52 protein-coding genes and 1 other RNA gene (1 of these 53 cut by a window edge) are annotated in these 56,648 nt (G+C 60.5%); 21 read left to right on the top strand and 32 right to left on the bottom strand.

Features of this window, described 5'->3' with window-relative positions; genetic code table 11:
- On the top strand, window positions 1–614 hold the 3' portion of the coding sequence (locus tag AB4O36_RS27400; protein ID WP_460119909.1) for a hypothetical protein. The gene continues 139 nt to the left of window position 1, outside the view; only the last 614 of its 753 coding nucleotides appear in the window; its start codon lies off the left edge, out of view; it ends in the stop codon at window positions 612–614.
- Between the two features lie 145 nt (window positions 615–759).
- On the opposite strand, the gene bipL is transcribed toward AB4O36_RS27400, so the two are convergent.
- Window positions 760–1,707 (bottom strand): phospholipase BipL, encoded by a 948-nt coding sequence (gene bipL, locus AB4O36_RS27395; RefSeq protein ID WP_460119907.1) that lies wholly within the window; start codon window positions 1,705–1,707, stop codon window positions 760–762.
- A 97-nt stretch (window positions 1,708–1,804) separates the two neighbouring features.
- Between bipL and AB4O36_RS27390 the strand changes: the two genes are divergently transcribed.
- Complete coding sequence (locus tag AB4O36_RS27390) at window positions 1,805–2,386, top strand: DUF6436 domain-containing protein (protein WP_460119905.1); 582 nt, start codon at window positions 1,805–1,807, stop codon at window positions 2,384–2,386.
- A gap of 113 nt (window positions 2,387–2,499) precedes the next feature.
- The gene (locus AB4O36_RS27385; RefSeq protein ID WP_460119903.1) at window positions 2,500–4,911 is read left to right on the top strand and encodes a penicillin acylase family protein; all 2,412 of its coding nucleotides are present in this window, start codon (window positions 2,500–2,502) and stop codon (window positions 4,909–4,911) included.
- 36 nt (window positions 4,912–4,947) lie between these two features.
- On the opposite strand, the gene AB4O36_RS27380 is transcribed toward AB4O36_RS27385, so the two are convergent.
- A complete protein-coding gene (locus AB4O36_RS27380) occupies window positions 4,948–5,913 on the bottom strand; it encodes a GlxA family transcriptional regulator (RefSeq protein ID WP_460140704.1) in 966 nt (321 codons plus the stop codon).
- A gap of 280 nt (window positions 5,914–6,193) precedes the next feature.
- Here AB4O36_RS27380 and AB4O36_RS27375 point away from each other — a divergent pair, with 280 nt between their 5' ends.
- A complete protein-coding gene (locus AB4O36_RS27375; RefSeq protein WP_460119899.1) occupies window positions 6,194–6,835 on the top strand; it encodes an HD domain-containing protein in 642 nt (213 codons plus the stop codon).
- Between the two features lie 137 nt (window positions 6,836–6,972).
- On the opposite strand, the gene AB4O36_RS27370 is transcribed toward AB4O36_RS27375, so the two are convergent.
- The 7 genes from AB4O36_RS27370 to AB4O36_RS27340 form a co-directional block, all read right to left on the bottom strand.
- A complete protein-coding gene (locus AB4O36_RS27370; RefSeq protein WP_460119897.1) occupies window positions 6,973–7,863 on the bottom strand; it encodes an ABC transporter permease subunit in 891 nt (296 codons plus the stop codon).
- Complete coding sequence (locus AB4O36_RS27365; RefSeq protein ID WP_460119895.1) at window positions 7,860–8,780, bottom strand: ABC transporter permease subunit; 921 nt, start codon at window positions 8,778–8,780, stop codon at window positions 7,860–7,862. Before AB4O36_RS27365 ends, AB4O36_RS27370 begins: the two co-directional genes overlap by 4 nt.
- Window positions 8,777–9,919, bottom strand: a complete 1,143-nt coding sequence (locus tag AB4O36_RS27360; protein WP_460119893.1) for an ABC transporter ATP-binding protein — start codon at window positions 9,917–9,919, stop codon at window positions 8,777–8,779. Before AB4O36_RS27360 ends, AB4O36_RS27365 begins: the two co-directional genes overlap by 4 nt.
- Window positions 9,920–9,992: 73 nt before the next feature.
- Window positions 9,993–11,090 (bottom strand): polyamine ABC transporter substrate-binding protein, encoded by a 1,098-nt coding sequence (locus tag AB4O36_RS27355; RefSeq protein ID WP_460119891.1) that lies wholly within the window; start codon window positions 11,088–11,090, stop codon window positions 9,993–9,995.
- 242 nt (window positions 11,091–11,332) lie between these two features.
- Window positions 11,333–12,445 (bottom strand): polyamine ABC transporter substrate-binding protein, encoded by a 1,113-nt coding sequence (locus AB4O36_RS27350; RefSeq protein WP_460119889.1) that lies wholly within the window; start codon window positions 12,443–12,445, stop codon window positions 11,333–11,335.
- Between the two features lie 169 nt (window positions 12,446–12,614).
- Window positions 12,615–13,979, bottom strand: a complete 1,365-nt coding sequence (locus tag AB4O36_RS27345) for an aspartate aminotransferase family protein (protein WP_460119887.1) — start codon at window positions 13,977–13,979, stop codon at window positions 12,615–12,617.
- A gap of 59 nt (window positions 13,980–14,038) precedes the next feature.
- On the bottom strand, window positions 14,039–15,397 hold the full coding sequence (locus AB4O36_RS27340; RefSeq protein ID WP_460119886.1) for a glutamine synthetase family protein: 1,359 nt from the start codon (window positions 15,395–15,397) through the stop codon (window positions 14,039–14,041).
- 674 nt (window positions 15,398–16,071) lie between these two features.
- On the opposite strand from AB4O36_RS27340, the gene AB4O36_RS27335 reads away from it, so the two are divergent.
- Together AB4O36_RS27335 and AB4O36_RS27330 are read left to right on the top strand one after the other, a co-directional pair.
- Window positions 16,072–17,448, top strand: coding sequence for a glutamine synthetase family protein (locus AB4O36_RS27335; protein ID WP_460119884.1), 1,377 nt, complete (start codon window positions 16,072–16,074; stop codon window positions 17,446–17,448).
- 199 nt (window positions 17,449–17,647) lie between these two features.
- The gene (locus AB4O36_RS27330) at window positions 17,648–18,286 is read left to right on the top strand and encodes a TetR/AcrR family transcriptional regulator (protein WP_460140703.1); all 639 of its coding nucleotides are present in this window, start codon (window positions 17,648–17,650) and stop codon (window positions 18,284–18,286) included.
- Between the two features lie 123 nt (window positions 18,287–18,409).
- Here AB4O36_RS27330 and AB4O36_RS27325 read toward each other — a convergent pair whose 3' ends face one another.
- The 9 genes from AB4O36_RS27325 to argE form a co-directional block, all read right to left on the bottom strand.
- Window positions 18,410–18,625 carry a TOBE domain-containing protein gene (locus AB4O36_RS27325; protein ID WP_205890466.1) on the bottom strand — a complete coding sequence of 72 codons (216 nt, stop codon included), beginning with the start codon at window positions 18,623–18,625 and terminating at the stop codon, window positions 18,410–18,412.
- A 108-nt stretch (window positions 18,626–18,733) separates the two neighbouring features.
- Window positions 18,734–19,540, bottom strand: coding sequence for an aliphatic sulfonates ABC transporter ATP-binding protein (gene ssuB / locus AB4O36_RS27320; protein WP_460119880.1), 807 nt, complete (start codon window positions 19,538–19,540; stop codon window positions 18,734–18,736).
- Entirely contained in the window at window positions 19,537–20,319 is a 783-nt protein-coding gene (gene ssuC / locus AB4O36_RS27315) for an aliphatic sulfonate ABC transporter permease SsuC (RefSeq protein WP_460140702.1), read from the bottom strand. Before ssuC ends, ssuB begins: the two co-directional genes overlap by 4 nt.
- A gap of 154 nt (window positions 20,320–20,473) precedes the next feature.
- Window positions 20,474–21,439: a sulfonate ABC transporter substrate-binding protein gene (locus tag AB4O36_RS27310; RefSeq protein WP_460140701.1), complete on the bottom strand. Its 966-nt coding sequence runs from the start codon at window positions 21,437–21,439 to the stop codon at window positions 20,474–20,476.
- 90 nt (window positions 21,440–21,529) lie between these two features.
- The gene (gene ssuE, locus AB4O36_RS27305; protein ID WP_460140700.1) at window positions 21,530–22,123 is read right to left on the bottom strand and encodes an NADPH-dependent FMN reductase; all 594 of its coding nucleotides are present in this window, start codon (window positions 22,121–22,123) and stop codon (window positions 21,530–21,532) included.
- 308 nt (window positions 22,124–22,431) lie between these two features.
- On the bottom strand, window positions 22,432–23,070 hold the full coding sequence (locus AB4O36_RS27300; RefSeq protein WP_460140699.1) for a peroxiredoxin: 639 nt from the start codon (window positions 23,068–23,070) through the stop codon (window positions 22,432–22,434).
- A gap of 291 nt (window positions 23,071–23,361) precedes the next feature.
- A complete protein-coding gene (locus AB4O36_RS27295) occupies window positions 23,362–24,705 on the bottom strand; it encodes an OprD family porin (protein WP_460140698.1) in 1,344 nt (447 codons plus the stop codon).
- A gap of 570 nt (window positions 24,706–25,275) precedes the next feature.
- Window positions 25,276–26,574: an amino-acid N-acetyltransferase gene (gene argA / locus AB4O36_RS27290; protein ID WP_460119868.1), complete on the bottom strand. Its 1,299-nt coding sequence runs from the start codon at window positions 26,572–26,574 to the stop codon at window positions 25,276–25,278.
- 265 nt (window positions 26,575–26,839) lie between these two features.
- Entirely contained in the window at window positions 26,840–27,997 is a 1,158-nt protein-coding gene (gene argE, locus AB4O36_RS27285) for an acetylornithine deacetylase (RefSeq protein WP_460140697.1), read from the bottom strand.
- A 157-nt stretch (window positions 27,998–28,154) separates the two neighbouring features.
- Here argE and AB4O36_RS27280 point away from each other — a divergent pair, with 157 nt between their 5' ends.
- On the top strand, window positions 28,155–29,525 hold the full coding sequence (locus AB4O36_RS27280) for a CYTH domain-containing protein (RefSeq protein ID WP_460140696.1): 1,371 nt from the start codon (window positions 28,155–28,157) through the stop codon (window positions 29,523–29,525).
- A 121-nt stretch (window positions 29,526–29,646) separates the two neighbouring features.
- Here the strand turns inward: AB4O36_RS27280 and AB4O36_RS27275 are convergent, their stop codons facing one another.
- On the bottom strand, window positions 29,647–30,117 hold the full coding sequence (locus AB4O36_RS27275; protein ID WP_460119863.1) for an Lrp/AsnC family transcriptional regulator: 471 nt from the start codon (window positions 30,115–30,117) through the stop codon (window positions 29,647–29,649).
- A 126-nt stretch (window positions 30,118–30,243) separates the two neighbouring features.
- Between AB4O36_RS27275 and AB4O36_RS27270 the strand changes: the two genes are divergently transcribed.
- From AB4O36_RS27270 to AB4O36_RS27250, 5 genes are all read left to right on the top strand, one after another.
- On the top strand, window positions 30,244–30,576 hold the full coding sequence (locus AB4O36_RS27270) for a hypothetical protein (protein ID WP_460140695.1): 333 nt from the start codon (window positions 30,244–30,246) through the stop codon (window positions 30,574–30,576).
- Window positions 30,577–30,667: 91 nt separating this feature from the next.
- Window positions 30,668–32,458 carry a GspE/PulE family protein gene (locus AB4O36_RS27265; protein WP_460140694.1) on the top strand — a complete coding sequence of 597 codons (1,791 nt, stop codon included), beginning with the start codon at window positions 30,668–30,670 and terminating at the stop codon, window positions 32,456–32,458.
- 101 nt (window positions 32,459–32,559) lie between these two features.
- Entirely contained in the window at window positions 32,560–33,480 is a 921-nt protein-coding gene (locus AB4O36_RS27260; protein ID WP_460119857.1) for an SPFH domain-containing protein, read from the top strand.
- An 8-nt stretch (window positions 33,481–33,488) separates the two neighbouring features.
- Window positions 33,489–33,938 carry an NfeD family protein gene (locus AB4O36_RS27255; protein WP_460119855.1) on the top strand — a complete coding sequence of 150 codons (450 nt, stop codon included), beginning with the start codon at window positions 33,489–33,491 and terminating at the stop codon, window positions 33,936–33,938.
- Between the two features lie 69 nt (window positions 33,939–34,007).
- Window positions 34,008–34,325 (top strand): DUF2388 domain-containing protein, encoded by a 318-nt coding sequence (locus tag AB4O36_RS27250; protein WP_460140693.1) that lies wholly within the window; start codon window positions 34,008–34,010, stop codon window positions 34,323–34,325.
- A 175-nt stretch (window positions 34,326–34,500) separates the two neighbouring features.
- Here the strand turns inward: AB4O36_RS27250 and gcvP are convergent, their stop codons facing one another.
- The 10 genes from gcvP to AB4O36_RS27200 all read right to left on the bottom strand — a co-directional run bounded on the left by gcvP (window position 34,501) and on the right by AB4O36_RS27200 (window position 46,926).
- On the bottom strand, window positions 34,501–37,374 hold the full coding sequence (gcvP, locus tag AB4O36_RS27245) for an aminomethyl-transferring glycine dehydrogenase (protein WP_460140692.1): 2,874 nt from the start codon (window positions 37,372–37,374) through the stop codon (window positions 34,501–34,503).
- A 149-nt stretch (window positions 37,375–37,523) separates the two neighbouring features.
- A complete protein-coding gene (gene gcvH / locus AB4O36_RS27240; RefSeq protein WP_460119851.1) occupies window positions 37,524–37,907 on the bottom strand; it encodes a glycine cleavage system protein GcvH in 384 nt (127 codons plus the stop codon).
- Window positions 37,908–37,956: 49 nt separating this feature from the next.
- A complete protein-coding gene (gene gcvT / locus AB4O36_RS27235) occupies window positions 37,957–39,039 on the bottom strand; it encodes a glycine cleavage system aminomethyltransferase GcvT (RefSeq protein ID WP_460119849.1) in 1,083 nt (360 codons plus the stop codon).
- A gap of 155 nt (window positions 39,040–39,194) precedes the next feature.
- Window positions 39,195–40,811, bottom strand: coding sequence for an ABC transporter permease (locus AB4O36_RS27230; RefSeq protein WP_460140691.1), 1,617 nt, complete (start codon window positions 40,809–40,811; stop codon window positions 39,195–39,197).
- Window positions 40,812–40,889: 78 nt separating this feature from the next.
- Window positions 40,890–41,894, bottom strand: a complete 1,005-nt coding sequence (locus AB4O36_RS27225) for an extracellular solute-binding protein (protein ID WP_460140690.1) — start codon at window positions 41,892–41,894, stop codon at window positions 40,890–40,892.
- Window positions 41,895–42,114: 220 nt separating this feature from the next.
- Window positions 42,115–43,332, bottom strand: coding sequence for a 2-octaprenyl-3-methyl-6-methoxy-1,4-benzoquinol hydroxylase (locus AB4O36_RS27220; protein ID WP_460142181.1), 1,218 nt, complete (start codon window positions 43,330–43,332; stop codon window positions 42,115–42,117).
- Window positions 43,333–43,341: 9 nt separating this feature from the next.
- Window positions 43,342–43,827, bottom strand: a complete 486-nt coding sequence (locus AB4O36_RS27215; RefSeq protein ID WP_460119843.1) for a DUF4442 domain-containing protein — start codon at window positions 43,825–43,827, stop codon at window positions 43,342–43,344.
- Window positions 43,820–45,007: a 2-octaprenyl-6-methoxyphenyl hydroxylase gene (ubiH, locus tag AB4O36_RS27210; RefSeq protein ID WP_460140689.1), complete on the bottom strand. Its 1,188-nt coding sequence runs from the start codon at window positions 45,005–45,007 to the stop codon at window positions 43,820–43,822. The genes AB4O36_RS27215 and ubiH overlap by 8 nt, the downstream gene beginning before the upstream one ends.
- Window positions 45,004–46,338, bottom strand: a complete 1,335-nt coding sequence (gene pepP, locus AB4O36_RS27205) for a Xaa-Pro aminopeptidase (protein ID WP_460119839.1) — start codon at window positions 46,336–46,338, stop codon at window positions 45,004–45,006. The genes ubiH and pepP overlap by 4 nt, the downstream gene beginning before the upstream one ends.
- A 27-nt stretch (window positions 46,339–46,365) precedes the next feature.
- Window positions 46,366–46,926 (bottom strand): YecA/YgfB family protein, encoded by a 561-nt coding sequence (locus AB4O36_RS27200; RefSeq protein ID WP_460140688.1) that lies wholly within the window; start codon window positions 46,924–46,926, stop codon window positions 46,366–46,368.
- A 202-nt stretch (window positions 46,927–47,128) separates the two neighbouring features.
- On the opposite strand from AB4O36_RS27200, the gene AB4O36_RS27195 reads away from it, so the two are divergent.
- The 4 genes from AB4O36_RS27195 to AB4O36_RS27180 all read left to right on the top strand — a co-directional run bounded on the left by AB4O36_RS27195 (window position 47,129) and on the right by AB4O36_RS27180 (window position 48,542).
- Window positions 47,129–47,338 (top strand): TIGR02449 family protein, encoded by a 210-nt coding sequence (locus AB4O36_RS27195; protein WP_044466189.1) that lies wholly within the window; start codon window positions 47,129–47,131, stop codon window positions 47,336–47,338.
- Window positions 47,335–47,649 carry a cell division protein ZapA gene (locus tag AB4O36_RS27190; protein WP_460140687.1) on the top strand — a complete coding sequence of 105 codons (315 nt, stop codon included), beginning with the start codon at window positions 47,335–47,337 and terminating at the stop codon, window positions 47,647–47,649. The genes AB4O36_RS27195 and AB4O36_RS27190 overlap by 4 nt, the downstream gene beginning before the upstream one ends.
- A gap of 30 nt (window positions 47,650–47,679) precedes the next feature.
- Window positions 47,680–47,858: non-coding RNA, 6S RNA (gene ssrS, locus AB4O36_RS27185), on the top strand.
- A 78-nt stretch (window positions 47,859–47,936) separates the two neighbouring features.
- Complete coding sequence (locus AB4O36_RS27180) at window positions 47,937–48,542, top strand: 5-formyltetrahydrofolate cyclo-ligase (RefSeq protein ID WP_460140686.1); 606 nt, start codon at window positions 47,937–47,939, stop codon at window positions 48,540–48,542.
- Between the two features lie 34 nt (window positions 48,543–48,576).
- Here AB4O36_RS27180 and AB4O36_RS27175 read toward each other — a convergent pair whose 3' ends face one another.
- Window positions 48,577–48,726: a hypothetical protein gene (locus tag AB4O36_RS27175; protein ID WP_460119831.1), complete on the bottom strand. Its 150-nt coding sequence runs from the start codon at window positions 48,724–48,726 to the stop codon at window positions 48,577–48,579.
- Window positions 48,727–48,927: 201 nt separating this feature from the next.
- Here AB4O36_RS27175 and AB4O36_RS27170 point away from each other — a divergent pair, with 201 nt between their 5' ends.
- The 4 genes from AB4O36_RS27170 to AB4O36_RS27155 all read left to right on the top strand — a co-directional run bounded on the left by AB4O36_RS27170 (window position 48,928) and on the right by AB4O36_RS27155 (window position 54,296).
- Complete coding sequence (locus AB4O36_RS27170; protein WP_460140685.1) at window positions 48,928–49,377, top strand: EVE domain-containing protein; 450 nt, start codon at window positions 48,928–48,930, stop codon at window positions 49,375–49,377.
- A gap of 115 nt (window positions 49,378–49,492) precedes the next feature.
- On the top strand, window positions 49,493–50,458 hold the full coding sequence (locus AB4O36_RS27165; protein WP_460119827.1) for an HlyD family secretion protein: 966 nt from the start codon (window positions 49,493–49,495) through the stop codon (window positions 50,456–50,458).
- Window positions 50,455–53,178 (top strand): ribosome-associated ATPase/putative transporter RbbA, encoded by a 2,724-nt coding sequence (rbbA, locus tag AB4O36_RS27160; protein ID WP_460140684.1) that lies wholly within the window; start codon window positions 50,455–50,457, stop codon window positions 53,176–53,178. Before AB4O36_RS27165 ends, rbbA begins: the two co-directional genes overlap by 4 nt.
- Window positions 53,178–54,296, top strand: a complete 1,119-nt coding sequence (locus tag AB4O36_RS27155; protein WP_460140683.1) for an ABC transporter permease — start codon at window positions 53,178–53,180, stop codon at window positions 54,294–54,296. The genes rbbA and AB4O36_RS27155 overlap by 1 nt, the downstream gene beginning before the upstream one ends.
- Before the next feature lie 31 nt (window positions 54,297–54,327).
- Here the strand turns inward: AB4O36_RS27155 and AB4O36_RS27150 are convergent, their stop codons facing one another.
- Window positions 54,328–54,735, bottom strand: coding sequence for a flagellar basal body-associated protein FliL (locus tag AB4O36_RS27150; protein WP_460119821.1), 408 nt, complete (start codon window positions 54,733–54,735; stop codon window positions 54,328–54,330).
- A 151-nt stretch (window positions 54,736–54,886) separates the two neighbouring features.
- Between AB4O36_RS27150 and AB4O36_RS27145 the strand changes: the two genes are divergently transcribed.
- Window positions 54,887–55,864, top strand: coding sequence for an NADPH:quinone oxidoreductase family protein (locus AB4O36_RS27145; protein ID WP_460140682.1), 978 nt, complete (start codon window positions 54,887–54,889; stop codon window positions 55,862–55,864).
- A gap of 95 nt (window positions 55,865–55,959) precedes the next feature.
- Here AB4O36_RS27145 and AB4O36_RS27140 read toward each other — a convergent pair whose 3' ends face one another.
- A complete protein-coding gene (locus AB4O36_RS27140) occupies window positions 55,960–56,574 on the bottom strand; it encodes an energy transducer TonB (RefSeq protein WP_460119817.1) in 615 nt (204 codons plus the stop codon).
- Between the last annotated feature and the right edge of the window lie 74 nt (window positions 56,575–56,648).

Below are 56,648 nucleotides of genomic sequence, written 5' to 3'. Positions count from 1 at the left end.
GTTACCAGAACAGCCTGCCGCCTGCAGTGTTTCAGGCCCTGGTGAATAACAGCAATCAACGTTTCGCAGCGCAAGCCGTCGACCAACGTGCCCAATCGCAACTGCGCAAGAATCTCGCCGATCCGAAACCGGCCCTGACCTTTTTCCAGTCGGCCCTGGGCAAGAAGATCGTTGCTGCCGAGTTGCTGGCCACCCGCCGTGATCAATTGGCGAAAAACGCCAAGGGCCTGCCAAAAATCCAGGCCAGCGACAGCCGCCTGTTGATTATCGGCCATCTGGCACAGGCCCTGCCCGCGCGCGAGGCCGGCGCGGAAGTGAGCCTGGCGATTGCCGGCGTCGCGGCCGACAGCCTCAGCGCGATGATCCCGGGCCTCCTGGGCGGCGGTCAGGCGCAAGGCCTGCTCAACGGTCAGCGCCAGCGATTGATGGACCAGATCGGCAGCGACCTGAACAACACGCTGTTGTATGTCTATCGCGACCTGTCGGATAACGAACTGGAAGAGTTCGCCACCTTCGCCGAGTCGGCTGAAGGCCAGGCTTACTACCAGGCGGCGCTGGCGGCGATTCGCGCGGGGTTGGCGGTGGGGCAGAGTTCTTCGAACCTCAGCCAGTGATCTTTGGCGCCAGTTAGATCGCTATCGCGGGCAAGCCCGCTCCCACAGGGTTTTTCAGTGAACACAGATATTGTGTACACCAAGAGCACCTGTGGGAGCGGGCTTGTCGAATCGTCGCACCGCCGCGATGGGGCCGGAACAATCGCTACACATTTCTGCCCTTCACCCGCCGACTCAAAAACCCGAAAAACTCCCTGCGCATCTCCAGCGACTCGTTCGCCAGATGGTGCCTTCCCTCAGGCAGCATCAACACCTGCGGCCGATTGAACTTGGCCTTCAACACGTCAAGGTTATGCGGCCAATCCACCGTCATGTCCTGCTGCCCCTGCACAATCAGCGGCTGCCGGGTGCTGGTCGGTGCCGCTTCGATCCGCTTGATCCAGCGTTTCAATGCGCCGACCCAGGCCGTCGGCAAACGGCGGGCCTGCAACGGGTCGGCTTGCAGGAACATGAGGAACTGCGGGTCGCTGGAGTTTTCGCTGAAGCGTCGGGCGATCCCTTTCACGAAAGGCCTGAGCAGGTAGTAGCTGAATTTCGACCACGCCCATGATCGCGGTCTCACCAGTGGCGCCAGCAGGATCACCTGGCCCTGGGCCGGGCTTGCGCTGCCGGCGTTGAGCACGTGATCGACCACAATGGCGCCGCCGGTGCTCTGCCCGCACAGGTGCCAGGGCTGCGGCAGATCCAGCGAGCGGGCCTCGGCGAACAAGCCTTGAAGGGTGTCCTGATACTCGGAAAAATCACCGATGCTCGCCCGCTCACCACTGGACAGGCCGTGCCCTGGCAAATCGCAGGCGATCACTGCAAAACCCTGATCCAGCGCCCAGGCGATGACATGCCGGTAGAGCCCGGTGTGATCATAAAACCCGTGGAACATGAACAATGTCGCCTTGGCCACCTCCGGCCACCACACCTGGCTGACCAGCTCATAGCCGGCCACCTCGAAACGTCCAAGCCCCGTGCGCAACGGTCGCCCGGGATAGTCCAGGCCATAAAACCGCTGGTACGCCAATGCCTCTTCGGACAGCGGCTGCCACTCGGCCAAGGGCCGAAGGCTGGCGCGCAGATGATCAGGGTCGAAAGTGGCGGGCATGAGCGATTCCAAAACACGAAGCGGACTTTATAAGCCTGCGATATTCATCTGTCGCGACAAGCATGGCAAGCTGGGCGATCTCTGAGGAAACCCCGCCATGCGATCGTCCTTGCGCACCACTCTGCTTGCCAGCCTGCTCGCCCTTCTCTGTGCCGGTGTGCTGTGGGCGGCCTACGACTGGTTCCAGGGGCGCTATCTGCGTGCGTTCAGCTCCCACACGGCGCTGTTTTCAGGCGACCCGCTGCACCTGCCCGACAACCTGGCCGGCCCCGGCGCCATCCGCCTTGTGCACTTCTGGGACCCGGCCTGCCCGTGCAACGTCGGCAACCAGCAACACCTGAGCGAATTGATCGAGCATTACGAACCGCAAGGCGTCGAGTTCTACGCGGTACAAAAAGCCGGCAGCCATGGCCAGTTGCCCAGCAACCTGGGCGGCCTGAAATCCATCAGCGTCCTGCCAGGCTCAGAGCAGATCCCGGCCAGCCCCGCCGTGGCGATCTGGGATCGCAGCGGCAAGCTGGCGTATTTCGGCCCGTACAGCGAGGGCCTCACCTGCAATTCAAACAACAGCTTCATCGAGCCAATCCTCCAGGCGTTGAATGAAGGCCGCCCAGTGAGTGCCACGCACACACTGGCCGTGGGCTGTTACTGCCCATGGCCGGCTGATCAGGCGCAGTAAGCAAAACCAGGCGACAAGAATCCCTCCTACGGGTGATGGGCCGATTCAACGGGTCGTGTTAAACAGTGCAGCCAGGGAACTGCTGTCACTCATAACAAGAACAAGGAATCTGAATGAAACGTCTCCTGATTGCGCTCGTCGTGCTGATCGTTGTCCTCGCCGTGGGTGTCGGCGGCTACGTTTACAGCAAGCAACCGACGCGCCAGGGCATCGTTGAGCTGCAGCATCTGCAAGGCTCTGTCACCGTGCGTTACGACGAGCGCGGCATCCCGCACATTCGCGCCGACAACGAAACCGACCTGTACCGCGCGCTGGGTTACGTGCACGCCCAGGACCGGCTGTTCCAGATGGAAGTGCTGCGCCGCCTCGCCCGTGGCGAGCTGGCCGAAGTGCTGGGCTCCAAACTGCTCGACACCGACAAGCTGATGCGCAGCCTGCGCATTCGTGAACGGGCCGAAACTTACCTGGCCAATCTCGATAAGCAATCGCCAGCCTTTCTCGCCATGCAAGCCTATCTGGACGGCATTAACCAGTACCAGGACAGCCATGCCAAGCCTGCGGAGTTCGACGCGCTGGGCATCGCCAAACGCCCTTTCACCGCCCAGGACACCATCAGCATCGCCGGTTACATGGCCTACAGCTTTGCCGCCGCGTTTCGTACCGAACCTTTGCTGACCTACGTCCGCGATCAACTGGGGGCTGATTACCTCAACGTGTTTGACCTCGACTGGCAGCCCAGTGGTGTGCTGGAGAAAAACTCCGGCGCCGCCGTGCCGCCGCTTGCCAGCGGCGACTGGAAAGACCTCAACGCCCTCGCCCGCCTGAGCGAGCAAGCCCTGGCCGACAACGGCTTGCCGCAGTTCGAGGGGAGCAACGCCTGGGCGGTGGCCGGCAGTCGCACCAAGAGCGGCAAGCCACTACTGGCGGGTGATCCGCATATCCGTTTTTCCGCACCGTCCGTGTGGTATGAAGCCCATCTCACGGCTCCGGGGTTCGAGCTCTACGGTCACTACCAGGCCTTGATGCCGTTCGCTTCGCTGGGTATGAACCGCGACTTCGGCTGGAGCATCACCATGTTCCAGAATGACGACCTGGACCTGATCGCCGAGAAGGTCAATCCCGACAACCCCAATCAGGTCTGGTACCGCGGCCAGTGGGTGGATCTGGTCACCAGCGAGCAACAGATCGCGGTGAAGGGCCAGGCGCCCGTCACGCTGGTACTGCGCCAGTCGCCCCACGGGCCGATCGTCAACGATGCACTGGGCAGCCACGCCGGCAAGACGCCAATCGCCATGTGGTGGGGCTTTCTTGAAACCCAGAACCCGATCCTCGAGGGTTTCTATCAGCTAAATCGCGCCGACACCCTGGTCAAGGCGCGCATGGCCGCAGCCAGGATCCATGCGCCGGGCCTGAACGTCGTCTGGGCCAATGCCAAGGGCGACATTGGCTGGTGGGCTGCGGCGCAATTGCCCAAGCGCCCGGCAGGGGTGAAGCCATGGTTCATTCTCGATGGCAGCAGTGCGCAAGCAGACAAGGAGGGTTTCTACCCGTTCACCGCCAACCCGCAGGAAGAAAACCCGGCACGGGGCTACATCGTCTCGGCCAACTACCAGCCGGTATCACCGACCGGCATGGAGATTCCCGGTTACTACAACCTCGCTGACCGCGGTCAGCAACTCAATCGGCAGCTCAGCGATAAAACCGTCAAATGGGACCTGGAGACCAGCCAGAAACTGCAACTGGGCACCACCACCGCCTATGGCCCACGCCTGCTCGCCCCGCTGTTGCCGGTGCTGCGTGAAGTGGTCAGCGACCCGGCCGAGCTGAAGCTGGTGGAACAACTGGCGCAATGGCAAGGCGACTACCCGCTGGACTCCACCAGCGCCACGTTGTTCAACCAGTTGCTGTTCAACCTGGCCGATGCGGCGATGCGTGATGAGCTGGGCAACGACTTCTTCGAAACGTTGCTCTCGACTCGAGTGATCGACGCCGCCCTGCCACGCCTGGCGGCAAATGCCGACTCGCCGTGGTGGGACAACCGCACGACGGCCGCCAGGGAAACCCGCGCCGACACGGTGAAGGTGGCGTGGCAAGCCAGCCTCGCTCACCTCAAGAGCGTGCTGGGTGCCGACTTCACCCAGTGGCAGTGGGGCAAGGCCCACACCCTGACTCACGGCCACCCGCTGGGACAGCAGAAGCCGCTGGACCGGATCTTCAACGTCGGCCCGTTCGCCGCGCCCGGCAGCCATGAAGTGCCGAATAACCTCTCGGCCAAAATCGGTCCGGCGCCATGGCCTGTGACCTACGGGCCTTCGACCCGTCGCCTGATCGATTTCGCCGACCCCACCCACAGCCTGACCGTCAACCCGGTGGGCCAGAGTGGGGTGCCTTTCGATAGGCATTATGAGGACCAGGCGGAGGCGTATATCGAAGGGTTGTACTTCCAGGCGCATCTGAACGATGAAGAGGTGATGGCCAATACTCGGGGTACGTTGAAGCTGTTGCCGGCGCGGGTGGCCCCTTAGATGTTCATTGCCTGTACAGGCAATGAACATCCAGGCTCAAACCACCAGGCCAAAATTCAACCGAAACTGCTGCGGCGTCACCCCCAGCCGGCGGTTGAACACGTTGCGCATGTGCTGGGCATCACGAAAGCCGCACTCATAGGCCACGGTTTTCAACGGCGCCGCCGTACTCTCGAGCATCACCCGCGCCGCATCCACTCTTGCCCGCTCGACAAACTCCGCCGGAGTCACTTTTGCTTCCCTGGTAAACACCCGGGAGAAATTGCGCGCACTCATGTTGGCCGCGCTCGCCAGCTCGGCATTGGTCAGGTCCCCGGTCAGGTTCGCCAATACGTAGCGCTGAATCATCGCCACCGCAGACTCCGGCTCGGCATGGGGTGTGAGAAACGGGCTGAACTGCGACTGCCCGCCGGAGCGCTGGGTGAACACCACCAATCGTTTGGCCACACGCAAAGCAATTTCAGGCCCATGATCCCTGGCCAACAGATACAACGACAGGTCGATCCCGGCGGTAACACCGGCCGAGGTATAGAGCTCACCGTCCTGCACGTACAGGCGATCGGCGTCTACCCGCGCCTGGGGGCACAACGCGGCCAATGCCGCAGCATCTTCCCAGTGTGTGGTGACGGTGCGCCCTTGCAGCAAGCCGGCACGCGCCAGCATGAACGCACCGTTGCAGATCGAGCCAAACCGCTGCGCACGGGCGCAGGCTTCGCGCAGCCAGGCATCGAAGGCCTCGCCGAAATCCAGGCCCGGCAACTGTGGACCACCGGCCACCAGTAACAGGTTATAAGCCTGCACAGCCTCACTGAAGTGCCGATGGGCTTGCAACAACAAGCCGTTGGAGCACGACGTCACCCCATACTCAACGCCGATCACGTCCAGCTGATAGTGATCCTGCGGCGAAAGGAACCGATTCGCCTCGGCAAACACGTCCATGGGCCCAGTGACATCCAGGGACTGCACGCCGGCGAATATCACGATGGCAACGGTTTTACTCATGATGGATTGCCCCCCATAGATGCCATCCCCCTCCCCCTGTAGGAGCGAGCATGCTCGCGATGGTCGCCAACGATTACTCTGGCAGCCTGACACTCCGCGGTGTCTTGTCTACCATCGCGAGCATGCTCGCTCCTACAGGGATGGATGAACAACATTCAATTGGCACGATTCGCAGGTTGATTGGCCAGGATCCTAGCCATGGCGCGATTGTCCGGTTGTGGGGCCGGGAACAGACTTGTTCCATCAGCGCCGCCCCGGCGCTCCCTGTGAGGACAACAGCATGAGCACAACCATCGCCGGCATCAAGATCCCCGACAGCGCCCTGGCACGGGCCGCCACCGACTACATTCGCGACATCGAATCCGACCTGCTCTACCACCACTCGCGCCGGGTGTTTCTGTTCGGCGCATTGAGTGGTGAACGCAAAAAACTGGTTTATAACCCCGAGCTGTTGTACATCGGCGCGATGTTTCATGACCTGGGACTGATGGAGGGTTATCGCAGCGACAACGAGCGCTTTGAAGTCGATGGTGCCAACGCGGCGGCTGAGTTTCTCAAGCCTTACGGGCTGAGTGATGACGACATCGAGCAGGTGTGGCTGTCGATTGCGTTGCACACCACACCCGGTGTGCCGCAACACCTGCGCCCTACCGTGGCGCTGGTGACAGCGGGTGTCGAGATGGACGTGCTGGGCATGGACTACGCGGCGTTTTCCAGCGTGCAGCGCGAGGCGGTGGTGCATGCGCATCCACGGGGTGAAGGATTCAAGGAATGCATCATCTGCGCCTTCGCCGACGGCCTGCGCCATCGCCCGCAAACCACCTTTGGCAATGTGAAGACCGATGTGCTGGTGGATCAGGAGCCGGGGTTCAAACCGATGAACTTCGTGGAAGTGATTCGCCGCTCGCCTTGGGTTTCCTGATCACCGAACCGGTCCTGCCGCTACAAAAACAACTGTAGGAGCGAGCTTGCTCGCGATGGAGTGTCAGTCGACATGGATGTCACTGACAGATCATCGCGAGCAGGCTCGCTCCCACAAGGGAAGGCCCCCGAAGGGACTCAAGCCGCTTCCGGCGCCTGCGCGCGGCGTACGTCCGGTTGCTTCCAGGAGTCGGCAGCGCTCTCTTCGATCGCCAGCTGGATGGCACGCTTGCGCGCTTCTTCGGCACGGCGGCTGAAGAACCACACCAGGAAGGTCATCAGCGATACCGCCAACAGGATCAGGCTGGCCACGGCGTTGATCTCGGGCTTCACGCCCAGACGCACCGCCGAAAACACTTCCATCGGCAGGGTCGTGGAACCTGGGCCTGATACAAAGCTGGCCAGTACCAGGTCATCCAGCGACAGGGCGAACGACATCATGCCGCCGGCACCCAGCGATGGCGCGATCATCGGAATGGTGATCAGGAAGAACACCTTCCATGGCTTGGCACCGAGGTCCATGGCCGCTTCTTCGATGGACAGGTCCAGCTCGCGCAGACGCGCCGACACCACCACCGCCACATACGCCGCACAGAACGTGGTGTGGGCGATCCAGATGGTCACGATGCCGCGCTCCTGGGGCCAGCCGATCATCTGAGCCATGGCCACGAACAGCAGCAACAGCGACAGACCGGTGATCACTTCCGGCATCACCAGCGGCGCAGTGACCAGGCCACCGAACAGCGTGCGGCCTTTGAAACGCGTGATGCGGGTCAGGACGAACGCCGCCAGGGTGCCCAGTGCGACCGCCGCAACCGCGGTGTAGCAGGCGATCTCCAGCGAGCGCACCACTGAACCCATCAGTTGCGTGTTGTCCATCAGGCCGACGTACCACTTGATCGACCAACCACCCCAAACCGTCACCAGTTTGGAGGCGTTGAACGAGTAGATCACCAGGATCAGCATCGGCAGATAGATGAACACCAGACCCAGTACCAGCATCAGGCTGGAGAAACGGAAGCGCTTCATTCTTTACCCTCCATTTCCTTGGCCTGACTGCGGTTGAACAGGATGATCGGCACGATCAGGATCGCCAGCATCACCACCGCCAGGGCGGATGCCACCGGCCAGTCACGGTTGTTGAAGAACTCCTGCCACAGCACTTTACCGATCATCAGCGTTTCCGGTCCGCCCAGCAGCTCAGGAATCACGAACTCACCGACCACCGGGATGAACACCAGCATGCAACCGGCGATGATGCCGTTTTTGGACAGGGGGATGGTGATTTTCCAGAAGCTGTTGAAGGTACTCGAACCCAGGTCCGATGCAGCTTCCAGCAGGCTGTGATCGTGCTTAACCAGGTTGGCGTAGAGCGGCAGGATCATGAACGGCAGGTACGAATAGACAACGCCGATGTACACCGCCAGGTTGGTGTTGAGGATTTGCAGGGGTTCGTCGATAAAGCCCATGCTCATCAGGAAGCCGTTGAGCAGGCCGTTGTTGCTGAGGATGCCCATCCAGGCATAGACGCGGATCAGGATCGCGGTCCAGGTCGGCATCATGATCAGCAGCACCAGCACCGTCTGCAGCTCTTTACGGGCTGTGGCGATGGCGTACGCCATCGGGTAGCCAATCACCAGGCAGAGGATGGTGCTGATCAGCGCCATCTTCAACGACCCCAGGTACGCGGAGATATAGAGCTCGTCGCCGGCGAGCATGGCGTAGTTGCCGAGGTTGAGCAGCACTTGCAGCTTCTGCTCGGCGTAGGTGTAGATCTCGGTGTACGGCGGGATGGCGACATCGGCTTCAGCGAAACTGATCTTCAAGACGATGAAGAACGGCAACATGAAGAACAGAAACAGCCAGATGAAAGGCACCCCTATGACCAACTGGCGGCCACCGGGAATTATTCGATTGAGGCGGCGTTTGAATTTGCGCATGTTCATGAGCGCAATACCACGCCGCTGTCGTCTTCCCACCACACGTAGACCTGGTCACCCCAGGTCGGTCGTGCACCACGGCGTTCGGCGTTGGCGACGAAGGACTGGACAATCTTGCCGCTCGGCAATTCCACGTAGAACACCGAGTGTCCGCCCAGATAGGCGATGTCGTGCACCTTGCCGCTGGACCAGTTGTACTCGCAGGTCGGCATGGTCGGCGTGACCAGCAGTTTCTCCGGACGGATCGCGTAGGTCACCGATTTGTCCTGCACCGAGGTGCTGATGCCGTGGCCAACGTAGATCTGGCGGTCCAGGTCCTTGCAGGTGATGGTCGCGTGGCCTTCAGCGTCGTCGATCACTTCACCGTCGAAGATGTTGACGTTACCGATGAATTCGCAGACCAGGCGGCTGGTCGGGGTTTCATAGATGTCGATCGGGCTGCCGATCTGGGCGATCCAACCCAGATGCATGATCGCGATGCGCTCGGCCATCGTCATGGCCTCTTCCTGGTCGTGGGTCACCATGACGCAGGTCACGCCAACGCGCTCGATGATCTCCACCAACTCCAGTTGCATCTGCGAGCGCAGCTTCTTGTCCAGGGCCCCCATGGGCTCGTCGAGCAGCAACAACTTCGGGCGCTTGGCCAACGAACGCGCCAGGGCCACACGTTGACGCTGGCCACCGGACAACTGGTGCGGCTTGCGCTTGGCGTACTGGGTCATCTGCACCAGCTTGAGCATGTCCGCCACCCGGGCATCGACTTCCGCAGCAGGCAGTTTGTCCTGCTTGAGGCCGAAGGCGATGTTCTGCGCCACGGTCATGTGCGGGAACAGCGCGTAGGATTGGAACATCATGTTGATCGGCCGCTCGTAGGGCGGCATGTCTGTGATGTCCACACCATCGAGGAAGATTCGGCCCTCGGTCGGTCGTTCGAACCCCGCCAGCATGCGCAGCAGAGTGGATTTGCCCGATCCCGAACCGCCGAGCAGGGCGAAGATCTCGCCCTTCTTGATTTCCAGGGACACGTCGTCCACGGCAATCGTCTCGTCGAACTTCTTCGTGACCCGGTCGATTTTGACCAGCACCTGCTTGGGTGTCTGGTCGCCCTCGAGGGCTTTCTTATAGGCGCCGGAGGCAACAGCCATTTACGAAACTCCCAGAAAAAAAGAGTGCAGTTCGCTCAAGGTGAGCCAACCTGGATAGTTTGAGTCTTGAGCTCTACTTACCTGACTTGACCTTGGTCCAGCTACGGGTCATCAAACGTTGAATATTGGGTGGCAACTCAATCGACACATAGGTCTTGTCGAGTACTTCCTTGGGTGGATAAACCGATTCGTCGTTACGGATTTCCTGATCCATCAACTTGTCGGACGCCGGGTTGGGGTTGGCGTAACCGACATAGTCACTGACCTGCGCGATCACCTCAGGTTTCAGCAAATAGTTGATGAAGGCGTGGGCCTGCTTGACGTTGGCCGAGTCTTTTGGAATCGCCAGCATGTCGAACCACAGCGCGCCACCTTCCTTGGGAATCGAGTAGGCGATGTCCACACCCTTCTTCGCTTCGGCCGCGCGGTTCTTCGCCTGGAAGATGTCGCCGGAGAAACCGATGGCCACGCAGATATCGCCGTTGGCCAGGTCTGCGATGTATTTGGAGGAGTGGAAGTAAGTCACGTAAGGCCGCACCGCCAGCAACTTGGCTTCAGCCTTTTTGTAGTCTTCAGGGTTGGTGCTGTTGGCGTTCAGGCCCAGGTAGTTGAGGACCGTGGGCATCATTTCATCGGCGGAATCGAGGAAAGCCACACCACAGCTCTGCAGCTTCTTGATGTTTTCCGGCTCGAACACGGCTGCCCAGGAGTCGATCTTGTCGACACCCAACACCGCCTTGACCTTCTCGACGTTGTAACCGATGCCGTTGGTGCCCCACAGATAAGGCACGGCGTAGAGGTTGCCAGGGTCGTTCTGTTCCAGTCGCTTGAGCAGCACCGGGTCGAGATTGGAATAGTTGGGCAATTGCGACTTGTCGAGCTTCTGGAAAGCGCCCGCCTTGATCTGCTTACCCAGGAAGTGGTTGGACGGCACGACCACGTCGTAGCCCGTACGCCCGGCCAGCAACTTGCCCTCCAGGGTTTCGTTGGAGTCGAACACGTCGTAGACCGGCTTGATCCCCGTCGCTTTCTGGAAGTCGGCCAGGGTGGTTTCCCCGATGTAATCCGACCAGTTATAAATATGCACGGTGCCCGCAGCCTGAGCACTGACAGCCATCGTCAGCCCGGTGCCGATCAACAATGCATTGCGCAACAAAGAAAAAATAGGCAAGTGGAGGTCCTCTAAAATTAGTTGGGCCCAAGTTGCCCCGCGTTACATGACAGTCTTGGCTGCCCAGCAACAAAACCGGCGCGCAACTTACCCTCGAAAAACCGTTCCAGCAAACTTTATGAAAATCCCCTGTAGGAGCGAGCACGCTCGCGATGGTCGTCAACGATAACGCGGGATGCCTGACACCCCTTGGCGCTGCGACTTTCTTCGCGAGCATGCTCGCTCCTACAGTGGGTTACCGCTTACTTACCGGATTTGATCTTGGTCCAGCTGCGAGTCAGCAGACGCTGGGTCGCGGCCGGCAAGTCGGCAATCGCGTACAGTTTGGCCAACACGTCGGCTGGCGGGTAGACGCCTGGATCGCTGGTGATGTCTTTATCAACCAGCGCGGTCGCCGCCGCGTTACCGTTCGGGAAACGTACGGCGTTGGTGATTTCAGCCATGACTTCCGGCTTCTGCAGGAAGGTCATGAACTTGTAGGCGCCTTCGACGTTTTCGGCATCTTTAGGGATGGCGACCATGTCGTAGAAACTGCCTGCACCTTCCTTGGGAATGTTGTAGCTGACTTTCACCTTGTCACCGGCTTCTGCCGCACGGGACTTCGCCTGGTAGATGTCACCCGAATAACCGATGGCTACGCAGATGTTGCCGTTGGCCAGGTCCGAAATGTACTTGGACGAGTGGAAGTAGGCGATCGAAGGACGCACTTTGAGGAACAGCGCTTCGGCTTCGGCCAGTTGTTTCTTGTCCTGGCTGTCGGTTGGATAGCCCAGGTAGTGCAGCGCCGCTGGAATCATCTCGGTCGGCGAATCGAGGAAACTGATGCCACAGGATTTCAGCTTGGCAGCGTTCTCAGGCTTGAAGACCAGGTCCCAGGAGTTGGTCGGTGCATCGGCGCCCAGAGCGGCCTTGACCTTCTCGGCGTTGAAGCCGATACCGATCGAACCCCACATGTACGGGAAAGCGTGTTCGTTGCCCGGGTCGCTGACCGAGACCGCCTTGAGCAGGTCGGTGTTCAGGTTTTTCCAGTTAGGCAGCTTGGACTTGTCCAGCTTCTGGTAGACGCCGGCCTTGATCTGCTTGGCCAGAAAGTTGTTCGACGGTACGACGACGTCGTAGCCGGACTTGCCTGCCAGCAATTTGGCTTCCAGGGTTTCGTTGCTGTCGAAGACGTCGTAAACGACCTTGATGCCCGACTCGTCTTCAAATTTCTTGATGGTGTCCGGAGCGATGTAATCGGACCAGTTGTAGACGTGCAACACCTTGTCGTCCGCCTGCACCGCACCCGCCATAATGCCCATCAGGGACATGGCGAGGAGAGTCTTGCCAGCAAGCTTTTTTCCTAATGCCTTCATGCGTTAATGCTCCAAATTTTTCTTTTTTGAACCACTTTGTTCAGCGGCCGAACCCGGACAACTGGAACCGCGGCTAGTCTGGCAAGATCCGAGGCGGTCTTTCAAGGAAAGGCCGCCCTTTATGACACCCCGAGCGAAAGTTTCATGTCTTGCGCAGAGAGCCTAGCACTTAGCCCTGCAACGCACTCAGGGTCAGGTCCAGACACTTGCGAGCCTTCTCCACCAACTCATCGATTTCCGCCTTGCTGATCACCAGTGGTGGAGCAATGATCATGGTGTCGCCTACGGCGCGCATGATCAGGCCGTTGTCGAAGCAGAACTGGCGGCAGATCATGCCAACGCCCTTGCCTTCGTAGCGCTTGCGTGTGGCCTTGTCCTGCACCAGCTCGATGGCCCCCAGCAGACCGACACCACGCACTTCGCCCACCAACGGGTGATCGTTCAGTTCCCGCAGACGTTTCTGCAAATACGGTGCCGTTTCGGTGTGAACATGCTCGATAATTTTCTCTTCGCGCATGATGCGGATGTTTTCCAACGCCACCGCTGCCGCCACCGGGTGCCCGGAGTAGGTGAAGCCGTGGTTGAAATCGCCGCCTTCGTTGAGCACCGCCACGACCGAGTCGCGCACGATCAGGCCACCCATTGGGATGTAGCCGGAGGTCAGCCCCTTGGCGATGGTCATCATGTCGGGCTTGAGGCCGTAGAAATCGGTGCCGAACCACTCACCGGTACGGCCGAAGCCACAGATCACTTCGTCCGCCACGAACAGGATGTCGTACTTGGCGAGGATTTCCTTGATGCGCGGCCAGTAGGTTTCTGGCGGAATGATCACGCCACCGGCACCCTGGATCGGCTCGGCGATGAAGGCACCGACGTTGTCCACGCCGACTTCCAGGATCTTCTCTTCCAGCTGGTTCGCCGCCCACACACCAAACTCTTCAGGAGTCATGTCGCCGCCTTCGGCGAACCAGTACGGCTGTGCGATGTGGACGATACCCGGGATCGGCAGGTCGCCCTGTTCGTGCATGTAGGTCATGCCACCCAGGCTCGCGCCGGCCACGGTGGAACCGTGATAGCCGTTCTTGCGGCTGATGATGACTTTCTTGTTCGGCTGGCCCTTGATCGCCCAGTAGTGGCGGACCATGCGCAACATGGTGTCGTTGCCTTCGGAGCCGGAACCGGTGAAGAACACGTGGTTCATGCCCTCGGGGGCGATATCGGCGATGGCCTTGGACAGCTCCAGTACCGGTGGGTGGGCGGTCTGGAAGAAGAGGTTGTAATACGGCAGTTCGCGCATTTGCTTGTTGGCCGCCTCGGCCAACTCATCACGACCGTAACCAATCGCTACACACCACAGGCCGGCCATGCCGTCGAGAATCTTGTTGCCTTCACTGTCCCACAGGTAGACACCCTTGGCGTTGGTGATGATCCGCGGCCCTTTTTCTTTCAGCTGCTTGAAGTCGCTGAACGGCGCCAGGTGGTGATCGTTGCTCAGGGTTTGCCATTCACGGGTTTGCGGGTTGTTGCTGGTCATACGAATCTCCTGAAGAATCCAGATGAAGGCGCTGTCCGACAACGACAGCGCCCGGCGTATCAGACGGCGAAGAGCAGGAATTCCCGTTCCCACGAACTGATGACACGCTTGAAGTTTTCATGCTCGGCCCGCTTGACCGCGACGTAGCCAGTGATGAAATTTTTGCCCAGGTATTTCTCGATGGTCGCGCTGTTTTCCATGCGTTCCAGCGCGTCTTCGATGGTCAGTGGCAGGCGCAGGTTGCGGCGTTCATAGCCGCGTCCCACTACCGGCGCACTCGGGTTCATGCCTTCGACCATGCCGATGTAGCCACAGAGCAGGCTCGCGGCGATCGCCAGGTACGGGTTGGCGTCGGCACCCGGCAGACGGTTTTCCACCCGACGGTTTTGCGGTCCGGCATCCGGAACCCGCAGCCCCACGGTGCGGTTCTCTTCGCCCCACTCCACGTTCACCGGTGCCGAGGTATCCGGCAGGAAGCGGCGGAACGAGTTGACGTTCGGCGCGAACAGCGGCAGCAGCTCGGGAATCAGCTTCTGCAACCCTCCGATGTGGTGCAGGAACAACTGGCTCATGGTCCCGTCTTCATTGGAGAAGATGTTCTTGCCGGTCTCCAGGTCGACGATGCTCTGGTGCAAGTGCATCGCGCTGCCCGGCTCACCGGTCATGGGCTTGGCCATGAAGGTAGCCGCCACGTCGTGCTTGAGCGCGGCTTCGCGCATCGTGCGCTTGAACACCAGGATCTGGTCGGCCAGTGACAGGGCATCGCCGTGACGGAAGTTGATTTCCATCTGCGCCGTGCCGTCCTCGTGGATCAATGTGTCGAGGTCCAGCTCCTGCAATTCGCACCAGTCGTAGACGTCTTCGAACAGCGGGTCGAACTCGTTCGCCGCTTCGATGGAGAACGACTGGCGACCGATTTCCGGGCGACCGGAGCGGCCGATTGGCGGCTGCAACGGGTAGTCCGGATCGTCGCTGCGCTTGGTCAGGTAAAACTCCATTTCCGGCGCCACGATCGGCTGCCAGCCCTTGTCGGCATAGAGTTTGAGGACTTTCTTGAGCACGTTGCGCGGCGACAGCTCGATCGGGTTGCCTTGCTTGTCGTAGGTGTCGTGGATCACCTGGGCGGTGGGCTCGATAGCCCAGGGCACCGGGTAGACCGCGTTCTGGTCGGGGCGGCAGATCATGTCGATGTCGGCCGGGTCGAGCAGTTCGTAATAGATGTCGTCTTCGACATAGTCGCCGGTCACGGTCTGCAACAGCACGCTTTCGGGCAAGCGCATGCCTTTCTCGGCGATGAACTTGTTGGTCGGCGAAATCTTGCCCCGGGTGATCCCGGTCAAGTCGGAGATCATGCATTCGACTTCTGTGATCTTGTGGCTTTTCAGCCAATCGGTGAGCTGGTCGAGGTTGTTACTCATAAATGCCTCTAGGCTTTGAGTTTCCTGGCTATCGCAAGCCAGGCGATGTTGTGACGCATGGGTGTCGCGTTGAAATGTACGTCAGCGACAGGCTATCGTGTTTTCATGCAAGTGCACGGGGCGTGCCGGGCGTGCAGAATCACGAGCAGCAACTTGCCGCGTGATAGCCAGGCCGTCATTGTGAATCGGTTCTATATTGAAAGGAGTAACCGTAATGGGGGTGCTCCGGGAGCCGTCCAGAATATCGGACGCAAACACCGGCTTCATCTGGAACGCGCACAGGCCCGAAGCCAGCGGAGTCAAAGCGCCTGGATAAACATCGCGTCTAATGTGACAAGCATGCGGACCGTTATGCATAGAGCATTTGGTGATGCCGATTGACGGCAGGCGAGACATGAAGCACCCCGGTATTATTGCTGTTATGGGTTTGATTCGAGCTTAGCCTTGTTCATTTTTTTACACAACACCCCCGTAAAAAATACAACACGGCCCGCTCAAGCCCGCAGTCGGCTAAGTGTTGGAAGGCATAAAAACGCCCCAAATAGCCACAAAAAAGCCCCGCGAGCGCTTTTTTAGGGCAAAAAAGGCCTTACTTGACTTCGGCATGCCGTTCGGGTTGACTGGAATCCGAAGAGATCAATGATTGATATTTTTAACAACAAAGGTGTTGCATCATGTCGGTACCCCCGCGTGCCGTTCAGCTTAACGAAGCGAACGTGTTCCTTAAGGAACATCCTGAGGTTCTGTACGTTGACCTTCTGATTGCGGATATGAATGGTGTGGTGCGCGGCAAGCGCATCGAACGCACCAGTCTCCACAAGGTTTACGAGAAAGGCATCAACCTGCCGGCCTCACTATTTGCCCTGGATATCAACGGCTCGACGGTAGAAAGCACCGGTCTGGGCCTGGACATCGGTGATGCTGACCGAATCTGTTATCCAATCCCCGATACCCTGTGCAATGAACCCTGGCAAAAGCGACCGACCGCGCAATTGCTGATGACCATGCACGAACTTGAAGGTGAACCTTTCTTCGCCGACCCGCGCGAAGTTTTGCGACAAGTTGTTACCAAGTTTGACGAGCTGGGCCTGACCATCTGCGCCGCCTTCGAACTGGAGTTCTACCTGATCGACCAGGAGAACGTGAACGGTCGCCCGCAACCTCCCCGCTCGCCGATCTCGGGCAAACGCCCGCACTCGACACAGGTCTACCTGATCGACGACCTCGACGAATACGTCGACTGCCTCCAGGACATCCTCGAAGGTGCGAAGGAACAAGGCATCCCGGCCGACGCCATCGTCAAGGAAAGTGCCCCGGCGCAATTCGAAGTGAACCTGCACCATGTGGCTGACCCGATCAAGGCCTGCGACTACGCGGTGCTCCTCAAGCGTCTGATCAAGAACATCGCCTACGACCATGAAATGGACACCACCTTCATGGCCAAGCCTTACCCGGGCCAGGCAGGTAACGGTTTGCACGTTCACATTTCGATTCTGGACCGAGACGGCAAAAACATTTTTGCCAGCGAGGATCCCGAGCAGAACGCCGCGCTGCGTCACGCGATCGGCGGTGTGCTCGAGACCCTGCCCGCGCAGATGGCTTTCCTCTGCCCGAACGTGAACTCGTACCGTCGTTTCGGCGCCCAATTCTATGTGCCGAACTCGCCATGCTGGGGTCTGGATAACCGTACCGTAGCGATCCGCGTACCTACGGGCTCTTCGGATGCTGTGCGCATCGAACACCGCGTCGCGGGCGCCGACGCCAACCCGTACCTGCTGATGGCCTCGGTCCTGGCGGGCGTGCACCACGGCTTGACCAACAAGATCGAGCCAAATGCCCCCGTCGAGGGCAACAGCTACGAGCAGAACGAGCAGAGCCTGCCGAACAACCTGCGTGATGCATTGCGTGAGCTGGACGACAGCGAAGTCATGGCCAAGTACATCGATCCGAAATACATCGATATCTTCGTGGCCTGCAAGGAAAGTGAGCTGGAGGAGTTCGAACACTCCATCTCCGACCTTGAGTACAACTGGTATCTGCATACCGTTTAAGCGGTTGCTGCAATGAAAGAACGCCGTTGGCTGAATCAGCCAACGGCGTTTTTTTATGGCCGCCTGCGGCGGATCGCGAGCAGGCTCGCTCCCGCACGGGAACGCGATCCACTGTGTGAGCGAGCCTGCTCGCGATGGCGCCCGGCAGACAACACAGAAGCCTGCTCGTACAATGCCCGCTGTCCTGCAGGAGAGCCCGATGACACGCGCAGCCACCCCCCGCAAACCCCGCGCAGCCAGCCAGGCGCGCATTGATTCGATTCTCGATGCTGCCCGCACGCTGCTGGCCACCGAGGGCGTGGCCAGCTTGTCGATCTACAGCGTTGCCGAGCGGGCCGAGATTCCACCCTCCTCGGTCTACCACTTCTTCGCCAGCGTGCCGGCCCTGCTCGAAGCGCTGACGGCCGACGTCCACGCCGCCTTCCGCGCCTGCCTGCAAGCCCCCATCGACCACGCGGCACTGAACGACTGGCGCGACCTGTCGCGGGTGGTGGAACAGAGGATGCTGGAGATCTACGACGCAGACGCCGCCGCCCGCCAGCTGATCCTCGCCCAACACGGCTTGACCGAGGTCACCCAGGCCGACCGCCAGCACGACATCGAACTCGGCGACCTGATGCACAAGCTGTTCGACCGGCACTTCGAGTTGCCGAAGCTGCCGGGCGATGTCGATGTGTTCGCATTGGCCATGGAGCTGGGCGACCGCGTTTACGCCCGCTCAGTGCAGCAGCATGGGCAGATCACCCCGCGTATGGCGGAGGAAGGGATGCGGGTGTTCGATGCGTATCTGGGGCTTTATCTGCCGCCTTATCTGCCCAAGCGAGCTGCTTGGGGCTGAGGAATTTGTTGCCTGTGCGGGCCTCTTCGCGGGCAAGCCCGCTCCCACAGTAGACCGCGTAGATCCTGTGGGAGCGAGACCGGCTTGCCGGCGATGGGCGCACCGTCGAAACAATTGATGCAATCACAACTTCGCGATCGATACCTCGGTGGACTTCACGAACGCGATGACTTCGCTGCCCACCACCAGCTCCAACTCCTTCACCGAGCGGGTGGTGATCACAGAGGTCACGATGCCGGAAGCGGTCTGGACGTCGATTTCCGAGAGCACGTCGCCGAGCACGATTTCCTTGATGGTGCCTTTGAACTGGTTACGCACATTGATGGCTTTGATAGTCATATTTATTTCTCCAAGAGTCGAAATGAGCTGCAAGTGCCAAGCTTCAAGCTGCAAGTAAAAGCAAAGTGCTCTTGCTTGCCGCTTGTGGCTGGAGGCTTGTAGCTGTCTTCATTGCGCCCAACGCAGTTGCGTAGGCAAGGGTGAAACGGGTTCCGGTTCCGGCGGTTCGCCGGGCAGTGACAGCACACGGTTGAGGACTTCGGTTTCCAGCGCCGCCAGCCGATGGGAGCCACGAACCCGAGGGCGCGGCAGTTCCACCTGCAGGTCAAGGCCGACTTCGCCTTCTTCGATCAGGATGACCCGATCGGCAATGGCCACCGCTTCGCTGACGTCATGGGTCACCAGCAACACGGTAAAGCCGTGCTGTTGCCAGAGCCGCTCGATCAGTTGCTGCATTTCAATTCGGGTCAGGGCATCCAGCGCGCCCAACGGCTCATCGAGCAGCAGCAGGCGCGGTTGGTGGATCAGCGCACGCGCCAGGGCCACCCGCTGCTTCTGGCCTCCGGACAGTGCCGCCGGCCATTCATTGGCACGATCGGCCAGGCCCACCGACTCCAGCGCCTGTAACGCCTGCGGCCGCCAATCGCCGCTGAGCCCGAGACCGACGTTATCGATGATCTTTTTCCATGGCAGCAGGCGCGCTTCCTGGAACATCAATCGCGTGTCTTCCCGCGCATCGCTCAGCGGCGCAGCACCGGCGAGCAATTGGCCGCCCGTGGGCTTGTCCAGACCGGCGAGCAAACGCAGCAAAGTACTTTTGCCGCAACCGCTGCGCCCCACTACCGCAACGAACTGTCCGGCCGGAATGTGCAGGTCGATCTCGCGCAATACCTGCCGCGAGCCGAAGGTTTTTTGCAGTTTGCGCACCACCAGCGGAATCCCGCGCAGCAGGCGTGGAGGTTGTTGAGCCGTCATGCTGCACCTCCCTTGGCGACTTGATAGGCCGGATGCCAGCGCAGCCACACACGTTCAAGCCCACGGGCCGCGAGGTCGGCGAGTTTGCCGAGCACCGCGTACATCAGAATCGCCAGCACCACGACGTCGGTCTGCAGGAACTCCCGGGCATTCATCGCCAGGTAGCCGATGCCGGAGCTGGCCGAGATGGTTTCGGCAACGATCAGGGTCAACCACATGAAGCCCAGGGCAAAGCGCACACCGACCAGGATCGAAGGCAGCGCCCCCGGCAGGATCACCTGGCGAAACAGGCTGAAGCCGGACAGTCCGTAGCTGCGCGCCATTTCCACCAATGCCGGATCGACATTGCGGATACCGTGATAGGTGTTGAGGTAGATCGGGAACAGCGTGCCCAACGCCACCAGGAAAATCTTCGCCGACTCATCGATACCGAACCACAGGATGACCAAGGGAATCAGTGCCAGGTGCGGCACGTTGCGGATCATCTGCACCGAGCTGTCGAGCAGGCGCTCACCCCATTTCGACAGGCCTGTGATGAAGCCCAACACCAGGCCAATACCGCCGCCGATAGCGAAGCCAAGGGCCGCGCGCCAGCCACTGATCGCCAGGTGCGTCCAGATTTCACCACTGCTCACCAAGCTCACACCGGCCTCGATCACCGCGATGGGCGCCGGCAGGATCCGCGTCGACAGCCAGCCCGCCGACACCGACAACTGCCACACCGCCACCAGCAAGACCGGCAACGCCCAAGGCGCCAGGTTGTGGATAATTTTCTTCATCGTCCGCCTCAGCTCGGCAGCGCAGCGCTGGGCAGATAACCGCAGTCAACGGCGCAAGCGCCAGCGGTGGTGCCAAGGTCATGGACGTTGCCGCGTGTTGCCAGGTACCAGAAAAAACTGAGGCTCATGGAGTGGTCTCCTTGGGGAATTCTAATTACTGCGCCTTGGCGACGGCGGCCGGTGGCGTCCAGATCACGTCTTTGATGCTCAAGGGTTTGGGTATCAGCTTGAGCTGGTAGAAGCTGTCGGCGATTTTCTGTTGGGCGGCGACCACTTCAGGTGTCAGGAACAGTGCGCCATAGCCCTGGCGCTTCACCGAGGTGAGGGTGATGTCGGCAGGCAGGCCCAACAGGGGCGCGACCTGCTGGGTCACGTCCTCGGGATTGGCCTTGGACCATTCGCCCACGCCGCGCACTTCCTCCACGAGGGTCTTGATCACCTCGGGGTTTTTCTGGGCGTATGGTTTGGTGGCCAAGTAGAATTGGTGGTTGTCGACGATACCCTGGCCATCGCGCAGGGTGTGCGCTTGCAGTTGCTGTTCGGCCGCGGCTTGATACGGGTCCCAGATCACCCAGGCATCGACACTGCCACGCTCGAACGCGGCGCGGGCATCTGCCGGCGGCAGGAACACGGTCTGGATATCGCTGTACTTGAGGCCGGCATCTTCCAGCGCGCGGACCAGAAGGTAGTGCACGTTGGAGCCTTTGTTGAGTGCGACTTTCTTGCCTTTGAGGTCCTTCACCGATTTGATCGGTGAGTCCTTGGGCACCAGGATCGCTTCGCTGTGGGGCGCCGGTGGCTCGTAGGCGACGTAGAGCAGATCGGCGCCGGCAGCCTGGGCAAACACGGGCGGGGTTTCGCCAGTGACGCCAAAGTCGATGGAGCCGACGTTCAGGCCCTCAAGCAGTTGCGGGCCGCCTGGAAACTCGGTCCATTGCACGTCCACGCCTTGAGCGGCAAGACGCTTTTCCAAGGTGCCCTTGGCCTTGAGCAGCACCAGGGTGCCGTACTTCTGATAACCGATTCGAAGGGTCTCGGCCTGAGCTTGAGTAATGGCGCCGAAGGACACAGCCGCAGCAAACAGAGCGACCAGACCACGACGCAAAATGACAGTGCGCATAGCGCTCTCCTTTTTGCAGTGAGGTTGTGGCTGCACCTGCTTGGCCGTTGACGGCTGAGTAAGGTGAGTACATCAAATTCAGGGTGTGGCTTAAATGCTCCAGCGAGCAGTCAGCAGACGATCACTCAACAGGCCCGGATCGAGCGGCTTGGGCCGTCTCGTCATAGCGCTTAAAAACAGTTCCAGCGACTCGTTCAATCGTTGTTCCAACTCAGGCGCCAGTTGCGCCGCGGCACTGCCTTCGCCATAGGCAATCTGGCTGTCGACAGCGAAAATCCCCTGGAGCAATTCATCGGCCTTCAATGCCGACAACACCGGTTTGAGGGCGTAATCCACCGCCAGCATGTGAGCGATGCTGCCGCCGGTGGCCATGGGCAACACCACCTTGTGCGCCAGCGCGCGCTCCGGCAGCAGGTCCAGCACGGTTTTCAACGCACCGGAGAACGATGCCTTGTACACCGGGGTGGCGATCAGCAGGCCTTCGGCGTTTTCGATCTGTTGCAACAAATCGATCACTTTCGGACTGTCGAACCGTGCATGCAGCAAGTCTTCGGCCGGGAAGTCCCGCACGCCGTAACTCACCACTTCCACACCCTGCTCTTGCAACCAGCGTTGGGAGCGCTCCAGCAACACCCCGGAACGAGAGCGTTGACTTGGGCTGCCACCGAGTGAGACGACCAGCATTCACATGATTCCTTGAACGGTGCAGGCGATTCGCAGTGTGCGATCTCGCTTCGATGGAGAGACCTTAACAGGTGATTCATATATCTATAAATCATATTTATTCATTTGGTTATTCCACGAAGCGATATACAAAAACATAAAAAAAGGCCGTCGAAACGGCCTGAAATCCCCTGCGTTGTATGTGAGTGCGCCCCGCTTCCTGTAGGAGCGAGCTTGCTCGCGATGACGTTGTGCCTGACACCCAGCGGGGCCTGGCAGTCCATCGCGAGCAAGCTCGCTCCTACAGAGGGATGGGTGAATCTAGTCGATCAGCGATTCGGCTGCGGCGTGAGGCGCAGGTAGGGCTTCACGGCGCGATAGCCTTTGGGGAAGCGCTGCTTGAGCTCTTCTTCATCCTTGAGCGATGGCACGATCACCACTTCATCGCCGTCCTGCCAGTTGGCCGGGGTTGCCACCTTGTAATTATCCGTGAGTTGCAGCGAGTCGATCACTCGCAGGATTTCATTGAAGTTGCGACCCGTGCTCGCCGGGTAGGTGATGGTCAAGCGCACCTTCTTGTTCGGGTCGATCACGAACAGCGAACGCACGGTAAGCGTATCGCTGGCATTGGGGTGGATCAGGTCGTACAGGTCCGAGACCTTGCGGTCGGCGTCGGCCAGGATCGGGAAGTTGACGATGGTGCCCTGGGTTTCGTTGATATCACCGATCCACTTGTGGTGAGAGTCCACCGGGTCGACGGACAAGGCGATGGCCTTGACACCGCGCTTGGTGAACTCGTCCTTGAGCTTGGCGGTAAAGCCCAACTCAGTGGTGCACACCGGGGTGAAGTCCGCCGGATGGGAAAACAGCACGCCCCAACTGTCGCCCAGCCATTCATGGAAACGGATGGTTCCGGCACTGGAATCCTGCTCGAAATCGGGGGCGATGTCGCCGAGTCTGATGCTCATGGTGGGCTCCTGATGAGTGAGGTACAGAACTCAACTGTAGACCGTATTTGGGATCTAATAAAAAGAATAAATAAAGACATTATTAGATCATTAATGAATATTAAAAATCTGTTCACTGGACCTGCCCCGACATCACGACGACTATCGCGTTCGAGGTTCGAGAAGGCCTTGAGTTGCTGTAAAGAGGGGATTTCAGCGCGGGATTACGGGGGTGACTCCGCGCTGAAATGCAAAAGCCCCGCCCGGCGTGATGCCGGGCGGGGCTTTTTTTCAGCGGTTACGCGAGCGCTATTACAACAGCGGGATCGAGTAGCTGAGGATCAGGCGGTTTTCGTCCTGGGAGCGAACACCCGGCAGGTCAGTACGCCAGGTAGCGTTCTTCCACATAAAGCCGACGTTTTTCAGCGGGCCTTCTGGCACTACGTAAGCCAGGGTGAAGTCACGCTCCCACTCGGAACCATTGGAAACACTTTCGCGGCCGCTGGTGCCCACGAGGTCGATACTGTCACCTTTCAGGTAAACGGCACCGGCGGTCAGGCCTGGTACACCCACCTTGGCGAAATCATAGGAGTAGCGTGCTTGCCAGGTTTTCTCGCCGGCACGGTTGAACTTCTGAATTTGCATGTCGGTGATAGTGTAGTTCGACGAGCCGTCACCCTGGTTCAGCCAAGGGAAGTCGCTGCTGCCGTTGCTGACCTGATAACCGCCACCGAAAGTGTGACCGGCAACCGAATACAGGAACAAGCCGCTGTACAGGTTGTTGGATACCTCACCGCGACCGTTACGAACGCCAGTGTAGTTACCGGTGCTGAAGTACGCAGGATCAGTACCGTTCTTACCGTCGTCGGAGCTATTGAAGTAACGGAAGTCGGACTTCAGAACGCCTGGACCGATGGACCAGTTGTGGACCAGACCCAGGAAGTGTTGCTTGTAGAAGTCTTCCAGATTGCCGTAGTAGTACTGGGCGGTCAGATCCTTGGTGATCTTGTAGTCGCCACCGGCGTAGATGAATTTGTTGCTGTCGCGCCAGCCAGCACCACGAGTGTTAGCACCGGAGATGCTCAACTGCTCGTTGTTGCTCGAGTTACGACCCTTCACAGCTTCGATCTGACCGCCAACCAGGGTCAGGTCTTTGATTTCGCCGGAAGTGATCTGGCCACCCTGCCAGGTTTGTGGCAGCAGACGACCATCGTTGGTCACGATGACCGGGTTCTTAGGCTGCAGAGTACCCAGCTTCAGTTCAGTCTGGGAGATCTTGGCTTTGGCAGTCAGACCCAGGCTGGAGAAGTTATCCACGGCTTTACCGTTGGATTCGCTTGGGAACACGGTGCCACCGTACGCGGTACCGCTGTTGCCGTTAGTACCGCCACCCGAATCCAGACGTACGCCCAGCAGGCCGATGGCGTCGATACCGAAACCGACGGTGCCTTGGGTATAACCGGAGGTGAAACGCAGATCGAAGCCTTGGCCCCATTCTTCGTTCTTGTTAGCGCCCGGACCATCACGGTTGTCGGTATTGATGTAGAAGTTACGCAGACCCAGAGTGGCCTTGCTGTCTTCGATGAAACCGGCGGCGCCTGCCTGCTGCGCCATAACCCCTACGGCCACGGCCAGGGCCAAGGTGGACTTGTTCATTGTTTCGCTCCTCTACGTTTCTAATTCTTGTGTTCCTGGTCCTGGGTCGTGTGCCCGGGATCCTAAGATGCGCGATTAGCGCCGGACCGTGACTTACAAGTCAATCGTAACCATGTGTGTCTACGACCAAGGTCTAATCGCCGTGATGTTTGTTCCTTTCAGGGTAATGATTTATTTATAAACCTAAAAAGAATTGTTTCATCAGTTTTCATGCCATTCAGGAATATGACTCTGTGCGCTTTGCCTGAACCGGACACAGCATATCGGCACCGGAGCTAATCTCTAAATAGTATTTATCTGTCTATTTTTAGATCGATTCGCTTTTGAACCACGCGGTTAACGTCAATTGGTATCAAAATAGCGACGCCTTCATGGCGAAGCGCGCATGATCCCTGCCAAATGTTACAGTTTGTGTATCGCTCGAAATAGATTTTCAATCCGAGCCAAACCCTTCTCCCGGTCGACTTTACGAGAGAAGCGTTGGCGAAAAATTGATCAGAGTCGCTTTTTTGCAGTTATCCCAAAGGAGTAGCTGGGAAGGTTCCCAGCCGTGGCGTGGGAACCTGCCGATCAAAGCGCTTTTTCGAAGATCTTCGAGTTGCGCTGGTAGTTGTACAGCGACGCCCGCGCCGATGGCAGACGCTCGACGCTGCTGGGCGCAAAGCCACGTTCGCGAAACCAGTGTGCCGTGCGTGTGGTGAGGACGAACAGCGTTTTCAAGCCCTTCGCCCGGGCGCGGGTTTCGATGCGTTCGAGCAGTTCGTCGCCACGGCCACCGTGGCGGTACTCCGGGTTCACCGCCAGGCACGCCAGCTCCCCGGCATCGGAATCGGCAATCTGGTACAGCGCCGCACAAGCGATGATCATGCCTTCGCGCTCGACCACACTGAACTGCTCGATCTCGCGCTCCAGTACTTCGCGTGAGCGGCGTACCAGGATCCCCTGCTCTTCCAGCGGACTGATCAATTCCAACAAACCGCCGACGTCCTCGATCGCCGCCTCGCGCACGACTTCGAATTGCTCCTGCGCCACCAGCGTACCGCCACCGTCGCGGGTGAACAGCTCGGTCAGCAGCGCGCCGTCTTCGGCGTAACTGACAATGTGGCTGCGGGCCACGCCGCCCCGGCAGGCTTCGGCCGCCGCATCCAGCAGCTCGGCCTGGTAGTTGCTGCCCAGGCGTTGCAAATGCGCCGGCACCTGCTGCGGACGCAGTTCGCGGACCAGGCGACCGTTCTCGTCAAGCAGGCCTTGTTCCTCGCCAAACAGCAGCAATTTGTCGGCGCCCAGGTCGATGGCCGCGCGCGTGGCGACGTCTTCGCAGGCGAGGTTGAAGGTCTCACCGGTGGGCGAATAACCCAGCGGCGACAGCAGCACGATGGAACGCTCGTCCAGCAGGCGGTTGATGCCCTTGCGGTCGACCCGGCGCACTTCGCCGGTGTGGTGATAATCGACGCCTTCAAGGACGCCGATCGGCCGTGCCGTCACCAGGTTGCCGCTGGCTACGCGCAAGCGCGAACCCTGCATCGGCGACGATGCCATGTCCATCGACAGCCGTGCCTCGATGGCGATGCGCAGTTGGCCGACCGCATCCATCACACACTCAAGTGTCGCCGCATCCGTGATGCGCATGCCGTGGTGATAATGCGGAGTCAGGCCGCGTGCAGCCAGGCGCGCTTCGATCTGCGGACGGGAGCCGTGAACCAGCACCAGACGCACGCCGAGGCTGTGCAGCAGCACCAGGTCGTGGACGATATTGCCGAAGTTGGGGTGCTCGACACCGTCGCCGGGCAGCATGACGACAAAGGTGCAGTCGCGGTGGGCATTGATATAAGGAGAAGCATGACGAAGCCAATTAACGTAGTCGGGCATGAACCTGGGGCCTGTAATAAAGAGCAGCCAAAAAAATGGGCGAAACACAAAACGCACAACGGGCTGATGGTTATCGTCGGAACAGGCTTGGCGACACGCGTGCTCTCCTCATGAATACGGGGTTTAACCTCATTAATTTAATTCGCCCCCCCTGTAGGAGCGAGCATGCTCGCGATGGAGGCTAACGATGACGCTGTCAGCCTGACACCCAGCGGTGCCTGACAGCCCATCGCGAGCTTGCTCGCTCCTACAGAGGTTGCGGTGTTCACCCGGCCGAAGCCGGCGTCAGGCAGTAATGCTCAACCAACTGACGTAATAGATGCACCGTAGGCTGCAAACGTGACATTTCGAGGTATTCCCCCGGCTGGTGCGCACAAGCGATATCGCCCGGGCCCAGTACCACGGTTTCACAGCCAAGACGCTGAAGATAAGGCGCTTCGGTGCCAAACGCTACCGCTTCGGCACTGTGACCGGTGAGCTTTTCGGCAATTCGCACCAGTTCGCCCTCTTCGGCCTGTTCAAAGGAAGGCACTTCGGGGAACAGCGGCGCGTAATCGATCTTGACCTGATGCCGCTCGGCAACCGGCTTGAGTCGCTGCAAGATCTCGGCGCGCAGGGCTTTGGGGTCCATACCCGGCAGCGGTCGCAGGTCGAACTCAAGTGAACACTGGCCACAGATCCGATTGGGATTGTCGCCGCCATGAATGCAACCGAAATTCAGGGTCGGCGTCGGCACACCAAACTGCGGATTGCGAAACTCGCGCTGCCACAACAGGCGCAGCCCGCGCAGTTCGCCGATGGCATCGTGCATGGCTTCCAGGGCGCTGTGCCCCAGACGCGGGTCCGAGGAATGGCCGCTCTGCCCGAGGATATCGATGCGCTCCATCATGATGCCCTTGTGCATGCGAATCGGCTTGAGTCCGGTCGGCTCGCCAATAACCGCTGCACGTCCCAGCGGCCGCCCGGCATCGGCCAGGGCACGCGCACCGGACATCGAGCTTTCTTCATCGCAGGTGGCCAGGATCAGCAACGGTTGCTTGAACGGCTGATCGAGCAAGGGAATGACCGCTTCGATGATCAAGGCAAAAAAACCCTTCATGTCGCAGCTGCCCAGACCGATCCAGCGCCCGTCGACTTCTGTCAGTTTCAACGGATCGGTCTGCCACAACGCGCCGTCGAACGGCACCGTATCACTATGCCCCGCCAGCACCAGGCCGCCCGGGCCGGAGCCGAAACTGGCCAGCAGATTGAACTTGCCCGGGCTGACCTGTTGGATATCGCAGGCAAAACCCAGGTCGCCGAGCCATGTCGCCAGCAGATCGATCACCGGGCGGTTGCTCTGATCGAGGCTCGCCTGGGTGCAACTGACCGATGGCGTGGCAATCAGCGCAGCGAACTGATCTTTCATGGATGGCAAAGGCATCGCTGACTCCAATTCGCGGATTGGAGTCCATCATAGAACCATCCGGCGACAGGAATAAACCGTCGGCCGGCGAAGCGGGGTCGAGTCCTGTACACTGCACGACCTTGGCAGCCACACATTCCCCCCGGCTGCGCTCCCGATCCTGGATTTTCCGGCCATGCAGAAAGAAACCGAAATCAAACTCCGCGTCAGCCGCGAAACCCTCGCTGCCCTGCGCGAGCACCCGCTGTTGAAAAAACGCAACAAAAATGGCTGGGAACGCCGCGAGCTGATGAACCAGTATCTCGACACACCAGAGCGCGACCTGGCCCACGCCAAGGTGGCCCTGCGCCTGCGTCGCGATGGTGACGAGATCATTCAGACGCTCAAGACACGCGGCCAGAGCATCGCCGGCTTGTCCGAGCGCAATGAATACAACTGGAACCTGCCCAAGGCCAAACTCGACGTCAAGAAACTCGACGGCGAATGCTGGCCAGAGCAACTGGCTGATCTGGACAAAAAAACCCTCAAGCCGATCTTCACCACCGATTTCGTGCGCGAACGTGCAGAAATTGCCTGGGGCCGTGGCAAGTCCAAAGTGGTCATCGAAGCCGCGCTGGACCTGGGTCACGTTGTGGTCGGCAAGCAGAAGGAAGAAATCTGCGAGCTGGAGCTTGAACTGCGCGAAGGCGAGCCGGCAGCCTTGCTGGAACTGGCCGTCGAACTGGCCGCCACCTTGCCGCTGATGCCTTGTGACATCAGCAAGGCCGAGCGCGGTTATCGCCTGTACGACGCCAGCAGCTATTCGCTGAGCCTGCCGGCACCGCAACTGACCGCCGAAACGCCACTGGACGACGCCTTCGCCGCGCTGGCCTGGCACCTGCTCGGCAGCAGCCAGCGCCTGGCCGAACAGTATCGGTTCAATGGCCACTGGCGCCTGTTGCAGGACTGGGTCGACAACCTCGCCGAGATGCGTGCGCTGCTGAGCAGCCTGGGCCAGGCCGCACCGCGCCAGTCCACGCACGACCTGCGTGTGGCCCTGGATGCCTTGCTCGAAGACTGGCGCCCGCTGGTGCAAGTCGGCATCGAAGACGAAGACGTGCGCAAGGCCGCACCTGAGCAGTTCCTCGAAGAACTGGAAGACCCGCGCTGGGGTCAGTTCTCCCTGAACCTGTCGCGCTGGCTGCTGGCCCGCACCTGGACTGCGGACCGGAACGTGCGCGGCAACCGCCAGGGCGCGGCGCAACTGGCCAGCTGGCTGCCGCGCCTGTTGGCCGAAGAAGCCACTTCGTTGCAATTGCAGCGCTACCAGCAACAACCGGAAGACCTGGCCGAACAGCTGCCTCGCATCGAGCGCATCCAGGCCTGGCTGCATCATGCCCGCCACGTGCTGGACATCGCAGAAATGGATCGCCTGTACGGTGAACTCAAGCAGCTCGCTCAACTGGCGAGTGAGCCGACGATCACCGACGAACTGCTCGACGCGCGCAAGCAGCAGGCGATCGCGGTGTATCAAAACCGCGCCTGGCGAATCCTGCTGCGCGGCTGATCCGTCCCTGTAGGAGCGAGCATGCTCGCGATGGAAGATCAGGCACCTTGGGGTGTCAGGCAGACAGCGTCATCGTCAGCCTCCATCGCGAGCATGCTCGCTCCTACAGGGTAGCGGCGCGTTATCCCATCACCGGCAAGCTCGTCGTCGACTTGATCTCCGACAACGCCACAATCGAGTTCACCTCCTGGATCCCAGGCACAAGTGAAAGCTTCTCGAAGAAAAATCGCTCGTAGGCCTCGATGTCCGCGGCGACGATGCGCAGCATGAAATCCACCGAACCCATCAGCACATAACACTCAAGCACTTCGGGAAAACCGCGAATCGCCTCGGTGAATTCGGTGAAGTTCGAACGGCCGTGGGCGTTGAGTTTGATTTCCGCGAAGATCTGCGTGTTCAGCCCAATTTTCTTGCGGTCCAGCAAGGTCACCTGCCCGCGAATGATCCCCTCCTCCTTCATCCGCTGGATTCGCCGCCAGCACGGCGACTGCGACAGGCCCACCTGTTCGGCGATCTGTGCGCTGGAAAGGGAAGCGTCCTCTTGCAGCAACGCGAGAATCCTGCGGTCGTAGCCATCCAGTTCGCTTTGCATAAATAAACCCTAGATCGATACGTTGTTGAATAATCTAATTCGATAAGTCGCCTTTTGTATCCATCATAGATAAGAAATACCCGGCATCGAATGTAAAAATTTCTCCAGTGTTTTTGGAGATCGATCATGCCACACCTCAAAGCCGTAACCTGCGCCCGCGCCGATAGCTGGAACGCCAGCAACACCCACTGCCGCGTGCGCTATCAATTGCTGGCAGAAGCCGAGCCAGACCTGCTGTGCCGGGTACTGAACCTGTTCGCCATGCAGTACCTGACCCCGCAACACGTCAACGTCCAGCGCATGGACGACCTGCTGTCGATCGACATCGTCATGGACGGACTGAGCTGGCACCGCGCCCAGGTGATTGGCGAAAAAATGCGCAACCTCATCAATGTCTGCTCGGTAGAACTGCACGCCGCTGATTCGGCGTGGACTGAAGCCGTCGTGGCGACGGGCTGAAAAACTTCGATACGGGCTTCGTCGGGTAGTGGCCCAACGGTCAGCGCGACGGCGACTATCCTTTGCGCACTGACGTCTTCGAGGAGCCCGCATGTCCGTTCAACTTGCCATTCAGGACCGCTGGCTGGATCTCAACGATTTGCTGCGCGAGCTGGTCGCCCAGGGATTCATCAGCCAGGACTCGGCCGAGCACGCGCTCAACGCACGCCGCCGTCAAGCCGCCAATGCCCAGATGCACCCGCTGGAATTCATCGCCAGCCAGCAACTGGACGATCTCAGCCGTGCGGGTAAACACCTTGATCTGGAAAGCCTGACCCTGTGGTTGTCGCAGCAGGCCGGCCAGCCGTACCTGCGCATCGATCCGCTGAAAATCAACGTTGCGGCCATTACGCCGTTAATGTCCTATGCCTTCGCCCAACGCCACAAAATCCTTGCGGTGGCGATCGATCGCGACTCGGTGACCGTGGCCAGCGCCCAACCTTATGTCAAAGGCTGGGAAGCCGACCTCACCCACGTGTTGAAGCTGCCAATCAAGCGGGTGGTGGCCAACCCGGTGGACATCCAGCGCTTCAGCGTGGAGTTTTTCCGCCTGGCCAAATCGGTCAGCGGCGCGACCCATGTCGATCAGCACGCCCAGGCCAGCAACCTGGGCAATTTCGAACAACTGCTCAACCTTGGCGCCAGCGACCAGGAGCCGGACGCCAACGATGCACACATCGTCAACATCGTTGACTGGCTGTTCCAGTACGCGTTCCAGCAACGCGCCAGCGATATTCACATCGAACCCCGACGCGAACAGGGCACGGTGCGTTTTCGCATCGATGGCGTGTTGCACAACGTCTATCAATTCCCGCCGCAGGTCACCATGGCAATCGTCAGCCGCCTCAAGAGCCTGGGGCGGATGAACGTCGCGGAAAAACGCAAACCCCAGGACGGCCGGGTGAAAACCAAGACCCCGGACGGCGGCGAGGTCGAGTTGCGGCTGTCGACACTTCCGACCGCGTTTGGCGAGAAGATGGTCATGCGGATCTTCGATCCGGAGGTGCTGCTCAAGGATTTCGATCAGTTGGGCTTTTCCGCCGACGACCTGCGCCGTTGGCAGGACATGACCCGGCAACCCAACGGCATCATCCTGGTCACCGGCCCTACGGGTTCAGGCAAGACCACCACGCTCTACACCACCCTGAAGAAGCTGGCGACCCCGGAGGTCAACCTTTGCACCATCGAAGACCCGATCGAAATGGTGGAGCCAGCGTTTAACCAGATGCAGGTGCAACACAACATCGACCTGACATTCGCCTCCGGGGTGCGTGCATTGATGCGGCAGGACCCGGACATCATCATGATCGGCGAGATCCGCGACCTGGAGACCGCAGAAATGGCAATCCAGGCGGCGCTCACCGGTCACCTGGTGCTCTCGACGCTGCACACCAACGATGCGCCCAGCGCCATCAGCCGCTTGCTGGAACTCGGGGTGCCACATTACCTGATCAAGGCCACGGTGCTCGGGGTCATGGCCCAGCGACTGGTGCGCACCCTGTGCCCGCATTGCAAGGCGCCGTTGACACTGGACGAAGACGACTGGCAGACCCTGACCAAACCCTGGCAGGCACCGCTGCCGGGCAACGCCCAGCGTGCCATCGGCTGCCTGGAGTGCCGCGACACGGGCTATCGCGGCCGCGCCGGGGTCTACGAGATCATGCAACTCACCGACGGCATCAAGGCACTGATCAATCCCGACACCGATCTGCTGTCCATACGACGCCAGGCATTCAAGGAAGGCATGCGCAGCTTGCGGTTGTCGGGCGCGCAAAAGGTTGCTGCGGGTCTGACGACCATTGAGGAAGTGTTGCGGGTAACACCGCAAAGCGAGCAGAAATAGATCTCTTATCGCCTGATTACGGGATAAAAATCGCCTGACGGTTCTTATCCCGTGGCGGCACCGTTACACTCCGGCCATCGCAACTTAAACAGGGAATCGTTATGCAGATCGGTAGCGTGCTTTTGCTTTTTGTCGGCCTCGTGGTCGCCATTCTGTTCATGGGCTTCAAGGTCGTGCCGCAGGGTTATCAATGGACGGTCGAACGTTTCGGCCGTTACACCAACACCCTCAAGCCTGGTCTGAACATCATCATTCCGGTCATGGACCGTATCGGTCGCAAGATCAACGTCATGGAGAGCGTGCTGGATATTCCACCGCAGGAAGTGATCACCGCCGACAACGCCACGGTGCAGATCGACGCCGTGTGCTTCTTCCAGGTAGTCAACACCGCCCAGGCGGCCTACGAGGTGAACAACCTCGAGCACGCCATCCGCAACCTGCTGCAAACCAACATTCGTACCGTGCTCGGCTCGATGGAACTGGATGCGATGCTCAGCCAGCGTGACGGCATCAACGAAAAATTGCTGCGCACCGTCGACGAAGCCACCGCACCGTGGGGCATCAAGATCACCCGGATCGAGATCAAGGACATCAGCCCGCCAGCGGACCTGATGGCAGCGATGTCGGGGCAGATGAAAGCCGAGCGGATCAAGCGTGCGCAAATCCTCGAAGCCGAGGGCCTGCGTGCCGCAGCGATCCTGACCGCCGAAGGCAAGAAACAGGCGCAGATCCTCGAGGCCGAAGGGGGTCGCCAGGCTGCGTTCCTCGAAGCCGAAGCGCGGGAACGCCAAGCCGAAGCGGAAGCCCAGGCGACCAAGGTGGTGTCCGAAGCCATCGCCGGCGGTAACGTGCAGGCCGTGAATTACTTCGTTGCACAGAAGTACATCGATGCGCTGGGCGGGCTCGCTTCGGCCAACAACAGCAAGGTCATCCTGATGCCACTGGAGGCCAGCTCGATGATTGGTGCGGTGGGCGGCATTGGCGAAATCGTCAAGGCCACCTTCGACAACAAGAAAGCCTGAGGCACGCCATGTGGGCATTCCTGCAAAATTTATCGTTCTGGGACTGGCTGGCGCTGGGCACCGTACTGCTGATTCTCGAGGTCTTCGGTGCGGGCGGGTATCTGTTGTGGATCGGCATGGCGGCGGCCGCCGTTGGCGTGTTGACGTTCGTACTGCCGCACCTGTCCTGGGAGCTGCAATTTCTGCTGTTCGGCCTGCTGTCGATCGCCACCGCCCTTTATTGGTGGCGACGCCAGCGCAGCGCGGTGCGCCAGAGTGACGAGCCGAACCTCAACCTGCGCGGACAGGAATTGATTGGCAAAACCTTCGTGGTGCATGAATCGATCATTGATGGGCGCGGCAAGATCAGGGTGGCCGACGGCGTATGGATGGCCCAGGGGCCTGACGCCGAAGCCGGCAGCCGCGTTCGGGTCGTTGCTCAGCAAGGCGTCGTCCTGCAGGTGGAAAAAGCCGACTGACCGTAATGGAACTCCACCGGGGCGTCCACGATCCAACAGCGTAGATCTAACCCAGTGGAGTCACCCATCATGCGTTTCAAACTTGCTGTCGCTACCGTCGCCCTGTTGTCCCTGCCAGTCGGTTCGGCGATGGCCGACAGCTTTTGGCGTAACATCATTTCGTCCGGCGCCACCACCGGCTCGACTTACCTGACGTTCAAGGATCACAAGCTGATCATTGCCGCGCAGGACGACGCCGGCAGTTTCGTCGCCAGCGAAGGCAGCATCCGCGGCCCGTACCTGGAAGCCGCCATGCAGAAAGTCCGTGCCGACAACCCAGGGTTGCAGGCCACGGACATGGAACTGGCGAACGCGATCCTGGCGAAAAATGCCGTCGCGTCCGAGTAAGTTTCCCGCGAGACGAAAATGCCGCTCAAATTGAGCGGCATTTTTTTGCCTGCCTTTTCTGTTCCCCCATCCCCTGTAGGAGCTGGCTTGCCAGCGATTGCGCAGAATCAGTCACCCTAAGTATCGACTGATCCGACCTCATCGCTGGCAAGCCAGCTCCTACAGGGAGATGGGATCACCGGTAATCATCTACCGGCACACACGCACAGAACAGATTGCGGTCGCCGTAGACGTTGTCCACGCGATTCACCGCCGGCCAATACTTGTGGGCCTTGGTGTGGGCATCCGGCGTCACGGCCTGCTCGACACTGTAGGGGCGTTCCCATACCCCGGTGACATCGGCCAGGGTATGCGGCGCGCGTTTGAGCGGGTTGTTCTCGGCCGGCCAGTTGCCGTTCTGTACTTCGGTGATTTCTGCGCGAATGCTCAGCATCGCCCCGATAAAACGGTCCAGTTCGGCTTTTGACTCACTCTCGGTCGGCTCGACCATCAAGGTGCCCGGCACCGGGAAGGACATGGTCGGGGCATGGAAGCCGTAATCCATCAGGCGTTTGGCCACGTCCTCCTCGCTGATGCCGGTCAACGCCTTGAGGGGCCGCAGGTCAAGAATGCATTCGTGGGCCACCCGTTCGTTGCGCCCGGTGTAGAGCACCGGGAATGCACCGGACAGGTGCCGCGCCAGATAATTCGCGGCAAGGATCGCCACCTCGCTGGCGTCCGCCAATTGCGGGCCCATCATGGCGATGTACATCCAGCTGATCGGCAGAATGCTCGCGCTGCCCCAGGGCGCCGCACTGACGGCGTCGTTCTGCGGCAAAGGGCCGTCAATGGCCACCACCGGGTGATTGGACACGAACGGTGCCAGGTGCGCGCGCACACCAATCGGCCCCATGCCGGGCCCGCCACCCCCGTGAGGAATGCAAAAGGTCTTGTGCAGGTTCATGTGCGAAACATCGGCGCCGATGTCCGCGGGCCGCGCCAACCCGACCTGCGCGTTGAGGTTGGCGCCATCCATGTACACCTGGCCGCCATGCTGGTGAATCACTTCACAGATTTCGCGAATGCCTTCCTCGTAGACACCGTGGGTCGATGGATAGGTCGCCATCAGGCAGGCGAGTTTTTCGCCGGCCTCGGCCGCCTTGTCCTTCAGGTCCGACAGGTCGACGTTGCCCGCCTCGTCGCACTCGACGATCACCACGCGCATCCCAGCCATTTGTGCGGAAGCGGGGTTGGTGCCGTGGGCCGAGGATGGAATCAGGCAAATGTCTCGCGCGCCCTGGTGACGGCTCTCGTGGTATTTGCGAATTGCCAGCAAGCCGGCGTACTCACCCTGGGCGCCGGAGTTGGGTTGCATGCAGATCGCATCAAAACCGGTAATCGCGCAGAGCCAGCGCTCCAGCTCCTCGATCATCAACGTGTAGCCGAGCGCCTGTTCCCTGGGGACGAACGGATGCAGGTTGGCGAACTGTGGCCAGGTGATGGGAATCATCTCGCTGGTCGCATTGAGCTTCATGGTGCAGGAGCCCAACGGGATCATGGACTGATTGAGGGCCAGGTCCTTGTTCTCCAACTGTTTGAGGTAACGCAGCATCTCGGTTTCGCTGTGATGCGCGTTGAACACCGGGTGACGCAGGTACGGCGAGGCGCGCAGCAAACTATCCGGAATGCCCACCGGCAGTGCTTCAGCGTCCAGCGCTTGAACATCGAGCCCATGGTCGGCGCCGAGGAACACATCGAACAGCCTGGCTACCGTGCCTTCATCGCAGGCTTCGTCGAGGCTCAACCCCAGCTGCCCACGCCCAAGGATGCGCAGGTTGATTTGCGCGGCCTGGGCGCTTTCGATGATCGCGGTTTGCGTACCGCCCACCTCCAGCGTCAGCGTATCGAAAAAGTGCTGATTGAGGCGCTTGATGCCATTGCGCTCCAGGCCTGCGGCAAGAATGCAGGTGAGCCGGTGGACGCGCTGGGCGATGCGTTTAAGACCTTGCGGGCCGTGATACACCGCATAAAAACTGGCGATGTTGGCCAGCAACACCTGGGCGGTGCAGATGTTCGAGTTGGCCTTCTCCCGCCGGATATGCTGCTCGCGGGTCTGCAATGCCATGCGCAATGCGGTGCCACCGCGGGCATCTTTGGAGACACCGATGATCCGGCCTGGAATCGCTCGCTTGTACTCGTCACGGCTGGCAAAAAAGGCCGCATGCGGGCCGCCGTAGCCCATGGGGACGCCAAAGCGCTGGGACGAACCGAACACCACGTCGGCGCCCAACTCACCCGGCGGCGTCAGCAACAGCAGGCTCAGCAGGTCGGTGGCGACGCAGGCCAGCGCTTGCTGGGCGTGCAGATGATCGATCAACGGTCGCAGATCGCGAATCTCGCCGTGGGTGTCGGGGTATTGCAGCAACGCACCGAATACCTGGTGCTGCTTCAGGTTTTCCACCGAGTCCACGATCAATTCCAAGCCAAAGCCTTCGGCACGGGTCCGTACCACGGAGATCGTCTGGGGGTGGCAGTCTTCATCAACGAAAAACAGATTGCTTCTGGACTTGGCAACGCGCTTGGCCAGGGCCATCGCCTCGGCTGCCGCCGTGGCCTCATCCAACAGGGAAGCATTGGCCAGCTCCAACCCGGTCAGGTCGATGATCATTTGCTGGAAATTGAGCAGCGCCTCGAGCCGGCCCTGGGCGATCTCGGGCTGATAAGGCGTGTAAGCGGTGTACCAACCGGGATTTTCCAATACATTGCGCAGGATGACAGCCGGGGTGATCGTGCCGTGATAGCCCATGCCGATCAGACTGGTCCATACCTGGTTCTGCTCGGCGTAACCGCGCAGCTTGGCTAATGCGGCTTCTTCGTCAAGGGCAGGCGGCAAGTCGAGCGCCCTGTTGAGGAGGATGCTCGGCGGCACAGTTTGTTGGATCAGCTCGACACGACTGCCCAGGCCAAGGCTGTCGAGCATCGCCTGCTGCTCGGCCGCGTCGGGGCCGAGGTGACGGCGCAGGAAAGCATTGGGATCGCGTAACTGGCTCAGGGACGGCAGCTGGGACATGACGGGCTCTCTCTTGACTGGCGCTCAGCGTCGATGCAACACGGTCAATCCAGCATAGCAGCCGATGTCGGAGAGCAACGATGACGCGGGGTTGCTGATGGCAATGAAAAAGCCCCGACAGGTCGGGGCTTTGAGATGAAGCGTCAGGCTTACTCGCCGATGGCGGCCTTGTAGCCCGCTGCATCGAGCAGCTTGTCCAGATCGCCAGTGTTGCTTGGCTTGAGCTTGAAGATCCAGGCGCCGTACGGGTCGGAGTTGAGCAGTTCCGGGGCACCACCCAGTTCTTCGTTGATGGCGATCACTTCACCGGCAACCGGGGAGTAGATGTCCGAGGCAGCCTTGACCGACTCGACCACGCCTGATTGATCACCCGCAGCAAACACTTTACCCACTTCGGTCAGCTCGACGAACACCACATCGCCCAAGGCTTCCTGAGCGTGATCGCTGATGCCCACGGTGACGGTGCCATCGGCTTCCAGGCGGGCCCATTCGTGACTTTCGGCAAAACGCAGGTCGGCAGGGATATCGCTCATGTTCTATGTCCTCAAGGAAATTGTCAGCGGTCGTGCCCGCCGGAATAGGTTAGATCAAGGTTTTGCCATGGCGGACGAACGTCGGTTTGACCACCCGGACCGGGTACCATTTGCCACGGATTTCCACTTCCGCTCGATCGGCGGTGGCCATCGGTACGCGCGCCAGTGCGATCGACTTGCTAAGCGTAGGAGAGAAACTACCACTGGTGATCTCTCCTTCGCCAACATTGGCGATGCGAACCACCTGATGAGCGCGCAAAACGCCACGCTCCTCGAGCACCAACCCGACCAACTTATGCTGTACACCGGCCGCCTGTTCGGCTTCCAGGGCCGAGCGACCGATGAACTGGCGGCTGGTCGGTTCCCAGGCAATGCTCCAGGCCATGTTCGACGCCAGCGGCGAGACGTTCTGGTGGATGTCCTGGCCATAGAGGTTCATGCCGGCCTCCACCCGAAGGGTATCGCGCGCGCCCAGTCCAATTGGCGAGATGCCCGCTCCCACGAGGTCGTTGAAGAAGCCCGGGGCCTGATCGGCCGGCAGGATGATCTCCAGCCCATCTTCGCCGGTATAGCCGGTGCGTGCGATGAACCAGTCACCATCGGCCTGGCCTTCGAAGGGCTTGAGCAGTTGAATCAGGTGACTGCGAGACTGGGTGACCAGTTCGCTGATCTTGTGCCGGGCGTGAGGCCCCTGGATGGCCAGCATCGCCAGTTCCGGGCGCTCGTGCAGTTGCACGTCATAACCGTCGAGGTGGGCCTGCATCCACGCCAGGTCCTGATCACGGGTAGACGCGTTGACCACCAGCCGATAGCCGTCATCGAGGCGGTAGACGATCATGTCGTCGACGATGCCGCCGTGCTCGTTGAGCATGGTGCTGTACAAGGCGCGACCAGCGCTGTGCAGGCGTTCGACGTCGTTGGCCAGCAAATGCTGGAGCCAGGTCTTGGCCTGCGCGCCGCTGACATCGATCACGGTCATGTGGGAGACATCAAAAACCCCGCAATCGCGGCGCACCTGATGGTGTTCCTCGACTTGCGAGCCGTAATGCAAAGGCATGTCCCAACCGCCAAAATCGACCATCTTCGCGCCCAGCGCGAGGTGAAGGTCATACAGAGGCGTACGCTGTCCCATGGGTTTCTCCTTCCGGGCTTGGCGAGGGTACGGGCCGGCGCTGCACGGTATCAAGACCTTTGGATAAGGGCTTTGCGCCGCTTTCAGCAACCGGGTCTGTGAGACGGACCGCACCGAATGCCGCGCATTGTAGCCTCAAGGTGTAGGACTGGCACCTAGCTGTTTTGATGGGCCGAACGTCGGATCAATCCGATGACCGGCAACAGCCCGACCAAAACCAGCGTCAGCGCTGGCAGGGACGCTCTCGCCCATTCCCCTTCGCTGGTCATTTCAAAGATCCGCACCGCCAGCGTGTCCCAGCCAAACGGGCGCATCAGCAGGGTCGCGGGCATTTCCTTGAGCACATCGACAAACACCAGCAACGCCGCGCTCAAAGTGCCCGGCAGCAACAACGGCAGATACACTTTGAAAAACAGTCGCGGGCCGCTGACGCCGAGGCTACGGGCCGCTTCGGGCAAAGATGGCCGTATTCGCGCCAGACTGCTTTCCAAGGGGCCGAATGCCACGGCGATGAAGCGCACCAGGTAAGCCAGCAACAGGGCGGCCAGACTGCCCAGCAGCAATGGCTTGCCTGCACCGCCCAGCCAACCCGAAACGGGAATCACCAGCTCGCGGTCCAGGTAACTGAACGCCAGCATGATCGACACCGCCAGCACTGAACCGGGCAACGCGTACCCCAGGTTGGCCAGGCTGATGCCTGAGCGGATTGCACGGGTTGGCGCCAGTCGACCGGCAAACGCCAGTATCAACGCGACACCGACAGTGATCAGCGCGGCCATTGCCCCAAGATACAGCGTGTGGACAATCAACCCGGTGTAGCGCTCGTCCAGATCGAAACGACCGCGCTGCCAGAACCACACCACCAGTTGCAGCATGGGAATGACGAAGGCGCAGGCGAATACCAGGCCGCACCAGCTCATCGCCGCCAGCGCCTTGAAACCTCGCAGGTGATACAACGCCTTGACCCGCGGTCGCTCGTTGCTCGCACGATTGGCCCCACGGGCACGCCGCTCACCATAGAGCACCAGCATCACCACCAACAACAGCAGACTGGCCAGTTGCGCCGCCGAGGACAGGCTGAAAAATCCGTACCAGGTCTTGTAGATCGCAGTGGTGAACGTGTCGAAGTTGAACACCGACACCGCGCCGAAATCCGCCAGGGTTTCCATCAGCGCCAACGCGACTCCGGCGCCAATGGCCGGCCTGGCCATCGGGAGCGCGACACGCCAGAACGCCTGCCAGGGCGACTGGCCAAGCACCCGCGCGGCTTCCATCAGACCTTTACCCTGCGCCAGGAACGCCGTGCGCGCCAGCAGGTAGACATACGGATAGAAAACCAGCACCAGCACAAGGATGACGCCGCCCGTGGAGCGCACGCGCGGCAGCCGCAACCCCGCGCCAAACCATTCGCGCATCAGTGTTTGCACCGGCCCGGCGAAATCCAGCAGGCCGACGAAAACGAAGGCCAGCACGTAGGCTGGAATCGCGAATGGCAGCATCAACGCCCAATCCAGCCATTTGCGGCCAGGGAATTCGCACAGGCTGGTGAGCCAGGCCAGGCTGACACCCAGCAGCGTCACGCCAATACCGACGCCCAGCACCAACGTCACCGTGTTGCCCAAGAGTCGCGGCATCTGGGTCTCCCAAAGGTGGGACCAGATCTGTTGATCGATGGTTTGCCAGGACAGCAGCAGAACGCTCAGGGGCAACAGGACCAGCGCAGCGATGGCGAAGACCAGGGGATACCAACGGCGTTGGGCGGGGTGGGCCAAGGAAAAAGCTCTCGTTGAAAAATGATCGTGCCCACGACAGGCGTGGGCACGATCAGGGCGCGCAGTATAACGGTGGCGTCAGTTCCAGCCAGCCCGATCCATCATGCGGATGGCTTCAGCCTGGCGCTTGCCGGCGACTTCCACCGGCAGGGTGTCGGCGACGAACTTGCCCCACGCGGCCACTTCAGCGGACGGCTGCACGGCAGGGTTGGCCGGGAACTCCTGGTTCACGTCAGCAAAGATCTTTTGGGCTTCGGCGGTGGTCATCCACTCCACCAGTGCCTTCGCTGCCTCTGGATGCGGCGCGTGCCTGGTCAGGCCGATGCCCGACAGGTTGACGTGCACGCCGCGATCCGCCTGGTTTGGCCAGAACAGTTTCACTGGCAGATCAGGCTTCTGTTGGTGCAGACGGCCATAGTAGTAGGTGTTGACGATGCCGACATCGCACTGACCGGCGTTGATTGCTTCCAGCACCGCCACGTCGTCGGAGAACACGTCGGTGGAGAGGTTGTTGACCCAGCCCTTGAGGATCTTCTCGGTTTTCTCGGCACCGTGGGTTTCGATCATGGTCGCGGTCAGGGACTGGTTGTAGACCTTCTTGGCGGTACGCAGGCACAGGCGGCCTTCCCAGTTTTTGTCGGCCAGGGCTTCATAGGTGGTCAACTCGCCCGGTTTCACCCGCACGGTGGAGTAGGCGATTGTCCGGGCCCGCAGGCTCAGGCCGGTCCAGGCATGGCTGGAAGCGCGGTACTGCGGCGGGATGTTGGTGTCGATGGTTTTCGAGGTGAAGGGCTGCAGGATACCCATCTGCTCGGCCTGCCAGAGGTTGCCGGCATCGACGGTCAGCAGCAGGTCGGCGGTGGCATTTTCACCCTCGGCCTTGATGCGCTGCATCAACGGCGCTTCCTTGTCGGTGATGAATTTGACCGTCACCCCGGTTTTCGCGGTGTAGGCATCGAACACGGGCTTGATCAGCTCGTCGATACGTGAGGAGTAGACCACCACCTCGTCAGCAGCCTGGGCGGCGGTGCTGCCAATCAGGGTCAGGGCGAGTGCCGTCAATAGACGCTTCGATGCCAACATGGGAGCCAACTCTCGATCAGGAAAAGTGAGGCCAAATGATAAGGACTCACATTTACCATCTCAATCGAACAGTTGGCGGAGGCGTTACCAGATGTTGCACAGCCTGAAGTGTGTGGAGAATGTGCGACCCTATCGCGGGCAAGCCCGCTCCCACAGGGGTATAGGTTCCACTGTAGGAGCGGGCTTGCCCGCGATAGGGCCGTCAGCCCCTGCAAAAATCTCAGGCCTTGGCCAACGCCGGCAAATCCCCGGTCAGTCCTAGCGCCTCGCGCACGAACAGCGCCTTGGCCTCCGGCATCTGATCGACCATTTTCAGCCCGACATTACGCAGCCATCGCACCGGCAACGGATCGGCCTGGAATAAACGCTCGAAGCCCTCCATCGCCGCCATCAACGCCAGGTTGTGCGGCATGCGCCGACGTTCGAAGCGGCTCAACACTTTCACATCGGCCAGCCGCTCACCACGCTCGGTCGCTTGCAGCAATACTTCGGCGAGTACCGCGGCATCAAGGAAGCCCAGGTTCACGCCCTGCCCGGCCAACGGGTGAATGGTGTGGGCCGCGTCGCCGATCAGCGCCAGGCCTTCAGCCACGTAGCGCTTGGCATGACGCTGACGCAGCGGCACACACAGGCGAGGATCGGCGCTGATGACCGAACCCAGGCGGCCTTCGAAGGCGCGCTCCAGTTCATGACAGAAGCTGTCGTCATCCAGTGCCATCAAGCGTTCGGCTTCGCCCGGCGTCGTCGACCAGACGATCGAGCACCAATCCTGCTGGCCATCGCGCTCCAGTGGCAGAAACGCCAATGGCCCGTTATCGGTGAAACGTTGCCAGGCCGTCATCTGGTGCGCATTGGAGCTGCGCACGCTGGTAACGATGGCGTGATGCAGATAATCCCATTCGCGTGTGGCCATGCCCGTCAGGCGCCGCACCGCCGAGTTGGCACCATCCGCAGCAATCACCAGCGGCGCGCGTAATTGGCGGCCGTCGGCCAGGGTCAGCAGCCAGTCATCGCCCGAGCGGCGCATCTGTTCCAGCCGCGCACCCGCCAACAGGCCCAGGTCGCTGTCGTGCAGGCAGTCGAGCAAGGCGTCCTGCACCACGCGATTCTCCACGATATGCCCCAACCCCTCGGCATGCACACTGGCGGCGCTGAAATGGATCTGCCCGGTGCCACTGCCATCCCACACATGCATGTCCGAATACGGGCTGCTGCGTCGTTTGGCGATGCCTTCCCAGGCGCCCAGGCGCTCGAGAATCCGCTGGCTGGCCGCCGACAGCGCGCTCACCCGCGGCTCGAATGGCGCCTGCGCATCGAAGGGTTTGACCGTCATCGGGCTGCCGTCCAGCAGCAGGATGTTCAGCCCGCTGTCGCGTAACGCCAGCGCCAGGGCGCTGCCGACCATTCCGGCACCGACAATCAGCAGATCTGCGCGCATATCCATGCTTTAAGCCTGTCTCGTTTGCGGTTTGAGCCGCACGTAAAGGGTTTTGCGCACCCGCGCCACAAGGGTGCCGGCGCCGTCGTGAATATCGACCTGCAATTGCGGCAGGAATTTTTCGCCCGTCGCCGTCTGCCGGCGAATCTCGTCGAGCAGGGTCTCGTCGACCCTGAAACTGGCGAACACCGGGCCTTTACCCGGCGAGATGAAGTCGATGTCGGCCGCCTTGTCCCAGACAATGTAACGGCGGCCGAGATTTTCCATCAGCATCAGCATGTAGAACGGATCGACCATCGAATACAGGCTGCCGCCGAATTGCGTACCGACGTAATTGCGGTTGTACCAGCCAAGCCCCATGGACACCTGGATGTCGCGGAAATCGTCACTGATGTGCCGCACCCGAACTCCGGCGCCCAGGTAGGGCGGATAAAACGTCATGGCCCAACGCAGCAATCGCGCCTTGCCGAACCTGTCGGTCAACGCCTTAAGCATCAGACCGCGTACCCAGGCCCATGGCCTGACGGGCGAACCAGCGCTTGGCCGGCGGCAGCAGGTCGAGACCGAGCAGTCCGATGTTGCGGCCCAGCGACACCAGCGGCAAGCTGCTGCCGAACAACCGCGTGACCTGATCGGAAAAACCCACCGTCAGGCTCTGGTCCAGGCGCTGACGTTCGCGGTAAGCCTGCAACGTCGCAAAGTCGCCCAGCGGTTTATCGCTGGCCAGCAACGTATCGGCCAACGCCTGGGCATCGCGCAGCGACAGGTTGAAACCCTGGCCGGCAATCGGGTGAAGGCTATGGGCGGCATTGCCCAGGATCGCCAGATGCGGACGCACCTGCTCCTCGGCTTCAACCAGGGTCAGCGGGTAGAGATGCCGCGCCCCCACCTGTTTCAAGGTGCCGAGGCGGTAGCCGAACACATTCTGCAACTCGTGGAGAAAACTGCGCTCATCCAGCGCTGCCAGCCGTTGCGCGTCCATTCCCAGTCGGGTCCAGACCAGCGCACAGCGGTTGTCCGCCAGCGGCAGCAAGGCCATCGGGCCATCGTCGGTGAAACGTTCGAAGGCCATTCCGTTGTGCGCTTCGCTCGGGGTGATGTTGGCGATCAGCGCGCTCTGGTTGTAAGGACGTTGGCGAACACCAATCCCCAATTGCTCGCGCAAGCCGGAACGGCCGCCATCGGCGAGTACCGCGAGGTCGCATTCCAGGGTGGTTTCATCATTGAGTGTCAGGCGATAGCCGTCGGTCAGCGGCTCCAGGCGAGTCACTTGCGCCGGGCAGCGCCAGGTGACCACATCCTTGTCCAGGCCTTGCCACAGGCATTGACCCAGCCAGGCATTTTCGACCACATACCCCAGCGCCGGTACGCCCTCTTCCATGGCAGAGAGGCGCGCGGTGGAGAAGCGGCCACGGTCGGACACATGGATCTGCTTGATCGGCTCGGCGCGGCGGGAGATTTCCTGCCACAGGCCCAACCGCTGATAAATCTGCTTGGCGCCGTAAGACAGTGCCGAAGACCGCGCGTCGTAGCTCGGCTGGTAGCTGTCGCCCGGGGCAAATGGTTCGATCAGCACGATCTTCCAGCCGCGGGCCTTGGCCCCGGCCTGCAACGCCAACGCCAGACTGGCGCCGACCAGACCGCCACCGATGATTGCCAGATTGACTCGACTCATGCCGCTTGTGTCCGTGCTTGGGCCATCAGGGCCTCGATTTCGGCGACCGTTTTCGGCACGCCATGGGTCAGGATTTCACAACCGGTCTTGGTCACCACCACGTCGTCCTCGATGCGCACGCCTATGCCGCGCCATTTCTTCGCCACGTTCGTGTTGTCCGGGGCAATGTAGATCCCCGGCTCCACGGTGAGCGCCATGCCGACCTCCAGCACGCGCCACTCGCCGCCGACCTTGTACTCGCCGACGTCATGGACATCCATGCCCAGCCAATGGCCGGCACGGTGCATGTAAAACGCCCGGTAGGCTTCGCTGGCGATCAATTCGTCAACGTCGCCCTGCAAGAGCCCGAGCTTCACCAGCCCGGCGGTTATCACCTGGACCGTCGCTTCGTGCGCCTGGTTCCAGTGTTTGTTCGGCGCGATCTCGGCGAAGGCGGCCTGTTGCGATGCCAGTACCAGCTCGTAGATGGCCTTCTGCTCGGCGGAAAACTTGCCGTTGACCGGCCAGGTTCGGGTGATGTCACTGGCGTAGCAATCGATTTCGCAACCGGCGTCGATCAGCACCAGGTCGCCATCCTTGAGCACGGCGTCATTCTGCTGGTAATGCAGGATGCAACTGTTGCGTCCGGATGCAACGATCGAACCGTACGCCGGCATCTTCGCTCCACCCTTGCGGAACTCGTAATCAAGCTCGGCTTCGAGACTGAACTCATGCAGCCCCGGCCGGCTGGCCTGCATCGCCCGGATATGCGCCTGGGCGGAAATCCGCGCAGCTTCGCGCATCACCTTCACTTCTGCCGCCGATTTATACAGGCGCATGTCGTGAAGCAGATGATCCAGCGCAACGAATTCGTTCGGCGGCTGCGCCCCCAGGTGCGCCTTGGAGCGGATCACATTGATCCAGTCCATCAGGTGCCGGTCGAACTCGGGGTTGCTGCCCATGGCTGAATACACCCGGTCGCGCCCTTCGATCAGGCCCGGCAGGATGTCGTCGATATCGGTAATGGGAAAGGCGTCGTCAGCGCCGAAGTCGCGGATCGCACCTTCCTGGCCGGCACGCAGGCCGTCCCAGAGCTCTCGCTCGGCGTTGCGCTCACGGCAGAACAACAGGTACTCGCCATGCTCGCGACCGGGCATCAGCACGATGACCGCCTGTGGTTCCCCAAAGCCGCTGAGGTACTGGAAATCGCTGTCCTGGCGGTAGACATGCTCGACGTCGCGGTTGCGGATGGCCACCGCGGCGGCGGGCAGTATGGCGATGCTGTTGGGTTCCATCTGCGCCATCAAGGCCTTGCGGCGACGGCTGTATTCCGATTTCGGGATATGAATCATGGGCAGATGGCTTTTCCTGGCTCGCGATTAATGCAACGACGGTTTGGCAGCAGCCGGGGTGTCCGACTTACGGGTTTCCGAGAACAGCAACAGCGGCGCGACGCGCAGGTATTCCATCACTTCCATGTAGTCGTTTTCGCCGTCGTCGGACTCTTCCAGCGCATCTTGCACCTGGGATACCGCGGACAGATCCTGCAACACTTCGGTGGCCTCGGTGCTCAGCATGCTACTGTCGCGGCAGTTGAGGCCGAAACCGCTGAGGAAGCCTTGGCACCATTGACCCAGTGCCGCAGCACGGTCAGCCAGCGGCGCATCATCGGTCGGCAGCAGCAGGACCACGGTCACGTCATCACCGGTGAGTTCGCCCTTGACCATTTCCTGAAGGCCTATCAAGGCGTTGCGAACGTTGTCCTGCGGCTCGCTCTCGAGCAACTCGGCGGCATCGATGAGCCAGCCTTCGGCATCAAAACCGGCACCGGCGCAACTGCGGCCCAGGAGCAGGCCATGCAGTTCGGCAGGCGAGACGGAGTGACCACTGGAGGACAGCAGGGTGGCGAAGGCTTGGTACGGGGAATTCTGAATAGGCATGGGCTGCTAGGCGCCAGACGGCGCAATGTCTAGAATGAAGGCCTTGTATCCTACATCGACTCCTCTGTAGGAGCGAGCTTGCTCGCGATGAACTCGAGATCGCTGCGGGGTGTCAGGGATCCAGCGGTATCGTTGACGACCATCGCGAGCAAGCTCGCTCCTACAGGGGCCGTCCCCCCATCAGACATTTTCAGTGGACACAATGGAAGACACCGACCTGCAAGCGCTGATGGCCAGACTCGAACTGCTGATTGATCGGGTCGAGCAACTTAAGAGTCAAAACGCACTCCTACTAGCTCAGGAAAAAACCTGGCGCGAGGAACGCGCTCACCTCATTGAAAAAAACGAAATCGCCCGGCGTAAGGTCGAATCGATGATTTCGCGCCTCAAGGCCCTGGAGCAAGACTCATGAGTTCAAGCAATAGCGTCACCGTGCAGATCCTCGACAAAGAGTATTCGATCATCTGCCCACAGGAAGAGCGCAGCAATCTGGTGAGTGCTGCCCGTTATCTGGATGGCAAGATGCGTGAAATCCGCAGCAGCGGCAAAGTCATTGGCGCTGACCGGATCGCCGTGATGGCCGCCCTGAACATCACCCACGAAATGCTGCACAAGACCGAACGAACAGACGTGCCGGTCAGCAGCGCAACCCGCGAGCAGGTTCGCGACCTGCTCGATCGCGTTGATCTGGTATTGGCCACCGATCCGGACGTCAGGGGCTGATTCGTCGGGCCGCTTGGGTTATACTCGCAACACTCCCTGGGGTGCTTGCCAGTTGACCACGTCCCTGAGCCGATTCGCACTACCCTGGAAGTTGCACGTTGGGCTGGTGTGCATGTCCGCTAGACGGAAAGCCTTAAAGCCTACTGCTTCTTCCACCTTGAACTTTCGGGTTCAAGGGCTAAGTCAGCAGCGGTTCATCCGGGGAGCCTGATTGCAGTCCGATGCCGGTTCAAACACCGGCATCGGTTTTTTTATGGGCGCTGCCCGCACTGCCGAAGCCTGAATCCATGACCGAACCTGCGCTGCTTCCCCGCCCGCAACTTCGACGCATGCTGCGCAAGGCGCGCCGCGCACTGACACCCAGCCAGCAGCGCCAGGCGGCTCGCGGGTTATACAAACAACTGGCACAACAGCCACTGTTTCGCCGCGCCAGGCACATCTCCCTTTATTTACCGACCGACGGTGAAATCGATCCACGCGTGTTGCTGCGGGCCGCTCAACGTCGCGGCAAGGCGACGTATCTGCCCGTGCTCAGCGCCTGGCCCCGAACCAAAATGGTCTTCCAGCGCATTCGCCCCGGCGAGAAGCTCAAGCCCAACCGTTTCCGCATCCTTGAGCCACGGGCAAATCTCGCTCGCCAGCGTAAGATCTGGGCACTGGACCTGGTGTTGTTGCCGCTGGTGGGCTTTGACGATGTGGGCGGTCGCCTGGGCATGGGTGGTGGTTTCTACGACCGCAGCCTGGCGTATCTGTCGCGGCGCCAAAACTGGCGCAAGCCGACACTGCTGGGGCTGGCCCATGAATGCCAGAAGGTCGAGCGATTGGCGCAAGCGAGCTGGGATGTGCCGTTGCAGGGAACGGTCACGGACAAGGCCTGGTACTACGCAGGCTAAACGCCACTGGGATCAGCGGCGTCGAAAAAACAGGTCAGCGCTTGAAAGCTGTCGACTGTTGTTGCGCGATTTCAATCGGCGCGTCGGTCTTGCTGCTCCACAGACTTTGGGCATAGCCCGTGGTCACGACGCCAAGGCCAAACAAAATAACCAAAATCCATAGTAAATCCGGTTTGCGTTTCATCGACTGCCCCCCAAAGGCATATCAACACGATGACAGCAGCGGTTTCCGTTGTAGGTGTAGGCCGTGCAGCAGTGTCAAGCTAAGAAGGCCGGCATTTTGCGACAACGTGAACTGACACGCAAACGCTGGCGTCAACCGACCGTCGGTTTGTCATAAAATTGCCCGACAACTTGCCCACTCGACCCGCAAGGAGCAAAACCCATGGCCTACTGGCTGATGAAATCCGAGCCCGACGAACTGTCAATCAAGGGGCTTGAGCACCTTGGCAAAGCGCGCTGGGACGGTGTTCGCAACTATCAGGCGCGCAACTTCCTGCGGTCCATGGCGATTGGCGACGAGTTCTTCTTCTATCATTCCAGTTGCCCGGAACCCGGAATCGCCGGAATCGGTAAAATTGTCGAAGCGGCCTATCCCGACCCGACAGCCCTGAACCCCGAAAGTCCTTACCACGACCCGAAGGCCAGCGTAGAGAAAAACCCGTGGAGCGCCATTGACGTGGCGCATGTGCAGACGTTTTCCCGGGTGCTGAAGCTCGATTACCTCAAACAGCAGGCCGCGCTGGCAGAAATGCCCCTGGTGCAGAAAGGGTCACGGCTGTCGGTGATGCCGGTGACCGCCCAGCAGTGGGCCGCAGTCCTGGAGATGCGTTAACGGCAGGAGCAACGGTTCGACGCGCTCACCCTACAAGACAACGCAGTTGACTGGCATCAAAACGTCCACACGTTCGATCGACCAGACTAGGACTCAACAGCCGCAGGATGCCCACATGTCTACGCCCAGCCGTTCTTCGATTGTTTTCGCCAGCGCTTTAGGTGTTCTGCTGCTGGCAGCCGGTGGTTTCGGTTACTGGAAATCCATGCATGACCGTTTGCCCGATGGCCTGTATGTCGGCAATGGACGCCTGGAGGCTACCGAAGTGCAGATCGCCAGCAAAACGCCCGGACGACTGGCTGAGGTGCTGGTCGATGAAGGCGACAAGGTCAGCAAAGGGCAATTGCTCGCCCGCATGGATACCCGCACCCTCGAAGCCCAGCGTAACCAGGCTGAAGCTGAAGTATTGCGCGCCCGGGAAAACCTGGCGGCCGCGCAAGCCAATGTGCAATTGCGCCTGAGCGAGCAACTGCTGGCACAGCAGGAACTCAGTCGATCCCAGGCGCTGCTCAAGCATGGCTTTGTCAGCGCCCAGATCATCGATCAGCAACAGTCTCGAATTGGCACCGCCAACGCCGCTGTCACCGCCGCCCGCGCCCAGGTCTCAGCGGTGAGTGCGGCAATTGGCGCGGCCCAGGCGCAAGTCGCGCAGTTGACGAGCGAAATTGACGACAGCAGCTTGCGCGCGCCCATCGACGGCATCATCCAGTTGCGCATGGCCGAGCCCGGTGAAGTACTGGGTGCCGGGGGACGGGTGTTGCTGCTGATCGATCCAAGTGACCAATACATGAATCTTTACCTCCCCGCATCGGTGACCGGGCGCCTGGCGGTGGGTGATGAAGCACGGATCTTGCTCGATGCCCTGCCCGATCACCCGCTGCCGGCGAAAATCAGCTTCGTAGCCGCCAAGTCGCAATTCACGCCCAAGGAAGTCGAGACTCGCGACGAACGACAAAAACTGGTATTTCGTGTCAAATTGCGCCTGACCGACCCGAGCGCACCGCCCCAGGTCAAACCCGGCATGCCCGGCGCCGGGTACGTGCGCACTGCAAGCGTTGATTGGCCGGTCAACCTGCAATGAACGGCCTCGCGGTTCACGCGAACGCGGTCCACCATCGGTACGGCAAACAATCCGCACTGAGCGACATCGCATTCGAGCTGCCCGCTGGCACCCGCTGCGGGCTGATCGGCCCCGATGGGGCTGGCAAATCGAGCCTATTGGGGCTGATTGCCGGGGTGAAAAAGCTCCAGCAAGGCCAGTTACAGGTGCTGAACGGTCCGATCCAGGATCGTCGCCATCGCAACACCCTCTATGCGCGCATCGCTTTTATGCCTCAGGGCCTGGGCGGCAACCTTTATCCAGAGTTATCGATCCGCGAGAACATCCAGTTTTTTGCCACCCTGTTCGGCCTGTCGACAGCCGAATGCGACCAGCGCATGCACAACCTGCTGCTGGCCACCGACCTGCTTCGGTTCACCGACCGACCGGCCGGAAAACTGTCCGGTGGCATGAAGCAAAAGCTGGGGCTGTGTTGTGCATTGATCCATGAGCCGGATCTGCTGATCCTCGATGAGCCGACCACAGGTGTCGACCCGCTGTCGCGCCTGCATTTCTGGGAACTGGTGGATGACGTGCGACGCCAGCGCCCTCAATTGACGCTGCTGGTGGCGACCGCCTACATGGAGGAGGCCGAGCAGTTCGAGCACTGCCTGATGCTCGACAAAGGCAAGCTGATTGCTGCCGGCTTGAGCCGGGAACTGGCCGCGACCACCCCGAGCGGCAAACTCGATGTGGCCTTTACCCACTTCCAGGGTGACAGCCGTCACGACAATCAGCCGCTGGTGATCCCGCCCCTGAGCGGCAACGCCACCGACATCGCCATCGAGGCCCATGACCTGACGCTGCGCTTTGGCGACTTCACCGCCGTGAACAAGGTCAGCTTCGCCATTGGTCGTGGCGAAATTTTCGGCTTTCTTGGTTCCAACGGCTGCGGCAAGACCACCACCATGAAGGTCCTCACCGGCCTGATGCCCGCCTCGGAAGGCAGGGCCATGCTGCTGGGTAAGCCGGTGAACGCCAAGGACCTGGCCACGCGTAAGCGGGTCGGCTTCATGTCGCAGAACTTTTCGTTGTACGGCGAACTCAGCGTTCGACAGAACCTGGCATTGCACGCGCGGCTGTTCGACCTGCCAAAAGACCAGAGCTCACAACGCATCGACGAACTGATCCGACGCTTCAACCTGGACACCGTGGCCGACCAGCAGTCCGGCGCGCTACCCCTGGGCTTACGCCAGCGGTTATCTCTTGCCGTGGCAGTGCTTCATCGCCCGGAAGTGTTGATCCTCGACGAACCGACATCCGGTGTAGACCCCGCCGCCCGGGATGACTTTTGGCGATTGTTGATCGAACTGTCCCGTGAGCAGGGCGTAACCATTTTCCTCTCGACCCACTTCATGAACGAAGCGCAGCGTTGCGATCGCATTTCGTTGATGCACGCAGGCAAGGTATTGGCTTGCGACACACCTGCGGCATTGCAGCAGCAGTTCATGGGCGAAACCCTTGAAGCCGCGTTTGTGACCTGCCTGGAGCAAGCGCAAGGCAACCTCGCCACACCGACGCCTGGCGAATCCTCGACGTCATCTGTCCTGCCCGCCATGCCAGCGAACGAGAGTCACTTCAGCCTCGGGCGTCTGATGGCGGTCGCCAGCCGGGAAGGCAAGGAACTGTTGCGTGACAAAGTACGCATGGCGTTTGCCCTGCTCGGCGCCATCTTCATGATGGTGATTTTCGGCTACGGCATCTCCCTGGACGTTGAAAAGCTGGCCTTCGCGGTCTACGACCAGGATCAGACGCCGCAAAGCCGGGCTTACCTGGAAGCTTATCGCGGCTCTCGTTATTTCGATGAGCAACCCCCTATCCGCAGCGCCAATGAGCTGCACCGCCGCCTTCAACGCTCGGAAATAAAACTGGCGCTGGAGATACCGGCAGGTTTTGGCAGGGACTTGTACGCGGGCCGTCAACCGGTCGTGGCAGCCTGGCTTGACGGGGGCATGCCGTTTCGCGCCGAGACCAGCCGCAATTACGTGGAGGCGGTGCATCAAGCCAACCTGGAGCAACTGGCCGAACAGAGCAGTCCTGCACTGCGTCAACTCGCACCCGCCCGGCTGGAAACCCGCTTCCGTTACAACCAGGATGTGGTCAGCGTGAATGCCATAGGCCCCGGCGTCATGGCGTTGATCCTGGCATTTATCCCGGCAATGCTGACGGCGCTCGGCATTGTGCGCGAGAAAGAACTGGGCTCGATCACCAACTTCTATGCCACGCCCCTGACCCGCCTCGAATTCCTGCTGGGTAAACAGGCTCCCTACCTCGTCATCAGCCTGGTCAACCTGGCGCTGCTGGTGGCCATGAATCGCTGGCTGTTCGGTGTACCGTTCAAGGGCAGCTTGCCGACCCTTGCCTTTGGCGGTCTGCTTTACGTGCTGGCGACGACCAGCATGGGCCTGTTGATCTCGGCATTCACCCGCACGCAGATCGCCGCCATCCTGGGCACCATGATCATCACCAGCCTGCCCACGATCCAGTTTTCCGGGCTGATTGTGCCACGCTCGTCCCTTGAGGGCGCGGCTTCAGTGATGGGTACGCTGTTCCCGGCCGGGCACTTCCTCGACATCGCTGTCGGCACATTCACCAAGGCCCTGGACCTGCGCCAGCTTTGGCCACAATGCCTGGCATTATTCGGGTTTTTCTTCGTGTTCACTGGGCTCAGCCTGGTGATGCTGAAAAAGCAGGAGGCCTGATGCACAAGCTCGCTCACATCCTTCGCCTGGGTTTCAAGGAACTCACCAGCCTGCGTCATGACAGCGTCCTGCTACTGTTCCTGTTCTACGCGTTCACCGTGGCGATCTACATGCCCGCGGCAGGCTCGGTGATCGGTGTGCACAACGCCAGCGTTGCCATGGTGGACGAAGACCACACCCCGTTGTCGCGGCAATTGGCACAAGCGCTTCGACCACCTGAATTCCAGCCGCCGGCGGCACTGCCCTATGGGCAACTGGACCAAGTGATGGACGGCGGCCAGTACACGTTCGTCATCAATGTGCCTGCTAATTTTCAGGCCGACCTGCTCGCCGGTCGCCAGCCCGCCGTGCAAGTCAACGTCGATGCCACGGCAATGAGCCAGGCGTTCATGGGCGCCGGTTACATAGGGCGAATTTTCCAGCGGGAGTTGCTCGAATACGCCGGCCAGGGTAATGCAGCCAGCAAGGCACCCGCACTGCTGACCACCCGTGCGCTCTTCAACACCAATCTGGAGGGGGGATGGTTCCTGGCAGTGATCCAGATCGTCAACAACATCACCATCCTCGCCATCGTCCTCACCGGCACCGCACTGCTGCGAGAGCGCGAGCACGGCACGCTCGACCATTTGCTGGTGCTGCCATTGACGGCCGTGGAAATCATGCTGGCGAAGATCTGGAGCAATATGCTGGTCGTGGTGCTGTGCACCTGGCTGTCGCTGGAAGTGATCGTAAAGGGCGCACTGGGCGTGCCACTGGCGGGTTCGCTGCCGCTGTTTTTGCTGGTGACAGCGTGCTACTTGTTCGCCAGCACCTCGCTGGGGATTTTCCTCGCCACCCTGGCACGCTCGACGCCGCAGTTCGGCTTGCTGGCAATCCCGGTCATCATCCCGATGTTACTGCTGTCCGGGGGTAGCACCCCGTTGGACAGCATGCCGCAGTGGCTGCAATGGGTGATGCAGGGCTCACCCTCGACCCACTTCGTCAGCCTGGGCGCCGCCATCCTGTTTCGCGACGCCAGCCTGAACGTAGTCTGGCCGGACCTGCTCGCGCTCACGACCATCGGAGTGCTGTTCTTCGCCATTGCGCTGATGCGCTTTCGCAAAAGCCTCGCGTCCTGAACCGAAGCCCTCAGCCGCAGGAGCAGCGGCTTTACTGAATGATCAGGTTGTTGAACAACAGGTCCTCGACCACCGGCTTGCCGGTTTCGTCGTTCATGATCTGCTGGGTCAGCTTCAATGCTTCCTGACGCAGCTTTTCCTTGGCTTCAAGATTGTTCATGGTCTCGGTGGTCTGCTGCGCAAACAGCTGCACCAGCTGATTACGGATGAACGGCTCGTTGGCCTTGACCAGTTTGGTCGCTTCGTCACCCGTCACGCGCAACGCCACATCGGCCTTGTAGACCTTGAGCTTGGGCGTGCCATCCAGGCCATAGTTACCCACGAACGGCGGGCTCAAGGTGATGTAATTGACCTTCGGCGCCGCGCCTTCCTTGGCCTCTTCAGCCACGGCCGTCACAGGCAGGGACAGGGCCAGCAACAACATGATCCACGCTTTCACAATTCGCTCCTCAATCCGGTTTGCGGCCTAGCATAACGGCCCGCCGCGCAAGTACAAGCTTATGGCTGACTATCAGGGCCAGGCATGCTCGTTGACCCGTCGACACTCACACCTACACTTATCGGCCATCACTACAAAAGGAATAGCCCTGATGAAAGCCGTGCTGTGCAAAGCCTTCGGCCCTGCCGAATCGCTGGTGCTGGAAGACGTCGCCAGCCCTGTCGCCAAAAAGAACGAGATCCTGCTGGACGTACACGCCGCCGCCGTCAATTTCCCGGACACGCTGATCATCGAGGGCAAGTACCAGTTCAAGCCGCCCTTCCCGTTTTCCCCCGGTGGTGAAGCCGCCGGCGTGGTCAGCGCGGTGGGCGAAAAGGTCAGCCACCTGAAAGTCGGCGACCGGGTCATGGCCCTCACAGGCTGGGGCAGTTTTGCCGAGCAGGTCGCGGTGCCCGGCTACAACGTGCTGCCCGTCCCGCCCGGCATGGACTTCAACACCGCTGCCGGCTTCAGCATGACCTACGGCACCTCGATGCACGCCCTCAAGCAACGGGCCAATCTGCAACCCGGTGAAACCCTGCTGGTACTCGGCGCTTCGGGCGGAGTGGGCCTTGCCGCCGTGGAAATCGGCAAAGCCATGGGCGCCCGTGTGATCGCCGCCGCCGGCAGCGCCGATAAACTGGCCATCGCCAAGGCAGCCGGCGCCGATGAGCTGATCAACTACAGCGAGGCCAGTCTCAAGTACGAAATCAAGCGCCTGACCGACGGCCAGGGCGCCGACGTGATTTACGACCCGGTTGGCGGCGACCTGTTCGACCAGGCCGTGCGCGCCATCGCCTGGAACGGCCGCCTGTTGGTAGTCGGCTTCGCCAGCGGGCGCATCCCCGAACTGCCGGTCAACCTCGCCCTGCTCAAGGGCGCCGCAGTGGTCGGCGTGTTCTGGGGCTCCTTCGCCCAACGCCAACCCCAGGACAACGCCGCCAACTTCCAGCAACTGTTCGGCTGGTACGCCGAAGGCAAGTTGAAACCGCTGGTGTCACAGGTCTACCCGCTGAGCAACGCGGCGCAAGCGATCAACGACCTTGGCCAGCGCAAGGCCGTCGGGAAGGTGGTGGTGCAGGTGCGTTGAGGTTCGGTTGAGGTTCGGTTGAGGTTCGGTTGAGGTAAAGAGACCAGGACAACCCGGGGTTGTCCTGGCCTCCAAGTTCGCGAAATTCCCCGCTGTTAAAGCAGTTCACGCACTTCTTTCGGGAAAAATCGCACGGCGCGGCTGGTTGGATGCGTATTGCACCGCCGAATAATGCTGGGCACTCCCCTGTTGAGTTTGGCGATCAACTCCAGGCGTTTATCTCTGGGCATCAGCCCGGACGCGATGGAATGAGCCAGGTAACTGCGCGCCCAAAAAAAGAAGTTCATATCGACCCAGTCACTTTGCGCGTAGTTCTTTGCCTCACTACTGAGGTCGGAACAGAGCACTTTTTTCAATATTTCGTTCGCATCAAGCGGCACATCGCTGCTCAACCTGAAGAGCATTGGCGCAACGACATCGACACGCTCCGGACGCTCGTCGCTGATCTCCCAAGGCTTGAACTTCCATTGCCTGACCGCCGTTACGGAGGCCTCGACCAGCTCCGGGTGGGCACCTTCAGGCGCAGATACTTGGCTGACCGATCCATCGGCATGCACGATCATGGTGACCTTGACCTCCCCCTCGATGCCAGCCAGGTAAAGTGCCCTCGGGTACGCCGGCGTGGGATTATTCGCTGGTATCAAAAACACCTCCCCGGCAAGCACAACGCTGCACACACCCCACATAGCCGCCACCACAAACCACCGCATAACCACACTCCTTCGCGTCTCCACGCCAGATCTGGCGAGCACGAAAAGGTTAAGACGCGGTGAGTTTTTACATA

It is taken from the genome of Pseudomonas sp. S2_E01, from assembly GCF_054668365.1.
The sequence above is the reverse complement of the archived record's forward strand: the minus strand, read 5'-3'. Positions and strand labels throughout refer to the sequence as shown.

What these genes read in the sequence shown, in the direction of transcription:
- bipL (WP_460119907.1), bottom strand. Translation starts at nt 1,707, where the DNA reads ATGCCCGCCACTTTCGACCCTGATCATCTGCGCGCCAGCCTTCGGCCC.
- AB4O36_RS27390 (WP_460119905.1), top strand. Translation starts at nt 1,805, where the DNA reads ATGCGATCGTCCTTGCGCACCACTCTGCTTGCCAGCCTGCTCGCCCTT.
- AB4O36_RS27385 (WP_460119903.1), top strand. Translation starts at nt 2,500, where the DNA reads ATGAAACGTCTCCTGATTGCGCTCGTCGTGCTGATCGTTGTCCTCGCC.
- AB4O36_RS27380 (WP_460140704.1), bottom strand. Translation starts at nt 5,913, where the DNA reads ATGAGTAAAACCGTTGCCATCGTGATATTCGCCGGCGTGCAGTCCCTG.
- AB4O36_RS27375 (WP_460119899.1), top strand. Translation starts at nt 6,194, where the DNA reads ATGAGCACAACCATCGCCGGCATCAAGATCCCCGACAGCGCCCTGGCA.
- AB4O36_RS27370 (WP_460119897.1), bottom strand. Translation starts at nt 7,863, where the DNA reads ATGAAGCGCTTCCGTTTCTCCAGCCTGATGCTGGTACTGGGTCTGGTG.
- AB4O36_RS27365 (WP_460119895.1), bottom strand. Translation starts at nt 8,780, where the DNA reads ATGAACATGCGCAAATTCAAACGCCGCCTCAATCGAATAATTCCCGGT.
- AB4O36_RS27360 (WP_460119893.1), bottom strand. Translation starts at nt 9,919, where the DNA reads ATGGCTGTTGCCTCCGGCGCCTATAAGAAAGCCCTCGAGGGCGACCAG.
- AB4O36_RS27350 (WP_460119889.1), bottom strand. Translation starts at nt 12,445, where the DNA reads ATGAAGGCATTAGGAAAAAAGCTTGCTGGCAAGACTCTCCTCGCCATG.
- AB4O36_RS27345 (WP_460119887.1), bottom strand. Translation starts at nt 13,979, where the DNA reads ATGACCAGCAACAACCCGCAAACCCGTGAATGGCAAACCCTGAGCAAC.
- AB4O36_RS27340 (WP_460119886.1), bottom strand. Translation starts at nt 15,397, where the DNA reads ATGAGTAACAACCTCGACCAGCTCACCGATTGGCTGAAAAGCCACAAG.
- AB4O36_RS27335 (WP_460119884.1), top strand. Translation starts at nt 16,072, where the DNA reads ATGTCGGTACCCCCGCGTGCCGTTCAGCTTAACGAAGCGAACGTGTTC.
- AB4O36_RS27330 (WP_460140703.1), top strand. Translation starts at nt 17,648, where the DNA reads ATGACACGCGCAGCCACCCCCCGCAAACCCCGCGCAGCCAGCCAGGCG.
- AB4O36_RS27325 (WP_205890466.1), bottom strand. Translation starts at nt 18,625, where the DNA reads ATGACTATCAAAGCCATCAATGTGCGTAACCAGTTCAAAGGCACCATC.
- ssuB (WP_460119880.1), bottom strand. Translation starts at nt 19,540, where the DNA reads ATGACGGCTCAACAACCTCCACGCCTGCTGCGCGGGATTCCGCTGGTG.
- ssuC (WP_460140702.1), bottom strand. Translation starts at nt 20,319, where the DNA reads ATGAAGAAAATTATCCACAACCTGGCGCCTTGGGCGTTGCCGGTCTTG.
- AB4O36_RS27310 (WP_460140701.1), bottom strand. Translation starts at nt 21,439, where the DNA reads ATGCGCACTGTCATTTTGCGTCGTGGTCTGGTCGCTCTGTTTGCTGCG.
- ssuE (WP_460140700.1), bottom strand. Translation starts at nt 22,123, where the DNA reads ATGCTGGTCGTCTCACTCGGTGGCAGCCCAAGTCAACGCTCTCGTTCC.
- AB4O36_RS27300 (WP_460140699.1), bottom strand. Translation starts at nt 23,070, where the DNA reads ATGAGCATCAGACTCGGCGACATCGCCCCCGATTTCGAGCAGGATTCC.
- AB4O36_RS27295 (WP_460140698.1), bottom strand. Translation starts at nt 24,705, where the DNA reads ATGAACAAGTCCACCTTGGCCCTGGCCGTGGCCGTAGGGGTTATGGCG.
- argA (WP_460119868.1), bottom strand. Translation starts at nt 26,574, where the DNA reads ATGCCCGACTACGTTAATTGGCTTCGTCATGCTTCTCCTTATATCAAT.
- argE (WP_460140697.1), bottom strand. Translation starts at nt 27,997, where the DNA reads ATGCCTTTGCCATCCATGAAAGATCAGTTCGCTGCGCTGATTGCCACG.
- AB4O36_RS27280 (WP_460140696.1), top strand. Translation starts at nt 28,155, where the DNA reads ATGCAGAAAGAAACCGAAATCAAACTCCGCGTCAGCCGCGAAACCCTC.
- AB4O36_RS27275 (WP_460119863.1), bottom strand. Translation starts at nt 30,117, where the DNA reads ATGCAAAGCGAACTGGATGGCTACGACCGCAGGATTCTCGCGTTGCTG.
- AB4O36_RS27270 (WP_460140695.1), top strand. Translation starts at nt 30,244, where the DNA reads ATGCCACACCTCAAAGCCGTAACCTGCGCCCGCGCCGATAGCTGGAAC.
- AB4O36_RS27265 (WP_460140694.1), top strand. Translation starts at nt 30,668, where the DNA reads ATGTCCGTTCAACTTGCCATTCAGGACCGCTGGCTGGATCTCAACGAT.
- AB4O36_RS27260 (WP_460119857.1), top strand. Translation starts at nt 32,560, where the DNA reads ATGCAGATCGGTAGCGTGCTTTTGCTTTTTGTCGGCCTCGTGGTCGCC.
- AB4O36_RS27255 (WP_460119855.1), top strand. Translation starts at nt 33,489, where the DNA reads ATGTGGGCATTCCTGCAAAATTTATCGTTCTGGGACTGGCTGGCGCTG.
- AB4O36_RS27250 (WP_460140693.1), top strand. Translation starts at nt 34,008, where the DNA reads ATGCGTTTCAAACTTGCTGTCGCTACCGTCGCCCTGTTGTCCCTGCCA.
- gcvP (WP_460140692.1), bottom strand. Translation starts at nt 37,374, where the DNA reads ATGTCCCAGCTGCCGTCCCTGAGCCAGTTACGCGATCCCAATGCTTTC.
- gcvH (WP_460119851.1), bottom strand. Translation starts at nt 37,907, where the DNA reads ATGAGCGATATCCCTGCCGACCTGCGTTTTGCCGAAAGTCACGAATGG.
- gcvT (WP_460119849.1), bottom strand. Translation starts at nt 39,039, where the DNA reads ATGGGACAGCGTACGCCTCTGTATGACCTTCACCTCGCGCTGGGCGCG.
- AB4O36_RS27225 (WP_460140690.1), bottom strand. Translation starts at nt 41,894, where the DNA reads ATGTTGGCATCGAAGCGTCTATTGACGGCACTCGCCCTGACCCTGATT.
- AB4O36_RS27220 (WP_460142181.1), bottom strand. Translation starts at nt 43,332, where the DNA reads ATGCGCGCAGATCTGCTGATTGTCGGTGCCGGAATGGTCGGCAGCGCC.
- AB4O36_RS27215 (WP_460119843.1), bottom strand. Translation starts at nt 43,827, where the DNA reads ATGCTTAAGGCGTTGACCGACAGGTTCGGCAAGGCGCGATTGCTGCGT.
- ubiH (WP_460140689.1), bottom strand. Translation starts at nt 45,007, where the DNA reads ATGAGTCGAGTCAATCTGGCAATCATCGGTGGCGGTCTGGTCGGCGCC.
- pepP (WP_460119839.1), bottom strand. Translation starts at nt 46,338, where the DNA reads ATGATTCATATCCCGAAATCGGAATACAGCCGTCGCCGCAAGGCCTTG.
- AB4O36_RS27200 (WP_460140688.1), bottom strand. Translation starts at nt 46,926, where the DNA reads ATGCCTATTCAGAATTCCCCGTACCAAGCCTTCGCCACCCTGCTGTCC.
- AB4O36_RS27195 (WP_044466189.1), top strand. Translation starts at nt 47,129, where the DNA reads ATGGAAGACACCGACCTGCAAGCGCTGATGGCCAGACTCGAACTGCTG.
- AB4O36_RS27190 (WP_460140687.1), top strand. Translation starts at nt 47,335, where the DNA reads ATGAGTTCAAGCAATAGCGTCACCGTGCAGATCCTCGACAAAGAGTAT.
- AB4O36_RS27180 (WP_460140686.1), top strand. Translation starts at nt 47,937, where the DNA reads ATGACCGAACCTGCGCTGCTTCCCCGCCCGCAACTTCGACGCATGCTG.
- AB4O36_RS27175 (WP_460119831.1), bottom strand. Translation starts at nt 48,726, where the DNA reads ATGAAACGCAAACCGGATTTACTATGGATTTTGGTTATTTTGTTTGGC.
- AB4O36_RS27170 (WP_460140685.1), top strand. Translation starts at nt 48,928, where the DNA reads ATGGCCTACTGGCTGATGAAATCCGAGCCCGACGAACTGTCAATCAAG.
- AB4O36_RS27165 (WP_460119827.1), top strand. Translation starts at nt 49,493, where the DNA reads ATGTCTACGCCCAGCCGTTCTTCGATTGTTTTCGCCAGCGCTTTAGGT.
- rbbA (WP_460140684.1), top strand. Translation starts at nt 50,455, where the DNA reads ATGAACGGCCTCGCGGTTCACGCGAACGCGGTCCACCATCGGTACGGC.
- AB4O36_RS27155 (WP_460140683.1), top strand. Translation starts at nt 53,178, where the DNA reads ATGCACAAGCTCGCTCACATCCTTCGCCTGGGTTTCAAGGAACTCACC.
- AB4O36_RS27145 (WP_460140682.1), top strand. Translation starts at nt 54,887, where the DNA reads ATGAAAGCCGTGCTGTGCAAAGCCTTCGGCCCTGCCGAATCGCTGGTG.
- AB4O36_RS27140 (WP_460119817.1), bottom strand. Translation starts at nt 56,574, where the DNA reads ATGCGGTGGTTTGTGGTGGCGGCTATGTGGGGTGTGTGCAGCGTTGTG.